This window comes from Paenarthrobacter sp. CCNWLY172 (assembly GCF_037402035.1).
Classification (GTDB): domain Bacteria; phylum Actinomycetota; class Actinomycetes; order Actinomycetales; family Micrococcaceae; genus Arthrobacter.
In genome coordinates this window covers 1-54,673 of sequence record NZ_JBBEGB010000017.1, presented here as the reverse complement: position 1 = coordinate 54,673, position 54,673 = coordinate 1, and the positions used below count along the sequence as shown (strand labels likewise).

Genomic DNA, 54,673 nt, shown 5'->3' with positions numbered 1-54,673 from the left:
GTCGTCAGCTCAGTCATCTTCTCCATCATGGAAAGCTGCACGGACTGGCTCATCATCTGGTTGGTGTCCATGGGCGCACTGGGATCCTGGTACCTCAGCTGTGTCACCAGCAAGGACATGAAAACCTCCGAATCCATGGTCTTGACGGGAGTGCGGGCAGCCTCACCCGATCCGACGCCGTTGCTGGCCGCAATTGCGGGAATGGTCATGGTTGTCTCTCCTTCACGTCAGACGAGGATGTCCAGGCGGTTTGTAGTGCTGGCGTCAGGCACGACGCCGGGTGGCGGCTGCCGTGGTTGCTGCGGTTGGTCTTCGGTGCTGTTTGCCCGCCGGTCACCGTCGCGCCGGGCTGGCTGCTCCGCGTCACGGGTTGCACTGCCGCTTCCTTGGCCGGGGTCTTTTCCGGTGTCCGTCGGGCTGTTGTGGGAGGACAGGCTCAGGCTTGCGCCGGAGTCTTCCAAGCCCCGCCGTAGCTCCGGAAGGACATGACGCACGGCTTCCCTGCCGGCATCCCCGGGGGCAAACAGCTCGATGCGCACGCCGGTGCCGTCGATGTGGGCACGGACGGTGAGGGGTCCCAGGTCTTCAGGGGACACCCGCAGCGTCATCACGTGCTCCCCCGGAGCCGCCGACGCCAGGGAAAAGAGGGGGGCTGCGAGTTGGGGTGTGAGGGGTTGTTGAAGGGTTGGCTGGAGCGCGGTTCCGGCGGGGGTTGGCGGGAGCGTGGTGGGTGTGGCCGCGGGGTGGACAGTGAGCGGGGCTGGCATGGCGTGGATCGCGCCCGGTTCGGGGGTTCCCTGCGCACCATGCCGTTCCAACCATCGAACCGGCAGCGAAGCCCCGAAATGGGCGGACGTGTCAGCGGCGAGGTCTTGAGTACCTGGATCGGGAGCACCCGGAACATCCGCATCCGATTCGACGGCTTGCTGCGGACTAGAGGGTACGAGCCGTCGAATGGGCAGCGAGCCATCGAAATGGGCAGACTGCGACGCCTCGGCAGCTGGGCCCGGAGCGACCACAGGCACTGCCGCAACCGCAGGCATGCCAGCAGTCCCACTCGCAGCGGTTCCCAGCGCAGCTACTCCCGTTTCGGGGGTTCCCAGCGCAGCTACTCCCGTTTCGGGGGTTCCCAGCGCACCATGCCTTTCCAACCATCGAACCGGCATCGAGCCATCGAAATGGGCGGACGTGTCAGCGGCGAGGTCTTGAGTACCTGGAACGGGAGCACCCGGAACATCCGCATCCGATTCGACGGCTTGCTGCGGACTAGAGGGTACGAGCCGTCGAATGGGCAGCGAGCCATCGAAATGGGCAGACTGCGACGCCTCGGCAGCTGGGCCCGGAGCGACCACAGGCACTGCCGCAACCGCAGGCATGCCAGCACTCGAAGCGCCACCGGCACCCGCAGCTACGTCCGCCTCAAGCTCGTCCATTTCGGGGGTTCCCTGCGGACCATGCCGTTCCAACCATCGAATGGGCAGCGAGCCGTCGAAATGGGCGAGCGGCAATGCGTCGCTGGCAAGATCCGGGGCAACCTCAGGGCCACCGGCAGCCACAACCACGCCAGCGCTCGCTGCTATGTCCGGATCAAGCCCCTCCGATTCGACGGCTTGCTGCGGATTAGACGGTAGGAAGCGTCGAATGGGCAGCGAGCCATCGAAATGGGCGGGCTGCGCTTCCGTGTCCGTGTCCAGGGCTGCTGGCGATTCGGCGGCGGCAGGAGACGGTGCCACACGGCCTGACGCAGCCATCCCTGCATCACCGCCCACAGCGTCAACCGCGCCCTCAACCTCAAGCATGGGGGCGTTCCCAGTCAGGGGCACAAAACCGCCCAGCGCAGCATCCCCAAGCACATCCGACACAAGCCCACCCATTTCGGGGGTTCCCTGCGCACCATGCCGTTCCAACCATCGAATGGGCAGCGAACCATCGAAATGGGCGAACGACGACTCCTCGGAGACGCCGGCATCAGTAGATGCGTCCGTCACAAGCCCACCCGTTTCGGGGGTTCCCTGCGCACTATGCCGTTCCAGCCATCGAATGGGCAGCGAACCATCGAATCGTGCAGACGCTACGCCCTCGGAAGCCATCACCACATCAAAGGCCCCAGCATTCGAAGAGCCGCCTAGAACCCCGCCGCCACCAGCACGTGTGCCTGCGGGGCTGGCAGCAGCCGCACGGATGCCACCTCCAACCACCGCCTGCATCATGCGCCCCCTGCCGGGACGATCCGGCGGATGGACGTCAAGTTGGAGTACTTCTCCCAAGCGTCCCGGATCTGGATGGTCTGGCCGGGTACGGGAGCGTCGATGGCTTTGCCGTTGCCAAGATAAATGGAGATGTGTTCTCCGCCGTAGCTGACCACCAGGTCTCCTGGCTTGGCCTCTGCCAGCGATGCGACGGGCGTGCCCTTCTGCATCTGGTCGCTAACCACGCGCGGCAGTTCTACCCCAAGATCCTTGAACACCCGTTGGACAAATCCGGAGCAGTCCATGCCCACTGCGGGATTGGTCCCACCCCAGACGTAGGGCACACCAATGTACTTCTTAGCCGCGGCCACCACGGCGTCACCCGTGACGGCCCCGCCGCGGGTGCCGACAGCCGCCGTCCCTGCGGTCGCCGTCGTACTTCCGGCAGCCGGCAACAGCGAGCCCAAGCCAGCAGCACTCAACCCGGACGCCAGCGAAGAGGACGCGGACGAAGTCCCCATCGCACTGCTCAACGCCGAAGCGAAGGACGCGGCGTCGGCAACCGAAGCGGTCGACGCGGTCGAAGAAGCAGCAGCAGCGGACACACGCGCGCCTTGGGCCAACTGCTGTAACTGGGCCTCGATGCTCTGGATTCGCCCGATGGCGTCGGTCATGCTCATGAGCCGGCCTTCCTGTGCCACGCCGTGGACGCGATTTCGTCCAGGACGCCCTGCTCGGCCCGGAGTGCGGACGCGGCATATTCGGCGTCGTGACGGACTTCGAGCTTCTCCAGCCCCACGGCGCGACGCTTCGCCTCCGTGTACTCGGCCCGGGCTGAGGCAGCCTCGCTTTCGGCCACAGCTGCCAAAGCATCCAACTCGGCAAGCATGCTCTGCGAGGAGGCGCGGGCAGCAGCGATGGCCAGCAAGGATGCGGAGTCCCCGGCATGCCCTGCGGAATCGGCCAGGGCTTCACGGGCTTCCGCCCGGCGGACACGCAACGACGCCGAACGCGAGTTTGCCGCGGCAAGTCCGCTTTCCGCGGATTTCTGCTCGGCCTGTCGCAGCCGCAAGAGCCCGGCCAGGGAGAATTGTCGGTTCACGCGGCTCCTTCAAAATGTCCAAAGTTCGCTGAAAGTCTGGAAAGCTCGGCCCATGCATCGCCGTGGGGCGTCGATTCGCCCATCCCCTGCCGGAGGAACCGGTTGATGGCGGCCTCGTGGTCCAGGGCTGCATCCACCAGTGGGTTGCTGCCGTGCCGGTAAGCGCCGACGTCGATCAGGTCTTGGGCACCACGCCGTGCCGCAAGGACGCGGCGAAGCGAGACCGCGAGCGCCGAGTGCTCACGGGCGTTCACTTTCGACGCCACGCGGGACACGGAGCCCAGCACGTCCACGGAGGGGAAATGCCCGGTGACGGCGAGTTTGCGGTCCAGGACCACGTGGCCGTCCAGGATGGAACGGGCGGCATCGGCGATAGGTTCGTTGTGGTCGTCACCGTCCACCAGCACGGTGTAGATCCCGGTAACGGAGCCGGTTTCCGCGGTTCCGGCGCGCTCCAGGAGCCTCGCCAGGACGGAAAAGGTCGACGGCGGGTAGCCGCGTGTCGCGGGTGGCTCACCTGCGGAGAGGCCGATCTCGCGCTGCGCCATGGCCACACGGGTCAGGGAGTCCATCATGAGCACCACGTCCTTGTCGGCTTCGCGGAAGGACTCGGCGATGCGGGTGGCTGTGACGGCGGCCCGGAGCCGCATGAGGGCGGGCTCGTCCGATGTTGCGACCACCACCACGGAGCGGGCAAGGCCTTCGGGGCCGAGGTCGTCTTCGAGGAATTCGCGCACTTCACGGCCGCGCTCCCCTACCAGGGCGATCACTGAGACTTCGGCATCCGTGCCACGGGCCACCATGGACAGCAGCGAGGACTTTCCCACACCGGATCCCGCGAACAGGCCCATGCGCTGGCCACGGCCGAGGGTCGTCATGGTGTCCAGGACGCGGACACCGGTCTGCAGGGGCGTGTCGATGCGTGCCCTGCTCATGGCTGACGGCGCTTCCTGATCCAAGGGCACCATGCGGGACACGGGCAGAGGACCTTTGCCGTCGATCGGGCGGCCCAGTGCATCCAGCACCCGTCCGAACAAGCCGGCGCCGGTGGGCACCAGCATCGGCGCACCTTTGGCTCGTGCGGGAGCTCCCGCGGCAACACCGGTCAGCCGGCCGAGGGGCATGCACCGCACGGTCCCGCTGACCGAGGCAACCACTTCGGCGTCGAGCGTTTCAGGACCGGCGCCCACTGTGACGAGCTCGCCAACCGCGCAATCCAGTCCGGCGATTTCCAGCCCCAGGCCAAGCACTGACGTGACGGTCCCGACCCGCTGCGGCGCGGCAGCGGCCAACGCAGCGTGGAAGCGGACCGCGTGGGGCCTCATGCCTCAGGTCCCAGCAGCGCCTGTTTGGCCCGCTCCAGCGCGCTGCCGATGCGGGCATCGATCCACCCGTCCGGATACTCCCCGACGGCGTCACCAGGGTTGAGCGTAGGGTCCGGCTTCAGTTCAACACCGGCAACGTCCACGACGCCGGACGTCGCCAGCGCCGCAACGTCGCCCGGGTGGAGGCGCACCGCGGTGACGCGTCCAACGCCGGTACCCTGCGCTCCCAGCGCCCGGTCCAGCGCTGCCCAGGCGGTGTTCTCCCCCTTGGCAAGTTCGTAACCCAGGATGGCTTCGGCGAGTTCGACCGCACTGGCCGCCAGTACATCCTGCACGTCGTCCACAGCGACTTCCTGGCGCTGCTGGGCCGCTGCAGCTGCCGCCTGCAAAAGCTGAACGGCATGTGCCGCAGCCGAGCGGCCGGCGTCGAGCATGTCCTCATGCTCTGTCCTCAGACGTTCCTGAAGCTGGCGCTGCTCGGCCGCAGCAGCCTGGATCCCGGCGGCGTAGCCGGCAGCGTGGCCCTGGACGAATCCGCGATCGGTCTCGGTGGAACGTTCCGGGCCGCCAATAGCCGGGAAGGTGACACGGGTGAAGTGCTCAGTAGACAAAGTCGTCCTCGTCCCCGCGGCGGACAACGATGGCGCCTTCGGCTTCGAGTTCGCGGATGGAGCGGACGATCTCGGCCCGGGCTTCCTCTACCTGCGAGGCCCGGACGGGACCGGACGCCGCCATTTCGGACTCGAGGATTTCGAGGTTGCGACCGGACATGTTGGCGCGGACAGTGTCCAGCACCACCGTGGGGGCGCCTTTCATGGCCACGGCCAGGACGTCGGCGCTGACCCCGCGGAGGATCTGCTGGATGTCCCGCGGCTCCAACTTCACGATGTCCACGAACGTGAGCATGCGGGCGCGAACCTCGGTGGCGAGCTCCGGATCAAGCGTGCCCAAGCCGTCCAGCACAGAGCGTTCAGTGGTGACGTCGGACCGGTTGATGATGTCCACCAATGGCTGGATGCCGCCCACGATCTCGTTCGACTTCCGTTGCGACATGACGGCGCCTGCCCGGATTTTGAGGGTCTCAGCCACGATGCCAACTGCTTCTGGCGATGCCGAGCCCATGGTCGCGATGCAGCGGGCAACCTCGATCCGTTGCACATCCCCCAGACCGGACATCACCGCGGAGGCCTTCCCGGGGCGCAAGTGGGCCAAAATCAGTGCGATGGTTTGCGGGAGCTCACCGTCGATCAAAGCCAGTATCTGCCCGGGGTCCATCATTTCCAGGAACTCGAAGGACTTCCCGGCCATGGTGGATGCGAGGCGGTCCATGAAGCCTGCGGCTTTGTCCGCGCCGAAGGACGCTTCAAGAAGCCCGACGGCGAATTCCTGGCCGCCGCGGGCCGTGCGGCGGCCGCTGAGGGCCAGTCCGTGAAACTCGTTGATGACGTGGTCCGCCACGACCGAGGAGACGCGGCGGAGCCGTACGATCTCGGCGGCTATGTCCTCTGCTTCGGATTCGGAGAATTGGGCCATGACCGAGGCCGCGCTGGTGGGACTCATCTGCATGAGCACCACCGCCACCTTCTGCACTCCGTTCAGGGCTGATGCTTCCGGAACCGCGTGGCTCATACGGATTGCCTTTCATCCATGAGACCGCGCAGATACTCGGCTGTGCGGGCGGGATTGTCCGCCACCATGGCCTCGATCTGGGCGCGTTTCAGCTCGCCGTCCAGGGCGTCCGAGCCCGGGAGGGGCAACGCCGGAGTCGGCTGGATGGGCGCAGCGGGCTGGATGGACGTCAGCTCGATGGCGGTGGTCGCCGGTCCGGTGATGGCCGGCGTCGGGCTGGGTACCGGCAGGGCGTCGAAATCAGGCCGTTCCCCGAGATCCACGGGCTCACGGCGTTGGCGGCGCTTCAGGGTGATGAGCACTGCCACGATCAGCGCGATCGCTGCCAGCATGATGCTGCCGGCGAGGATGAGCGTGTTCATCAGCGCAGCTTCCTTGGCTGCTTCCGCATCGGCTTGTGCAGCCCCCAGTGCCTCGGCGGCTTTGTCCGCCGCCGCAGTGCTGAACGGGAGCACCTCTACAGTGACCACGTCACCGCGAGCGGCATCGATCCCGGCCGCCGAGGTGACCAGCGCGCGCACAGAGTCCACGTTGACGCCGCCGGCAGCGGCTTGGTTGATCGCCACGGAGATGGTCTGGCGCTTAACGGCACCTTGCGGGATGGTGCGGTCCTCAGTGACCTTGTTGACGGCGTTGTTCTTGGTGGTATCGCTGGAATCGTAGCTGCCGTTGGCATCGGTGCCGCCCGGAACTGCGATGTTGTCCGGCCCCAGGACCCCTGCTGCTCCGCCGCCCGTTCCGGTGTATGTCTCCGTTTTAGTGGATTCGCTGAGCGCCGGGGTGTCCGCTGCCGGGGTGAAGGTTTCGCTGCGCTGCTGGGCCGATTCCGCAGTGACATCGGCGGCGACAGCCACTGTGGCGTTGCCAGGTCCCACTACGCTGTCCAACACTGCCCGCACGGCGTCCGAGGTCCGCTGCTGGTAATCGGCGGCCTGCTTGGACGACGAACCCGTTGCCCCGCCGCCTACCGTCGAGAGGACGTTTCCTTGGGAATCAACCACTGAGACATTGGTGGGTTTGAGGTTCTCAATGGCCGCCGACGTCAAGTGCACAATGGCTTGGACCTTGTCCGATGACAACGTGGTGCCGGGTTGGGTTTCCACGAACACGGACGCCGTGGCCTCCGGGGTGGTGTCCACAAAGACTGACTTCTCAGGGATGGCGAGCCGGACAGCCGCACTCTTGACGCCGTCCATGGCCTGGACGGTGGTGCTCAGCTCACCCTCGAGCGCCCGCTTGTAGGTCACCGACTGCTGGAACTCGGAGGAGGTGACACCCAGTTTGTCCAGCAACGAGTACCCGGTGGCAGCAGCTGACGGGAGCCCCGCGGCGGCAGCCTTCAGTCGCTCGTCGTACACCTTGTCTTCGGGGACCAGGATGGTGGAACCGCCGTTGCTCAGCTCATAGGGAATGTTGTCCTTGCGGAGCTGCTCCACGATGCTGTTGGCGTCCGTGTCCTTCAACCCGGAGAACAGCGGCGAATAGGCAGGCTTCCCCAACCACGCCGTCAGCGCGACGCCGCCAAGGACCAGCACGGCGACGGCCAAAATAGCGAGCGTCCGCTGGGCGGGCGAAAACGCTTGGATTCCGCTGCCGAGTTTGCGGAAGAACTGGGTAATCGCGGGTGGCATCAGGCCTGCATCCTCATGATCTCGTTGAACGCGTCAATGCCCTTGTTCCGGACGGCGGCCACCAGTTCGAACGTCACCTGCGCGCGCGTCGAGGCAAGGGTTGCTTTGTGGATGTCGTCCAGGTTCCCGGTCACGGCGGACACCGCCAGTTCCTTGGATGTTGACTGCAGGGACTGCAAATTGTCGACGGCGCCACTGAGCGCGCTGCCGAAGTCGCCACTTGCTGCGGCTGGCTGTGCAGCGCTGACGTAACCGGTTCCGGTGACGCCCTGAATGCTTTCAATGGGTCCCAACGCCATCAGGACTTCCCTATCTCGAGTGCTGCCAAGTACGTTTCGCGGGCCCGGTCCACCACTTGGGCGTTGGCCTGGTATCCGCGTTGGGCAATGATCAACGTGCCCATCTGCTCCGCCATATCAATGTCCGGGTATCGCACATTGCCGTCAGCATCAGCCAGGGGATGGTCGGGTTGGTACACGATGCGGCCTTCGCCGTCCCCCAGAGGCGTGCTCTTGACGTACACCCCATCGCCGTTGTTGCCTTCCGCCGCCTCGATGTAGCGGGCGCGGAAAGCCTCTCCATCGGTACGGGAGGCATTGTTCATGTTGGCGAGGTTGTCCGAGACCGCATCAAGCCATTTGCGGTGGACGGTCAGGGCCGAGCCCGCGATACCAATTGCGTCGAAAGTCATCAGTTGGTCCTCAACGCCGTGCGCAGCGAGGTGAACTCGCCCGCCGCAGCCCTCGAGGCGAACTGGTAGCGCAACACGGTGTCGATGTTGGACAGCGTCTCAGTATCCAGGTTGACGTTGTTTCCGTCGGTCCGGGTTGGCTCATCGGACGGGGAAATTGTGGCATTGACGTGGCCATCACCGGAACGCACTGAGGCCGCCAACTGGTCTTCGAAAGAGACTCTCTTGGCCTGGTAATTGGGCGTGTTCACATTCGCGATGTTGTTGGCGATGGTCCGCTGGCGCAAGGAAAGCGCGTCCAAGGCGCTGGCCAAGGCGGCGGAAGTCACGGATTCAAGCACAAAGTCCTGCCTGGTGGTGTCGTAAGGCCAATCCGTGGCCATGCATCGAGCGATCCCTGCTCAGCAACAGCTATCGGCAGCGCTCGAATGCCCGTTAGCAAATTCAGCGCACTAATTTTGCAAACGTGGTGCGCACTTAAGCCGTTGTAGGCGCCGCTTTTTCGTCCACGCTTGCCGTCAGTTCGTCAATGCGGTCCAAGGCATCGCTTAGCCGCTCTACGGTCTCCCACAGATGAGGATGTTTTTCCCGAACCTGCTCCAGGTCAGCGCCAGCAGAAGTGAGCGAGGAGAGGTCGAAACTGACGTTGGTGCGGGCACCTGCGATCGCCGCCCTGAGCGCTCCGAAGGCCACCACAACGTCCGCTATGAGCGCAGGGTTCCCATGGGCGGCAAGCCAGCCCAGGTCGTCAATGGCCTCGATCGCCCGCTCGCCCAGCACGGCAGAGGCCTTCGCCGCATCGACGGATGCCCGGTGAATCGCGTCTTCCCGTTCCGGGCCCGGGGACAGCCGAAAGGCGGCACCGAATGCTTTGGAGGCCTCGGCATCCTCGTCGGCCAACTGAAGCGCTGTTTCGCGCATCGCCCGCGCCCGTCCGTGGAGGCCCGCCAACTCAGCATGGCCGCCCTCCGTGTACCCCGCCACCATCGAGGTCAGGGACGCGGCAATTGCCAGCATCACTCCTGTCCCGGCACCACCGCCAGGAGAGCCCGTGGACTCGGCAAGGGCCCGGGTCCAGTCCTCAACAGTGGATCCCCGCGTGGTGACTGACTCCGAATTATTCATGGCACCCAGTGTGCCCGTGATTCCCAAACCGCGCAGGTTTTCGTGTGGATAGACTGGCCAAACCTAGGCGTCGAACGAAAAGGGCAGACTCATGACCATTGACCTCGAAGAGCTCTACAAGGACCTGCATTCGCACCCGGAACTGTCATTCCAGGAAACCCGAACTGCCGGGATCGCGGCCGGTCATCTCGAAGACCTTGGCTTCACGGTTCATCGGAACGTGGGGAAAACCGGTGTGGTGGGCGTCCTCGACAACGGGCCGGGACCGGTGGTCATGCTCCGTGCAGACATGGATGCCCTGCCGGTCAAGGAAGCCACAGGCCTGGACTACGCAAGCACGGCAGTAGGGGTCGATCATGAAGGCCAGGATATGCCCGTCATGCATGCCTGTGGACACGACGTCCATGTCACATGCCTGGTGGGAGCAGTGGAAACCCTGGCCACCCAACGGAACGAATGGCAGGGCACCCTGATCGCAGTGTTCCAGCCTGCCGAGGAATGGGGTGGCGGTGCGGAAACCATGGTCGCGGACGGCCTCTATGACCGTGTTCCCAAGCCCGACGTCGTCCTGGGCCAGCACGTAGCACCGTTCCCGGCCGGGTGGTTTGGCATCCGGCCCGGCGTCACCATGGCGTCCGCGGATTCCCTCAGCATTACCCTGCATGGCCGGGGCGGTCACGGTTCGCGCCCCGAAACCACGGTGGACCCAGTCCTGATGGCGGCGGCCGCTACCGTGCGTTTGCAGGGCATCGTTTCCCGGGAACTCGCAGCCAGTGACTCAGCAGTTGTCACTGTCGGGCAAATCCACTCCGGCACCAAGAACAACATCATCCCTGAAACAGCATCTTTGGGGCTCAGCGTCCGGTCCTTCGACAACGCCACGCGGGAGAAGATTCTGGGTTCCATCGAACGGATCGTCAAGAGCGAAGCAACAGCCTCGGGGGCACCCAAGGAACCAGACTTCCACTACGAGGAACACTTCCCGCTGACCGTCAATGACGAATCGGCGGTGGACCGGATTTCGGCGTCGTTCCGGGCAAAGTTTGGGGACAGCAAGATCATGGACCCCGGCCCTGTCTCCGGGAGCGAAGACGTTGGAGCCTTGGCGAAGGCCGCCGACGCGCCCTTGGTCTTCTGGTTCCTGGGCGGCGCTGACCCTGCGCTTTTCAAGGAGTGGGCAACCACCGGCAGGCTCCCCGATATTCCGTCCAACCACTCCCCCTACTTCGCACCGGTTATCCAGCCGACGTTGACGCATGGCTCGGAAGCCCTGGTGACGGCAGCCAGGGAATTCCTCGGGGGCACATCCACGAACTAGCCGCGGACGTCCAGCAACAGCGGCCTGTCCGAACCCGCCCCCGACGGCACGGCGTCGATGGCACCCAACTGGGTGCCGGCGTCGTGCTTGACGCGGTTGAGGATGGCGACCGCCTCTGATTGGGCGTCCAGGACCCGTCGGGCGCGCTCGGCCAACGAGGCAGGCAACGGTCCGGCGTTCACAGGCGGCGCCCACTGCGGGACAGCTCCTCCGGACACGGCCAGGGCTATGTCGCGTTCAAAACCGTCCAGCACGGCGGACCAGGTCTCATGCGACACCGAGCGCCCTGCCGCTCGCAACAGCAACGTCGGGTGTGTCAGCCGACAACTGCGCCGCTGCCTCATGCCAGCCCTGGCGCAGCGGTTCGAGAAGCTCAACGCATTCCTTGGTTCGCTCCACATCGCGGTAGATATTGGCGCCAATCAGGGCTTCCATGGCGTAGTCGTAAATGCTCGCCAGCGATGCCGCGCCGTCCCAAGCATCGGTCCGCAGCGTCGAGCGCAATTCGGCAACGATGGCCTGGGCGTGCAGCAGGTTCTCCCGTGCCACATCCCAGTTGCTGCCCTCCTGCGCCAGCTGGGCACGCTTGAGGTCCAGTAGGAGCCGGTCATACAGCATGGTCAGCAGCCGTGCCGGCGGTGCAGACAGGACAGCGTCATCGTTGTACCGGGAGAGCTGCTGCGCGCGGAGGGCACTGTAGGTCATGGCTTATTCTCCTGTGGACTGTTTCGAGAGGCTGGAAATTTGGCCCGACAGCCAGGCCGACTGTGACTGGAGCCCACCCAGCATCACTTCCATGTTGGTGTACACGGCCTGCAGGGTGGCGCGGCGGGTAATCAGTCGCTGGTCCCAGTCGGCGATCCTGTTGCCCAGGTCCCGGACCTCCGATTCGCGGCCCTTGATCAGGCCGGAAACGGACCCGTTGTACGGATCCGCTGCAGCCTTGGCCGCATCCGCAACCCGGATGGCAAGCCCTTGCACGGCGGCTTGGGCTGCCGCCGGGTCCGCTGCGAGGGCCTTGGAGAACTTCTCCGCGTCGAACGTGAAGTCGCCTGCCTTGGTGATGTTGATTCCGTACTCGGCGGGCGACTTTCCGTTGATAGGCCTGGACAGCGCGGCGAGGACTTGGTCGTTGACGGCGCGCACGGTGCTGTTGCCAGTGAAGATGCCAGCCTTGGGCACGGTGGCGCCTTTGGCATCGGTGGTTTTGGACACTGCCGTGTAGATGGCAATGAAACCCAGGACATCGTTGACGGATTTGACCAGGTCTTCGGCCTTTTTGGTGATCCCGGGGACGTCGCTCGCCACCGTGATGGTCACGGGGCCGGTGGTCACCGCCGTGGCGGTGACGGAGACGCCGGGAAGGACGTCGGCAAAAGTGTTGGTGCCGGACGTCAGCACCTGGGCGGCCGGGGTGCCTGCATACAGTGTCGCTTTCGCGTCCTGGGCGGACCTCACGACGGCGGCGCCCGGGTTCGCCATCAGGTCCACCGCTGTGCCTGCGGTGACTTGGGCCGCGGTTCCCTGGTAGGCGGTGAAGGCACCGGCCGCACCGGATGCGGTTGCGGTCAGTTGCAGGCGGTACGTGCCGTTGCCGGCAGGAACTTTGACGGCTTGGGCGCCGCCGAATGCGGCGTTGATGGCGATGACTACATCATCCAGGGAAGTGCTCGCCGGGGCGATTTCGGTCTTCTTACCCTTGGAGTCCACAATCGTGAGCCGGGCCGGGGCGCCACCACCATCGGTAGGCCACGTGGTCATGGCTGCAGTGACGTTGACCTGGGTCTGGGCCAACTGCGTGATGGTGAGGTCGATCGATCCGGCGGCGGCCGTCGTCGTGGTCTTAGCCGTGACGGACGGCGAACTGCTGGAGGCTGTGAACAGATTGAGGGCCCCCGCGGCGGCGTTGCCGGAGGCCAACTCCTTCAGCGCTGTGAGCTTGGTGTTGAAGGACTGGAGCGTGGAGATGATGGTCTGGTTGGATGCCAGCTTGGTCTTGAGCTGGGTCTGCGGCAGGGCCTCGACGGACATCAACGAATTGATGATCGCTGTGGTGTTCAGGCCGCTGGCGAGGCCGTCGATGGCAGTTGCCACGGGTGTCCCTTCCGGAAGACGTGTATCAAAGTGCTCAACGACGGCCGGCCGGTTTTATGGGGCCAGGCCGGCCGTCGTCGATTAATGCGGTCAGTCAACTCATGCGGCTATTGCTGTGAAGGCCTAGCGCAGGAGGGACAGAACGCCCTGGCCGGACTGGTTTGCCTGGGCCAGCATTGCCGTACCTGCCTGGGACAGGATGTTGGCTTTGGTGTACTTGACCATTTCGGCTGCCATGTCCGTGTCAGCGATGCGGGACTGTGCTGCCTGCAGGTTTTCACCGGAGACGTTCAGCGTCTTGATCGCGTGGTCCAGACGGTTCTGGTTTGCACCGAGGTCCGAACGCTGGGCGGAGACCGTGGTGATCGCAGCGTCGATAGCCGTGATGGTGGTCTGGGCTGCGGCGTTGGTGCTGACGTCGAAGCCAGTTGCACCCGTTGCCGAGGACAGCGTGCCCGCTGCCGTTGCGACGTCGCCGAGGGTTACGGCAATGGTGTCGTTGGCCGTACCAGCGGTGCCAACCTGGATGTTCTTCGAGCCACCCTTGAGAAGGTCGATGCCGTTGAAGTTGGTGGACTGCGTGATGCGGTCCAGCTCCTTACCCAGCGAATCGGCTTCGTCCTTGATGGCATCGCGTGCAGCCGTGTTGTTGGTGTCCGATGCACCCTGGACTGCAAGGTCGCGCATGCGCTGCAGTACCGAGTGAACCTCGCCGAGGGCACCTTCAGTGGTCTGGATGAGGCTGATGCCGTCCTGGGCGTTACGTGCGGCAACCGCGGAGCCGCTGACCTGGGACTTGAGGCCTTCCGAAATGGCAAGGCCGGCTGCGTCATCTGCAGCACGGTTGATGCGCAGGCCGCTGGAAAGCTTCTCCATCGACTTGGACAGGGTGTCCTGCGTGGCGTTCAGGTTGCGGTAAGCGTTGTTCGCCATCAGGTTGTTGTTGATCTGCATGCCCATGAAAATTTCCTCCGTGATGTGGACTTACTGTGCGGCAGCCCATCCGTGGGCCGTCACACCCCACTATCGACGGCCCTTTCCCTACCGGTAAGTAGAAATCACAAGGAAAAGAATCAGCGTTTGGCGGGCCTTGCGGCCTAACGACGGATCCCTGGCGGCCGATAGCTATTGGGGAGTTGGCGGGAGTATCGCCATCCCATCCCGCACCCTTACCGACCTGAACTGGAGTTGACCCACGTGGCCATCCATGAACTGTCAGCCCTGCTGTGGCGCGAGCGCGAACTCCTGGATCTCCTGACCTTCAAGCTCGAGGAAGAGCAACTGTTGTTGACTACAGGAAAGTCCCGCTGGCTGCCGCATGGCACCCGGGAAGTGGAGCAGGTCCTGGACCGAGTCTCCAAGGCAGGACTTGCGCGTACCGTGGAAATCGCGGCCGTGGCCGGGCAATGGGGCATTTCCCCTGACTGCTCGCTGGCTGAACTTGCCGCAGCGGCACCTGATCCTGCCTGGGCCGAGGTCCTTTCGTCCCACTTGTCGGCAATGCGCCAGCAGACTGTGGCCATCAAGGAACTTCGGGACGCCAACGAGCAATTCCTGCGCGCGGCCGTCCGGTCCACACAGGAAACACTGGCAGATCTGAAACCCGCAGCCGGCACGTACGACTCCCATGGCCGGACCGGGGAAACCTCGTCCTCCCACCTCGTCGACCGGCAATTCTGACCAAGCGGTTGGACCAGCAAAGGACATTCACGTGAGCACTTTCGGCGGACTCAACACGGCATACCGTGGCCTCACCGCAGCGCAGCAGGCCATCAACCTGGCCGGGCAGAACATCGCCAATGCCACCACGCCCGGTTATACCCGGCAACGGCTGGAGCAGTCGGCCATTGGCGCGCCCCGGCCCGTTGGTCTCAACCCGACCACGGGCCAGGCCGGCCAGGGCGTCTCCATCGACGGGATCGCCCGGCTGGGCAGCAGCTTCCTGGACGCCGGTGTCCGCAACACCGCGGCCCAGTCCGGCTTCGCCGGGATCCGGTCCACGGAATTGCAGCGGCTTGAGGATGCGCTGCAGGAGCCAGGCCCGCATGGAATTTCGACGGCGCTGCAAACCTTTTGGGCGTCGTGGCAGGGAGTTTCCAACCACCCGGGCGAGTCCGCTCCGGCGTCGGTCTTGTTGGAAGCCGCAGCGACGCTCAGCGCAACGGTGTCCGCAGGCTACAAGGCACTTGATGCGCAGTGGACCCGTGTCCGCGGCGAAGCGTCGGCCACGGTCGATGAGCTCAACGCCGTTGCCGGCCGCGTGGCCGAACTCAACGCAACCATTCGCTCGGTTCTGGCTTCCGGTGGTTCCGCCAACGAACTCATCGATGCCCGGAACCAGATGACAGAATCCATTGCCGCGCTGGCTGGCGGCACGGTCCGCGAATATTCCGACGGCACCGCTGACGTGCTCATCGGAGGCAACGCACTGGTCTCGGGGACCTCGCACCGGGAAGTGAAGCTGGCGGGCCAAACCTCCATGAGCGCGGCCGGGCAGCCGGTTCAGCTGGAGTGGGCGGACCGCCCAGGCGTCCCAGTAAACCTCGACGGCGGACAGCTCGCCGGAGCGGTGTCGCTCCTGGCCCCTGCAGCCGCCGGAAGCAAGGGAGCAGGAACCGGCGGCGCCATCGCCGAAGCAGCCGCCGCCTACAACGCGTTCGCCACGCAACTGATGAACGACGTCAATGCCGTCCACCGCACCGGTCAGTCCTCCAGTGGAGCCGGCAACCTGGACTTCTTCACCAGTACGCCCGGAGTTCCCGTAGCACTTTCCCTCCGGGTAGTTCCCACCAGCGCCGCCGGAATCGCGACCGGAGCCGCTGGTTCCGGCTCTTTGGATGGCAGTATTGCCGACGCCGTAGCCCAGATCGGCTCCCGCCCGGGCTCCCCTGACACGTTGTGGGGCGGGGTGGTGGCCGGCATTGGCATGGCCTCGAGGTCTGCGCAGCAGCACTCTCAGCTGTCCGACGCGGCGAGTGTTTCCGCCGTCGGACAGCGGTCCTCCGGCGCCTCCGTCAGCCTGGACGAAGAAAACGTGGCCCTGCTCGCCAGCCAGCACGCCTATCAGGCAGCGGCCCGCGTGATGACGGCCATTGACGAGGCCCTGGATGTCCTGATTAACCGCACCGGATTGGTGGGAAGGTAAGCCGTGCTCAATCGCGTCACCAACCAGATGATGTCCGCCTCCGCGCAGCGGAACCTGCAGTCGGCCCAGTCCCGGCTCGCCGAACTGCAGGAACGGGCCATGACGTTGAAGAACATCAGCCGCCCATCGGACAATCCCGCTGGCGCGGCCCAGGCCATCGCCATGCGTGCCCAACTGAGTGCGGCCGCGCAATACGGCACCAACATCAGCGACGGCAACGGCTGGCTCGCCGCCGCGGACACCGCACTGGGGCAGTCCACCAACATCCTCAACCGCGTGCGGGACCTGGTGGTCCAGGCCTCCAACGGAACCCTCAACAGCACCGCAAAGGAAGCGATCGCCGTCGAGATCGAAGGCCTGGGCAAGGACCTCCTCACGCAGGCCAACACGCAGTACCTGGGGCGCAATGTCTTTGCCGGAAGTTCGGACACAGTAGGCGCTTTCACCAACACCACTCCCCCGTCCTTTGTTGGAACCGGCGGCAGTTCCGTGGAACGTCGCGTCGACCCGGCACGGACCGTCCGCGTGGATTCCGACGGCGGAGCCATCTTTGGCGACGGCGCCGGCTCCGTTTTCGCGCTGGTGAGTGACGTCGTCGCGGATATCCGTTCCGGGGCCGATCCCAACGGACGGCTGGCCGCTCTTGGCGAGCGCATCAAGGCCGTGATCGATGGCAGATCCGATGTGGGCATGCGGCAAACGCGCCTAGGCCAGGCCCAGGACTCCTTGGAAGGGATGAAGGCTACGCTGGAAACTCAAAGAGCCCGCGTCGAAGACACGGACTTGGGAAAGGCGGTTATGGATTTGAAATTGCAGGAAACCAACTATCAGGTGGCGCTTGCCGTGACGGCCAAGGTGCTGCAGCCCACGCTCATGGATTTCCTCCGATGAGCACGGCGCTGGCTTTCGACACCTTGGTCTTTGCCTCACCCATGCCTGGACTGGAGTCGGCGGAGGGGTTCTCCCTGCGCGAAGTCCCCGGCGCCCAGGGTCTGTACGCCCTGGAAGTTTCCGAGCCGCGAGTGCGGATGTTCGTGGCCGACGCCGCTGTTTACGCACCCGACTATGCTCCGGGTATCCCCGCGGCGGCATTGGAGGCGCTTGGCCTTGCCTCTGTTTCAGAGCTGACGGTGTTGGTGGTGGTCAACCCGACGCCGGAGAAGACCACGGTAAATCTCATGGCGCCCATTCTGCTGAATCCGGTGGACGGCTCCTGCCTCCAAGTGATCCTGGACGGCGCCAAGTATCCTCTCCGCGCCGAGCTGGCGCGCTAAGCACACGCAAGGCGCTGCGGGTGCAGCGCCTTTCGTGTGTGCGGGTCCAGTCCGGTGTCTGCCTAGACTTTCTCGCGGATGCGGTCGATCTTCGGTTCGGAAACCTCAAATTCCCTGCGACGGCGGGCCAGGAAGGTCCACAGCGTTCCTTCGGTCCGTGGACGGCTCTCAGCCGGGGCTTCTTCCTTTTTTGCATCAGACGTGTACATCTCGGGCTTGCGCGCGGAGTCCTTCTTCGTGCGCCGCTCGAAGTCGTCGTAGTACGCGTAACACATACCCAACCTCCTTCAACGGCTGTCCTTTAATGGTCCTCTCGTCAACGCGACAAGTCGACTGTTTTTTGATCAGTTGTAACGGCGGTTGCCCAACCAGCTCACCATGGCCGGGTCGCGATGGTCGAAGAAGAGGCTGGCGCCGACTTCGCGCTGGATCAGCAAGCGAAGCAGGTCCACCGACCATTCATCCTGACAGCATCGACAACCGCGCGGCGTCCACTGCCAGTCTGGTCTCTTCGGCGATGAGGTCGGCATTGATCACGGCCCCAGCCATATTCCCCGAAGCCGCGGAGGCCATCACCTGGCCCATAAGATCGGTGACGTTTCCCGCAGCATAGACACCTGGCACCGAGGTCGCCCCACCCTGCGGATTCACTTCAACGTGGGTCCCCACTCCAATAGGATGCTGCACTGAGGGGACGCCCAGGGATTCCAGCACGGCAGACCGGGCCTCCAGACGGGTTCCGGTCACCACGGCTTCCACCGGAACCACTGTGCCCGAAGCCAGGACAACGCCGCTCAAGGCGTCATCGGTTACTTCCAGCGACCGCACTTTGCCGTCCACCACGGTGATGGAACGGGCACGCAATTGCTCCCATTCTTCTTCCGTCGGCTCCACGACGTCGTTGAGGAACAGCGTAATGTTGGGGCTCCATTGACGGAACAGCAGCGTCTGGTGCAACGCCATCGGCACTGACCCCAGAATTCCAATAGCCTTGTTCCGCACCTCCCAGCCGTGGCAATAGGGACAGTGGAGAACGTCGCGTCCCCAACGTTCCCGGATGCCCTCAATGTCGGGCAAGACGTCCGTCAAACCGGTGGTGACGAGCAGCCGGCGGGCACCCACCGTCCGGCCGTCGGCCAAGTCGAGCTCGAACGCAAGCTCCGCACCTGCGGTGGGGTCCGCCGTCGAACGTGCCGCGACGACTGTTCCGGCCACCACCTCGGCCCCGTACTGGCTCGCCTCCGCGCGTCCAAGTGCCAGTAGTTCCCGGGGGTTGATCCCGTCCCTGGACAGGAAGCCGTGCACGCCCGCGGCGGGTGCATTCCGTGGCTCGCCGCCGTCGACAACGAGGACTGACCGAAGAGCCCTCCCCAACGTGACCGCCGCACTTAACCCAGCCGCGCCACCACCGACGACAACGACGTCGTATTGTTCGGCTTGTCCGGCCATTTGGCTCTTGCTTGGTTCTTCACTCACTGTGCCTCCACGGGTTCCAGGCGGCTTTGTGCCGCTTCTTCCATGGTTCGGCACCACCAGCAGGATCAGCAAGGAAATTTGCCGTTATGGCAAACTGAAGGCATGACGACCGATTTCAGCACCATGCTCGACGCCGTCGGTCCGCGCCTGCGCGCCATGCGGACCCAACGCAACGTGACCCTCGCCGAGGCCTCGGAAGCTACAGGCATTTCCGTCAGCACGCTCTCACGATTGGAGTCAGGCCAGCGCAAACCCACGCTGGAACTTCTCCTCCCCATAGCGCGGCTGCATCAGGTTCCCCTCGAAGAATTGATTGATGCTCCGCAAACGGGTGATCCACGCGTCCACCTCAAGCCGCACGTCCACGAATGGGGCACAGCCCTTCCGCTCACAAAGCGACCCGGCGGAATCCAGGCGTTCAAAATGGTTTTGAAGAGCGGCACAGGCAAGGAGATTCCCCAACCGCAATCCCACGAGGGCTACGACTGGATGTACATCCTCAATGGCAAACTACGGCTGGTACTCGGCGAGAACGACCTCGTCCTCAAGCCGGGCGAGGTAGCGGAATTCGATACGCGCACTCCGCACTGGTTTGCGAGTGCCACCACGGAGCCGGTGGAACTGCTGACACTCTTCGGCCAGCAGGGCGAGCGGCTTCACGTCAGGGCGCGGCCCCAGCGATGAGATTGTTGACACTGAGCCCTAGGAGGCCAGCCATTCACGGGCGTTCCGGCGGGAACCTCCTGGCTCAACACCGAGCTCGGGCCGATTAATCTCCGCCCACACCTCGTCGAGGGAAAGGCCAAGGACCTCGGCGATCGCGGCGACAGTGGGAAAGGCCGGCGTCGCCACGCGGCCGGACTCGATCTTCCGGAGTGTTTCCGGCGAGACACGGGCGTCGAGGGCTGTCTCCAACATCGAGCGCTCACCCCGCGCGCGTCGCAAGAGAGCACCGAGACGCTGTCCACGCTCGGCCTCTGCGGGTGTTAGCGGCAACCTGACCATGGCTCCAATTCTAATACCGGGATAATATGGCCGGGATAGTTATTGGTCACATGAGAGAAAGTTGCCGCATGATCGAGATCCTTAGCCCTGCCGAACTGCTCCGCGCAAAGGAGGCGGGCGCCCTGGTCGCCAACATTTTGCACACCCTGAAGAGCCGTTGCGCAGTTGGGACAAACCTCCTGGACATCGACCAGTGGGCCAAGGCCATGATCCTTGAAGCGGGAGCCGTGTCTTGTTACGTCGACTACGCTCCTTCCTTTGGGCGAGGGCCCTTTGGCCACTACATCTGCACCGGCGTCAACGATGCCGTCCTGCACGGCCTACCCCGGGACTACAGCCTTGCCGACGGCGACCTGCTGACCCTCGACCTCGCCGTCTCCCTTCGCGGCGTTGCTGCAGACTCGGCCATCAGCTTCATCGTGGGTCAATCACAGCCCCCGGAAAGCGTCGCGATGATTGACGCAACCGAACGGGCCCTGCGTGCCGGTATCGCGGCTGCCCGCCCCGGCGCCCGCATCGGCGACCTCTCGTACGCCATCGGTTCAGTCCTCGGCGAGGCCGGCTACCCCATCAACACAGAGTTCGGTGGCCATGGCATCGGATCGACCATGCACCAGGATCCGCACGTGCCCAACATGGGACGGCCCGGCCGCGGATACAAACTCCGCCCCGGCTTGCTGCTGGCTTTGGAACCCTGGGTTATGGCGGACACTGCGCAGCTGGTCACTGACGCGGATGGCTGGACCCTCCGAAGCGTCACTGGCTGCCGCACCGCCCACAGCGAGCACACGATTGCCATCACCAAGGACGGAGCCGAAATCCTCACGCTGCCGACACTCCCCTAGGCAGCTGACTGGATTGGTCCCGGCATGCCCGCCATGGTGGGCTGACGCCGATTAGTAGGCACCCCGACAAGAGAGCGCTCCAGGCGTGGGTTCTGGGACCTAAAAACGGGCAAGGTTCTGCCGCTTTTGCCGGGCTAAGTCTGGCACGGCCCGATCCGTATCTTCGGACGAAGCATCAATCACGGCACGGCCATCGCCTGCGGAGCGATCCCTCCCCGGCAAAGGTGGGGCCTGGGAACGGTAGGCATGCCCCGTGGGCGTGCGGAGTTCTAATGTGTGGACGCCCCCGTTGATCGGGCTCGCGGTCCAGCCGGGGTTTTCCTTGGTGTGGTTGCAGGCTTCGCAAAGTCCAGCCCCGTTGGTCACTGTAGTAGTACCGCCTGAGTGCCACGGAACGATGTGGTCGATGTGGCGGACGGGCGCGTCGCAGTAAGGGGTGCGGCAGGTGTCGTCGCGGGTTTCGATGAAGCGTCTAAGCCGCGGCGGGAAGATCCTCGCTTTGGAGTCCATGCTCAGGAGCTCGCCGGTGGCCGGCGCGGTGTAAAGCCGGCGAAGCCACACCGTAAACTCGCGATCCTGCTCCGGCGGGACTTCCTTGCTCGGCGGGACTTCTATGCCCGACAGCCTCCCCGCGACCTCCTGTCTCGGCGGCCCAGACCGTGCGGCCCGCGAGTTTTGGTCCGGCCAGGACCCGAAGCCCGGCCGCAGGCCCTGCTGCTGCCAGAACTCGGGACCGGCCTTCGGCTTGTGTCCTGATCGCGCTGACCTTCCTGCACCGACCAGGGTTCTGGCCCATTCTGAGGGGACGATTCCGTAGCCCTTGAGGCGGGCTGGTTCACTGTCGCCCTGAAAGAGCGTCCGGTCGGTCATGACGAGCTGCAGATCTACCCCCGCGACGCCGCCGGGCGTGCCGGTGACGCGTTCGACGAGGGTATCCGCCATGACCTGGCCACGGCCACGGGCATCCCCAGTGGAACGGGCCGAATCAGCAGCCCGGGTCAAGGCCGCGTAGGCAGCCACGCCTTGGGCGACCGGAAGCAGGGCCGTCAGATACGTCATGGTGTCCGGCGCCGGACGCAGGCTCACGGTCCGCTCGGTCGCGGCATGACTGGCACGCTGGGCCACCGAGCGAGGATCACGCCGGTACGCCGCAGCCTTGGCCGCCGCGATGATCGCCCGATCACCCTTCCCCTCGAAAGTGCCGGTGTCGGGGGCGAGTTCCTCGTCCACCGCACACCGGTCCTCCGCGGACAAGCATGCCGTCTCCTTCACGAGCAGGGTCGCCCGCCACTCATTGAGCTGACCTGACTCCAACGCGGCCAACGTACGCGGCATCTCCGTCACCAACGCCCTCGCCAACCCCAAGAGCCGGGAGCCCCGGTTCGGGGACTCCCGCCGCGCCAACGCCACCTGCGCACCCACACCCCTGCCTCGTTCGGACGAAGGAACACCGGCCTCGGCTTGTTCGTGACGTTGCGCCAGATCAAAAGCCACGGCAATCCGCGCCTGCAAACCAACGATGGCCGACTTCATCGCCTCCAGCGCCCGCAGTTGATCGATCAGATCACCGCTGATAGGACCGGAGGGACCGGACTCGTCAACAACTGGACCCGTCAGCCGAGCAGCACGCCCGGAATCGACCGCCATTGTGCCCGGAAAAGAGGCAGGAACTGGCGCAGGAACAAGCGCAGCAGAGACTACTGCCCCCGCTTGCGGTTCCCGAATCTGCTCCATGTCCATACTCTCCCAGAGGGCACAGACATTATTAGCGGCCTCACCATGGCCCCCTGCACACACCCCTGCGCACCCCAGCCAACGCCGCCCCCGCACCAGTCATAAACGAATGGCATTCTGGACCCTTCTTGCGCTCAAGCGTGACTCCCGCCATACTAAATGAACGCTATTCATTTAGTGATTGTCGTCTCACGGAGTACTTGCCACCATGATTGAACACCCCACTCGGCGCCGCGCCAGCACAGGCCCAACCCGAGGCAGTCTTCGCTTGAGCGCTTGGCGCCTGCCGTCGCAGACGACGTCATCGCCTGCAGTTTCAACGACCCCATGGACGGGAACGCCCTCCGCATTCCCTCCGATTCCTGCCCCGGACGCCGCGCGGTCAGTGTTGACGCCCGGGAACTCTTCCCCCGGGGCGGCGGCATCCACTGCATCACGCAGCAACAGCCTTCGGCCATCTAGAAAGGGCCTCTTATGAGCCAGACAATCCGCCGCAGCGGCAGTGACGCTGCAACGTCGCACGACATCAGCGGCAAGGGACTGAAGACGGGGCAGTTGGGGCTCCTCGCCGTCGTCGTTCTTGGCATTTCAACCATCGCCCCGGCGTATACGCTGACGGGCGCCCTTGGCCCTACGGTCAACGAAGTGGGGCTGCAACTGCCCGTGATCTTCCTGATCGGCTTCATCCCGATGATCCTGGTGTCGCTCGCGTACCGGGAACTTAACGCAGACTCCCCGGACAGCGGCACCACGTTCACCTGGGTCACCAAAGCGTTCGGCCCCTGGGTGGGCTGGATGGGTGGCTGGGGCCTGCTCGCGGCCAATATCATTGTCCTGTCCAACCTGGCGGGCGTCGCCGTGGACTTCTTCTACCTGTTCCTCGCGCAGGCCACCGGCTCACCGGAGCTCGCCGATCTCGCCTCCAACAAGCTCCTTAACGTCGCCACGTGCTTCGTATTCGTGGCCTTGGCCGTCTGGATCAGCTACCGGGGCCTGCACACCACCAAGATTGTGCAGTACGGCTTGGTGGGCTTCCAACTGCTGGTCCTTGGACTTTTCGTGGGCATGGCCTTCGCCAACTGGTCCACGTCAGAGACGGCTGTTCCCTTCAGCTGGGACTGGTTCGACGTCACCAAGATCGAAACCTTTGGCCAGATCGCAGCCGGCATCTCGTTGTCGATCTTCGTCTACTGGGGCTGGGATGTCTGCCTGACCGTGAACGAGGAAACCGCCAACGGCAAGAAGACCGCCGGACTTGCGGGCACTCTCACGGCCGTCATAGTCCTGGGCATCTACCTGCTGGTCACCATCGCCACCATGATGTTTGCCGGCGTGGGTGACACAGGAATCGGCCTGAACAACGAGGAAAACCACGCAAACGTCTTCACCGCACTCGCCTCACCCGTAATGGGCCCGTTCGCAATCCTCATGTCCCTCGCCGTGCTCTCCAGCTCCGCGGCGTCCCTGCAGTCCACCTTCACGTCGCCGTCCCGCAGCCTGCTGGCCATGGCGCACTACGGGGCCCTGCCGGAACGCTTCAGCCACATGAGCAAGAAGTTCTCGACGCCGGGCTTCGCCACCGTCGCGGCCGGCGTCCTGTCCGCGGGCTTCTACGCGGTGATGCACGTGATCAGTGAGAACGTCCTGAACGACACCATCCTGGCCCTGGGCCTGATGATCTGCTTCTACTACGGGCTCACCGCCATCGCCTGTGTTTGGTACTTCCGGAACAGCCTGTTCGCCAATGCCCGGAACTTCTTCCTGCGGCTCGTATGCCCGTTGATTGGTGGCGTAGGCCTGTTCGTGGTGTTCCTGCAGACCGCAGTGGACAGCTGGGCTCCGGAGTTTGGCAGTGGCTCGGAGATCTTCGGAGTGGGACTGGTATTCGTCCTCGGCATCGGCATCCTGGTATTCGGCGCCGTTGTCATGCTGATCATGTCCCGCGTCCGGCCCGGGTTCTTCCGCGGCGAGACAATCCGGAAGGATACCCCGGCTTTGGTGGTGCCTGAATAACGAGCGTCGAAAACGCTGAAAAGCGGCCAGTTCACCCGGAAAGTTCCGGCGAACTGGCCGCTTTCGTACATTCTCGGCGACCCGCAGCTTCAATCACCAGCGATGGGCGACGTCCACCACCAGGCGGGAGCCGCCGTCGGGCCCGTCCAAGGTGAAGACCCTGAACGGAAGCCGGGCACGGACACCCAGCCCAATGCTCGTGGTGCCCTCAAAGCTGCCGGCATAAACCACCTGGCGGAAGGTCTGATAACCGGAGACGTTGGAGAGCTCCGCTTTGGCTGCGGGCAGGTAGGTGGGCTGGCTGTACTGGTTATAGGACGGCGCAGTCACCACCACTTGCAGGTCTGCGTCACCAAGCACGGGGATCGGGTAGCCGGTGGCGTCCTGGGTGATTACCGGGACATAGCGGACGGAATAGCCGGCCACCTTTCCGGTCATGTCGATCACGAGACGGTCGAAACACGACTGTTGGCCCGTGCGGACATTGGTGACGTAGGCGGAACTCATGTCGGGGTCGGCTTTGGCCAACGAACCCCAGGCAAGTCCGCAGTAAGATGCCGCCGAGGCAGGCCCCGGCGCCGCCAGACCGAGTCCGGCTGCGGCCAGGACGGCTGCCAGACCCGCTCCAATTTTCCTCATTTTTTGTGCCCCCTTCAGGCGAAGTTGATACTTCAACATTAGGAGGACGCAAGCCACTTTGGACTGGTTGTTGCCGCTTCGGCGCATAACCGTTAAAGGGGCAACAAGGTGGTCACGGGAGGGACATCAAATACCAAATCCACGGCCGGTGCGGGCAGTTTTTAAGGGCCTTCGCACCCATGTTCGTGATCGAAGATAACGAGACCCCGGCGTTATCTAGCCTTCGCAGTCCTTGCAGAACTTGAGGCCGTTCTTTTCGAGCGCAATCTGGGACCGGTGACGGACCAGGAAACATGAACCACAGGTGAATTCGTCCGACTGCTCCGGGACAACAATGACGGTCAGCTCTTCACCGGAAAGATCAGCACCGGGAAGGTCGATACCCTCGGCAGTGTCGTTTTCTTCGACGTCGATGACTGCAGTCTGTGCAGCGTTGCCACGGGATGCCTGAAGAGCCTCAAGAGATTCAGCCGGAGAGTCTTCTTCGGTCTTGCGCGGGGCGTCGTAATCAGTAGCCATTGAGGGTTCGCTTTCGTTGCTGCATAGTGCCTATTCCGGCACCTCAGTGAAGCAGTTTAGGGCATACTCCCCGCGTTTAACGAATAGTGTGCCCAACGCAACATATGGCAGCTTTCGCAGCGTTCTCTATGGCTCTGGCTGCACCCTCGCAGTGTGCGATTGGATGGCCTGGGCGCTGGCCACCGTCACGCCGCTCAGCGCGGGCAGCCACGCCAGACGGTGCTCGTCCCTGGCCTCCACTTCAGCGCAATCCAGGACGTAGGCGGCCTCGATCCATTGCCCCAAGGTGGTGCCGAGACGGGTTGCCAGCGAAGCCAATGAAGCGATCATGCGGCAACCGTATCCAGCCCTGATGTGGAGGCGGTTTCGGCTGCGTCACCGGCGTGTTAACTGTCAGTCCTGCAGCGCCTGCTCCACGATGTACTCCGCGATGGCCATCGACGACGTCGCCCCCGGCGATGGTGCGTTACGCACCAAAACCGTGTCCCGGCGTCGCGCAATCACAAAATCGTCCACCAGCGAGCCATCACTGTTCATGGCCTGTGCGCGCACGCCACGGGTGCCGGGCAGGATGCTGGCGCCTTCCAAGGACGGAACAAAGCGCATCGCTTCCCGGATGAATTTCTTCCGGCTCACTACGGTCTGGAATTCTCGGACCGCCGACGGCACATTCTGCCGGGCAAAATTCCAGAAGCCCGGAAAGAGCGCATAGCTGGCAACATCACTCATCTTCACCTGGTTCCAGGCATAGGACTCCCGCCCGAAGGAGATGAAGGCATTGGGGCCAAGCATCATTTCGCCGTCAATCCGCTTGGTGAGGTGCACGCCGAGGAACGGGTGTTTGGGGTCCGGCACGGGATAGATCAAGCCCTTCACCTGGTGGCGGGCTTCGGGGCCCACCAGGAAGTACTGGCCGAAGAACGGGACGATTTTCGGGGTCGCCGGCTCGCCAGTCGCCTCAGCCAGACGGTCCGACTGGAGCCCCGCGCACGCCACCACCAGGTCGAAATGTTCGCCACCATCCCGGGTGGTCACCACTACCCCACTGGCCTGCTGCTCCAGCCCGAGTACTTCCTGCCCCAGCCGGATGGTCCCGCCCATGGCTCGAACGTCCTCGGCGAGCGCCTCGGTAATGGCCGTATAGTCGACGATCGCCGTTTCCGGCGAGTGCAAGGCAGAAAGTCCGACGGCGTTCGGCTCCACATCGTGTATCTGCCCGCCGCCCAGCATCCTCACTCCGGGGACACCGTTGGCTGTGGCCCGGGCGAAGATGGCGTCCAAACGCGTGGACTCCTCCGGTGTCTGGGCGATCACCAACTTGCCGCAGGCCTCATAGGGAAGGTTCTTCGCGGCGCAAAATTCCCGCAGCAACTCCACTCCCCTGCGGCACAGCCTTGCTTTCAGCCCTCCCGGCTCGTAGTAGAGGCCCGCATGGACCACACCCGAGTTGTGGCCGGTCTGGTGTGCCGCGAGCCGGTTTTCCTTTTCGTAAATGGTGACCTGGACGCCGTCGAGTGTGGTGGCGAGCTCCCTGGCCACCGCAACACCGATGATCCCACCGCCCACCACGGCGCAACGCCTGATGGTTCTCCTGCGTGGACGGTTGGGCATGGCACTCCTCGTCATTGGGGCTCGGTCCGCGTCAGTCCCAGCATGTCATGACCGCCGGGGCGGAACGGTGAAGGGGGGACAAAGAGGGCACAAAAAAGGGCGGCACACGAGGCGCCGCCCTTTTTCGTTGGAGCGTTTTACTTAGTGCTTGGCTGACTATGCAGTCGGCTGGTCAAAACGCTGGCCGGCCGGGTTGGACGGCAGAAGCGAGAACACCAGCAGCGCAAGTCCGCCCAAGCCGGGAATCAGGCCGATCAGGACGAGCCACCCGCTGAAGTTGCCGTCGTGGAGGCGGCGAACCAGCAGGGCGATGGACGGGATGAGGATTGCCAGGTAAAAAACGACGGCCAGAATCAGGCCGACAACAGAGCCCGGGCCAGGAGTGGTGGTTCCGTTTGCAGAAACGGTGGCGCCGGCGCTGCCAAGAACCAGGGTCAGGATCTGCAGGACGAAGCCCACGACACCCAGAACCAGTGCCACCCACCAGTATTCGCTGCGGCTGGCGCGGCCGCTGAACGCGGTGTACTTCTTGAAGAAACGCTTGACGGCTGCACCGATCGGAGCGCCGTAGTACGGTGCCCACAGCGGCGGTTCGCCAGCCTGTGCGGTGTAGGGCTGGGTCTGCTGCGGTTGTTGCGGGTAAGTGCTCATTGGTATATCCCCCGGGGTTAGGTGTGAGTCGTTACGATGCGTTCGTACTCAGGTGATGAGTCGTGCCTATCGTAATGCCCCCGAGGCCAATTAGGCAGTTCGATGGATGAAATTAACCCGGATTTAGCCTGATAACGGATTATGTCGGCCGTTGGCTGCTCTCAGACCCCTCATTACCCGACACGAATTACGTCGATTTCCACCGGGCCCGGCCGGCGGCGTCACAGGGCGTAGTGCCTCCGCAAGTCCGTCTTGCGGATCTTGCCGCTGGCCGTGCGCGGCATTTCCTCAACGAACACCACTGACTTGGGGATCTTGTACCGCGCCAGCCGGCCGTCGAGATGCGAGCGCAGTTGCTCCTCGGTCAGGGAACTTCCGTCCCGCAGGGTGACGATGGCGCGGGGCACTTCACCCCAGGTATCGTCGGCAACGCCGATCACCGCCACGCTCCCTACCGCGGTCAACTCCGCGATGGCCGCCTCAACCTCGGCCGGGTAGACGTTCTCGCCGCCGGAGATGATCATGTCTTTGATCCGGTCGGACACGAACAGGAATCCCTCCGCGTCCTGATGGCCCATGTCGCCGGAGCGGAACCACGAGGAATCCGCGTAGCTGTCTGCGGTGGCTTCCGGGCGGTTCCAATACTCCTTGATCACGTTGGGCCCGGAGATCTGGATTTCCCCTACCTCGCCCGCGGGAGCAACGCCGCCCATCGGACCGGCGATCCGCACGTCCGTGAAGAAGTGCGGCAGCCCGGCAGATCCGGCCTTCTCCTTGGACCGCGATACCGGCAGCATCGTTGCGCCAGGCGCGGTCTCGGTCATGCCATAACAACTGGTGAATCCAATACCGCGGGCCTCATATGCTTCCAGGACCCTGCCCGGTACCGCGGAACCACCGCACGTGAGCTTATCCAGGGAGCTGAGGTCCGCCGTCGACCATCCGGGGTGATCACAGAGCATCTGGAAGGTGGTGGGAACGCCGTTGAGCGTGGTGATCTTGTGCCGGCCCACCAACTCCAGGACCCGCCCGGCGTCGAACTTCGCTTCAAGCACCACGGTGGCTCCTTTGAGGAGCATGGGAAGCAGACCCATATCCAGGGACGCTACGTGGAACAGCGGCGAGATCATGAGCGCTACATCGTTGCGGTTCAGGTCCATGTCCACCACCGTGTTGATGCAGTTCCACGTGATGTTGCCATGCGTCAGCAGCGCGCCTTTGGGCTTGCCGGTGGTGCCGGACGTGTAGAGGATCATGGCGGCGTCGTCCAGCGTCACGGTCTCATCAAGCGGCTCCGCGGTTGCAGCGTCAAGCACCTCGCCATAGTGCTCGACGCCGGACGGCAGCTTATGGGCGGAACCATCAGTGCCGCCGTCGGACGCCACTACAAGACGGTGGGTTACCACTGTGTCGGTCACGGACGCGGAGGCCACGACGTCCAGGGCCTCGGCGTTGATCAGGAGCCGCGCGCCGGAATCCTGCAGTTGAAACTGCAGCTCCGGAGCCGCCAAGCGGGTGTTCAACGGAACGAAGATCGCGCCCAGCAGACCGCAGGCGAAGAACGTCTCCACAAAGGACGCGTGGTTCTCACCGAGGTAGGCCACGCGGTCCCCTTTGGTTACTCCCCTGGTTTTGAGGGCGTTGGCCAAACGGTCGGTGCGGTCGGCGAGCGCGTCGTAGCTCAGCGCTTGATCACCGGAAATGAGGGCCGTTGCGGTTCCGGACTTATTGCGGCGGCGGTGCAGCCAGGATCCAACTCCGTTGTTGTCCATGGTGTGCTACTCCTAACTGACCGTTGAAAGGTCGTTGTTCTTAGACTCCCGCGTCAGCAGGATGAAGACAATCGATACCAGCGACATGATGGACAGGAACACCACCACGGGGACGATGCTTTGGCCGGAGTCCTTATAGAGGCCGGCCACAATGCCCGGTGTGAAGCCCGCGCCGATCAGGGTGGCCAATTGGTAGCCGACGGCTGCCCCCGTGTAGCGGTTGGTGGTGCCGAACTGTTCGGAAACAAACGCGGCAAGGGGTCCGTAGAGGGACGAGTGCAGAACCAGCGCCACCGTGAAGGCCAGGAAGACCAAAGCGATGTTGCCGGAGCTGAGCATCCCGAACATGGGGAACAGGTAAAGGATGAACAAGGCCAAGCCAGTCACCATGACCGGGCGGCGGCCGAAACGGTCCGAGAGCCTGCCGCCCAAGAGGACGAACAGGATGGAAATAGCCGAGGCACCTGCGAAGGCATAGAGCACGCCTTGCTGTGGTGCGCCCTTGGATACGGCGTAGGTCACGGAGAAGGTGGGCAGTACTACCTGCAGTCCGAAGCCGGCGGCACCGGCAAACATGATCATGATGAGCGCCTTGGGGCGTTTCAGAACTTCCAGGAGCGGGATTTTGCGCTTGGTCCCCTGGGCACTTTCCTTGGCCACGGCTTCGGCGAAGATGGGGCTTTCGGAAACCCGCAACCTCACGAACATGCCCACGATCAGCAGCACGAAGGACAACAGGAACGGCACCCGCCAGCCCCATGCCAGGAATGCGTCCTGCGGGAGGGCGGAGAAGATGCCCATGACCACGGTGCCCAGGACAGCCCCGGTGGGTGCGCCAGCGTTCACGAACGACGCCGCGAAGCCTCGCCTCTTGGGATCGGAGTGTTCCAGGGCCATCAGTGCGGCCCCACCCCATTCACCGCCGACAGCGATCCCCTGGCAGACACGCAGGACCACCAGGATCACAGCTCCCCACGGGCCAATGACGCTGGCTCCCGGAATCAGGCCAATCAACGTGGAGGCAATGCCCATCATCGCCATGGACACGATCAGCATGCCCTTGCGCCCTATGCGGTCGCCGAAGTGGCCGAAGATGATGCCGCCCAAGGGACGGGCAACATAGCCTGCCGCGAACGTGGCATAGGCAGCAACTACGCCAACCCATTCATCGGTGCCTGCGAAGAAGACTTTGGGGAAAGCGACCGCTGCCGCTGTTGCGTAGAGCAGGAAGTCGTAGAACTCGATGGTGCTGCCCAGATAGCTGGACATGATGACCGTGCGCGCCTCTTTGCGCTTGGCGGCCGTGCTCGGCTGTGCGAGCGCAGTGTGTCCTGACATGGCTGTTCCTTGGGAGAGGAGGGAAGGGAATTGGATCTTTATTTGTAGAAACGGGCCAGGAATTCGGCCACGACAGCGGGGCGTTCCTGGCCTTCGATTTCAATGGTGGCGTTGACCTTGATCTGGGCGCCGCCCTTGACTTCGGTAACTTCGGCGATGCTGCCGTTCATACGGACTTTGGAGCCGACCTTGACCGGGGAGGTGAAGCGGACTTTGTCCAGGCCGTAGTTGACCTTGGTGGTGACCCCGTCTACGTCGAACAGTTCGCCCCAGAAAGGGATGATCAGGGACAGGGTGAGGAAGCCGTGCGCGATCGGAGCCCCGAACGGACCGCTCTTGGCGCGCTCGGGGTCGGTGTGGATCCACTGCTGATCGTCCGTGGCGTCAGCGAACAGGTTGATCTGCTGCTGGGTAATCTCGCGGTAATCGGTGGTGCCGAGGTCCTTGCCGGACATGGTGAGCAGGGTGTCGAAATCGACGACGAGATTGGGCATCTTTGCCTCCTGGCAGTTGGTGTTGAGGTTTGAGAAGGATTAGTTGGTAAAGGCGCTGGCGCCGGTGAGGGCGCGTCCCACGATGAGGGCGTTGATCTCGTGGGTGCCTTCGTAGGAGTAGACGGCTTCGGCATCGGCATGGAAACGCGCGACGTCGGCCGCGAGGGTGATGCCGTTGCCGCCCACCACTTCACGGGCCAAGGCGACGGTTTCGCGCATCATCAAGGACGTCTGCATCTTGGCCAAGGCCGAGTCCTGGTCCCGGTAGATGCCCCATCCCTGCTGCTCAGTCAGCCGCACCACCAGTGAAAGCGAAGCGGTGATGTTGCCGAGCATCCGGGCCAGCTTTTCCTGGACCAGCTGGAAGGACCCCAGCGACCGGCCGAACTGCTGGCGTTCCTTGACGTAGGCCAGCGCTGCTTCGAACGCGCCTGCTTGAATGCCGGTGGCGATCCAGGCTACGTCCGAGCGCATCGCCCGAAGCATCGAGGCAACGTCCTTGAACGAGTTCACCTTGTGGAGGCGCATGGCCTCGGGTACACGGACCTTGTTCAGGGTGATATGGGCGTTCTGCATCATCCGGAGCGAGGTTTTGCCATGGATCTTTTCCAGGCTGACGCCGGTGGCGGTCCGGTCCACGAGGAACGCTTTGACCTGTCCATCGGCAACGTCCCTGGCGAACACACACAATACATCGGCCGTGGAGGCGCCCCCGATCCACCGCTTTGCGCCGTCCAGAACCCAGCTTCCGCCGTCGGGACCTTCTTCGAAACGGGCAGTGGTGGAAAGCCCTCCGGCGATGTCCGAGCCGTGCCCTGGTTCGGTCAGCGAGAAGACACCTTTGAGGGAGAAGTCGATGACCTTGGGCATCCACTCGCGCTGCTGCTCCTCGGAAGCACCAACACGGATCGCTGTCCTGAACAGCCCCGCCTGGGCGGTGTACCAGGTTGCCAACGAAGCGTCCGTGCGGGCCAGTTCGAAGATCCGGAAGCCGTGGTAGATCCCTCTTGCCGGCCCCTCCACGGTGAGATCGGAAGGTTCCATCACGTCAAGATCGATCAGCGGCTGAGCCAACTGCTCCGGGAACTCTCCCCGTTCCCAGTACTCAGCCAGCAGTGGCTTCGCTTCCGCCTCAAGGAAGCCGCGCAGCCGGCCCAAAACCTGACGCTCTTCAGTGGTGAGGAGTGCTTCGGCGTCGTACCAGTCCGCCACGGAATAGAGCCGCTGTTCCGCATTCGTTGCCGTACTCGTGGTCATGTCAGCCACCGAGTCCCAGCAGCCGGACAGCGTTGTCCTTGAGGATTTTTGGACGGACTTCATCCTTCAGTGGCAGGTCAGCGAACGCACCCAGCCACTTTTGCGGGGTGATCAGCGGGTAGTCCGTGCCGAACAGGACCTTGTCCTGCAGCACCGAATTCGAGGCTTTCACCAGCGACTCCGGGAAATACTTCGGCGACCATCCGGACAGGTCAATGAACACGTTGGACTTGTGCGTCGCGATCGAGTTCGCCTCGTCCTGCCACGGCACCGAGGGGTGGGCCATGATGACCTGCAGGCCCGGAAAGTCAGCGGCAACAGCATCCAGCAGCAACGGGTTGGAGTACGCGAGCTTGATCCCATACCCACCGGGCAGCCCTGCACCCATGCCGTTCTGGCCCGTGTGGAAAATACACGGCAGCCCAAGTTCCTGAAGGGTTTCCCAGAGCGGATAGAAGGCCTCATTGGACGGGTCGAAGCCCTGCAGCGAGGGGTGGAACTTGAAACCCCGGGCACCACGTTCAACAGCCTGGTGCTTCGCCCCGGCGATTGCGTCCTCCCCCGTCCGAGGATCAACGCTGCCGAAGGGAATCAGCACATCGTTGTTCCGGGCAGCGCCCTCGATCAGCTCCGGGATGCTGTTGGGCTCATGCTTGAGCTGCGTCCGCGCGTCGACAGTGAAGACGACGGCGGCCATGTTCAGTTCGCGGTATACCTCAGCGATCCGGTCCAGGGACGGCGTCCTGTCCTCGGACTTGAAATACTTCGCCGAGGCCTCCGTCAGTTCTTCCGGGAGCGAGCCATGACCGCAGCTGTCCACTTCCAGGTGGACGTGCATGTCGATCGCGTCGAGCTTCGCAACGTCGATGCCCAGTTCGTAGCGGTCGGCCATGATCAGCGGGCCTGCGCCGGTACGGCCGCCGGCTCGGGCCGGAGTTCCTCAGGCAGCGGCAGGAATTCCTCGCCGTAGCTCTGCAGCGCATCCGAACCAAACAGCGAAGCTGCATTCTCCTGCAGGGCCTCGTAGCTCCAGCCACCGTCGCGGTACTCGGTGGTGGCCGCCGCCGGGTGGGTCCAGACCTGGAGCCGGTCACCACCGGCACCGATTGCCTGGCCGGTAATCCCGGCGGCCGCGTCAGAGGCGAGGAAGGCAATCAGCCCGGCGACGTCGTCGGCCGTTCCGAAACCGAGGTCGTGGCGGAAGAACGCCGGCATGGCCTCGCCACGCTCGTCTGCTTCAACGGCCTTCTGGAAATACGGGACCGTTCTGGTCATCGCCGTCGCCGCCACCGGAATGACGGAGTTGACGGTCACGCCCGCCTTCTTCATCTCAAGCGCCCAGGTCCGGACCATGCCCACGATCCCGGCCTTGGCAGCGGCGTAGTTGGTCTGGCCGAAGTTACCGCGCTGGCCCGTGGGCGAACCGATGGTGATGATCCGCCCGGGAATGTTGTTTTCCTTGAAGTAGGCGAACGCCTCGCGGACGCAGGTGAAGGTTCCGCGCAGGTGGACGTTGATGACCAGATCGAAATCCTCATCCGTCATCTTCAACAGGCTCTTGTCCCGCAGGATCCCGGCGTTGGTGACCAGGATGTCCAGCCGGCCAAATGCTTCAACAGCACCCGCCACCAACGCCTTCGCAGCATCAGTGCTGCCCACCGGAACCACCACGGCGGCGGCCCGGCCACCGTCGGCCTCAATGTGCGCGACAGCCTCCGCAGCGGTTTCAGCGTTCACGTCATTAATAACGACGGCGGCACCCTGGCGGGCGAGCTCCCTCGCATAAGCGAGTCCAAGACCCTGTCCACTTCCAGTAACGATTGCAACCTTGCCGTTCAAGCTCATGGCGTGCTCCTTCGCATGCAGTAACCGGCCGGAGCCGGTGAGGCCGATCCCACTGCGTCGTGAGATCCTTGTCATGATCAATGAGAATACGGATCATTGAAAAAGTCAACGATTGTTTTTCATTACTATTGGAGTTGTCATGGGCCCGCAAAGCACCGAAGTGGAAACCCCGCGCTTGGCCGCAGCAAAAATCGGCAGCGATGTGGGCCTGTTGCTGGCCAAACTGCATGCCACGGGTTCACTGCTGAACAACAAGGCCCTGGCAGATTACGGACTCAGGGAGCGGTCCTTCTCCGTGCTGACTCTTGCGTGCAGCGGGCTGGAACCTACGCAGCGGGAGCTCGCCGATTTCCTCAGCCTGGACCCCAGCCAGGTGGTCAGCCTTGTGGACGACCTGGAACACCGCGGCTTGGTCAAGAGGGCTCAGGGCAAACAGGACCGCCGGGCGAAGATCATCGTCTCCACAGCCGAGGGCCGGCGGATCCACAACAAGGCGAGGGCTGCCCTTGAAGTGTGCGAAGAGACCCAGCTTGCGGGACTCAGCGAGGACGAGAATGCCCAATTGAGGACCCTGCTGAAGAAGGCTCTCTGGGGCTAGGTGCCTGCCCCGGCCCGGATGGACATTTGCACAGCCGTGCCGTGACGGCGTATGCACCTGTCCATACCGGCCCAGGGCCGCTTCTGTCAGGATCGGGAAGTATGAACCTCCCACTCTTCCACGATCCCCTGCAGGGAGCCGTCACTGTCGACGCGCCCTCGCGCGATCCGCAGCTTCACCGCCCAGCCCGCACGTCCCGACGGCCTGCACACCCGGCAACGCGCAGCAGCAAACCCGGTTCCAATCCAACGCCCAGCGCCCGGCAGCGCGAAGTAGCCAAGGTGGCCGAAGATCTCCAGGCCCTGATGGCCCGGAGCGGCAAGCTGTAACACCCGGGTTGGGGAGGTCCAGCGCGGGTACATTCACACCATGGGCATCCACATCGGCACCTCGGGCTGGAGCTACGACCACTGGGAAAATGTGCTCTATCCGCCGGGGCTTCCGGCTTCAAAGCGCCTGGCCCAGTACATGGCCAGGTTCACCACAGTGGAGCTCAACGCGAGCTTTTATCGCTGGCCCCGGGACACCTCGTTTGCGAGTTGGCGAAACCGCCTGCCTCCGGGCTTTGCCATGTCCGTCAAAGCGCCACGGGGACTCACACACGCCAAGAAGCTGTACAGCCCGGAGGTGTGGGTGGAACGGATCATTCGCTGCTGGCACGAGCTCGGCGACAAACGGGCCGTCCTGTTGGTCCAGCTCCCACCCGGTTTTGCCCGCGACGACGCCCGGCTGGACTACTTCCTGGCCGCCCTGCCCCACTGGATCCGAGTTGCCGTCGAGTTCCGCCACGACAGCTGGGACCACCCCGACGTCTATTCACTGCTGGAGCGCCACGGGGCCGCATACTGCATCATGAGTGGCGCCAATCTGCCCTGCATCCTGCGCGCCACCGCGCCGTTTGTTTACGTTCGACTGCACGGCCCGGACCATGAGCACCTCTACGGCGGCTCATACTCCGATGACGATCTCCGCTGGTGGGCGGAACGGATTCGGGAGTGGGACGGTTCCGGCAAGGACGTGTACGTCTACTTCAACAACGACGGCGGTGGTAACGCCGTGCGAAACGCTGACACTTTGCGGTGGCTGCTGGGGGTCAACTGACCTCGCTACGCCAAGCGTCCGCGCACGATCTCGCTGACAGTCTTGCCGTCAAAACGTCCTGCAACCTTGGCGGTGACGGGCTTCATCACGGCTCCGATGGAACGCATGGAAAGCTCTTGGCCATCAGCCTTCAGCGCCTGGACGGCGTCGTCGACGATTGCTTCCACTTCTTCCCTGGTCAGGGCCTTTGGCAGGTAAGCCTCGATAATTTCAGCCTCCGCCACTTCGGCGGCTGCGCGCTCGGATTCGCCGGCCTCCGTGTAGATGCGGGCAGTGTCCCGGCGCTTGGCGGCTTCCTTTTGGAGCAGTGATGTCACCTGGGCGTCGTCCAACTCGACCGGCGTCTTCCCGGACTTCTCACGGGTAGTAATCTCACCCAGCACGTTGCGCACTGTGGTCAGCGCAACCTTGTTGCCCGCCTTCATGTGGTCAACCACGTCGGCTTTCAGGCGTTCTTTGAGGGTCATGATGTTGCTCCTTGATTCGGGATTCCTTCTGCTATCTTCCCAGTTTGGCCGCTCAATAAGATCCCGCCCCACGGAGACAACCTCGTACCATGGGCGGTGTGATGCTACAGGCTTGCCTCAACGGGGCTCGGAACGTCTCGCTCCACCAACGGCTGGCGGCAGATCCCGCCATGATTGCCCAGGAAGCTGCGGCGGCCGTGGCTGCAGGCGCCCACAGCCTGCATGTCCATCCTAAGAATCCTCAGGGCGCGGACACCATGGAACCGCACTACGTCACCCAATGGCTGCGCGCAGTGCGTCATGCCTGTCCTGACGTACCTGTGGGCGTGACAACGGGTGCCTGGACTTCCCCCGACGCATCGTCGCGCGTGAAGATGGTGGAGTCATGGCGTGAGGCACCGGATTTTGCATCCGTAAATTGGCACGAGGACGGTGCCGAAGAAGTGGCCGGCGCCCTTCACGCCCGCGGTATTGGCATCGAGGCGGGAATCTGGCATGCGGACGCTGCCCGCCGATGGGCCTGCTCGCCATTCCGGGCTGAATGCCTGAGGGTGTTGATCGAGCTACAGGACATCCCGGCCGAGGCTGTGGAAGGCGAGGCCAAATGTCTCTTGGAACTGTTGCGGGAACCAGCGGTCCAGGTGCCGACCCTGCTCCACGGCGAGGAACGGTCCACCTGGGCTGCGCTGAAGCTGGCAGCCCGGTGGGGATTGGACACCAGAATCGGTCTCGAAGATACGCTCCTACTCCCCCATGGAGAGCGCGCTGAAGGCAATGCTGAGCTGATTGCTGCAGCCAAGAACTTGCTTGCCGCCTGAAGAAGAAGCGCGGCTGTTCAACCAGGGACCCCGCAAAACAGCTGCCGGTTCCTCGTCAGGACCCCTGGGAAACCTCCGGGCCCGGTGGATCCTGTTCCGTTGGTTCCTTCTCGATGGGCCCGCTGACAACAACTTGCGCGGGGCTATGCAGCAGATAGCCGTTGAGCCAGGAGAACAAGGCACGGATCTTTTGTTGGAGGCCGGACAACAATGCGAGGTGGACGAGGAGCCAGGATAAGAAGGCGAAAATCCCCTGCAGCTGGATTCGCTTGCGACCCAACTCTGCCACTGCGGCGCCACGACCCACCATCGCCATATAACCCTTATCCACATAGTGGAAGGGCGTCCGGATGCCCCCGCCGAGGTCCGCAAGGATGTTCTTGGCGGCCCATTTTCCTGCCTGTTGAGCCACGGACCCCAGTTGCGGAAGCTTCGCACCGGTGGAGTCGGTGATGTTGGCGCAATCCCCAATGACGTATACGCCCTTCGCGTCCGGAGCCGTCAGGTCAGTGTTGACGTCAATGCGCCCCCCTCTCCCCTGCGTCAGCCCGGACCCGGCAATGAGATCGCCCGCTTTCAGGCCTCCGGCCCACACCACGATCTGTCCCGGCACGGAGCTGCCGTCTGCCAGGATCACTCCGTCCGGCCGGACCTCGGTGACGCCCACTCCCATATGAAGGTGAACGCCCACCTTCTTCAAATGATCAGTGGCATAGCTCTGGGATTTCTTGGAGAACATGTTCAGGACACTGGGAACCATGTCCACCAAATGCACCCGGCATCGTGCTGCGAGCTCCGGCGAGAAATACTTGCTCACCACATATTTGACGTTTTCCGCCATCGCTCCGGCGGTCTCCACGCCGGTGGGCCCGCCTCCCACCACCACTACGTCGACGGAACCGTCGGGGTTTCTGTCGGCTTGGTCCAGCAGCCGGGTAAGGCCAGTGCCCAGCCTGGTGGCGTCTGTGACGGAATACAGCGGGAACGCCAACTCCTCTGCGCCAGGGGTATTAAAAAAGTTCGGAACGGCGCCGACTGCAATAACGAGGATCTTCGCGCGCAGGGTCTGTCCGTCTTCCGTGCTGACGGACCGCTGTGCTGCATCCACGGACTCGACCTTCGCCGTGAGGACCTTAACCGACTTGAAGCGTCGGAACACGGACCGGAGTGGCCGCGCAATTGCCGAGACTCCGATCTGGGATGTAGCTACCTGATAAAGGAGTGGCTGGAATTGGTGGTAGTTGTTCGAGTCGATCAGCAAGACCTTGACGCCTTTGCGCCCGAGTTCCTTGGCTGCCGCTACGCCCGCGAATCCGGCACCCACAACGATGACTTGATATGAGTCCTCCATGCGAGCAACTTACTTCACTGAAGGTCCGGGCGACAGAGGTTCCCGGACGCCGTCGTGCGTTTATTCTCTGGACCCGTGGGTACGCACTGGGTAGTGTTCTGCATTCGGCAACACACGCGGAGGAGTGATCTTTGTGAACGAGGACGGACTGACGGACGCAGTCCAGGAGGCCGGTGCCGTGGAGTTGCTGCTGATCCGGCACGGTGAAAGCGAAGGAAACGTGGCCGCGACGGAGGCACGCTTGGCTGGAGCGGAGGTTATCCAGGTTCCTGCCAGGGATCCCGACGTGAACTTATCCGGCACGGGCCGGGAGCAGGCGAAAGCACTGGGAACGGCGCTCGCCCGGATGGCCGAAGAGCTCCGGCCCGATGCTGTGGTTTCCTCCCCCTATGCCCGTGCCAGACAGACAGCGGAAATCGCTGTGGAGACCGCCGGCTGGCCTGTCAAGGTACTCACCGATGAACGCCTCAGGGACCGGGAACTGGGTATTTTGGACCGGCTGACGCGCTTGGGCGTCGAGACGAGGTACCCCGACGAAGCCGAGCGGCGGCTTTGGCTGGGCAAGCTGTACTACCGCCCGCCCGGCGGGGAGTCGTGGGCTGACGTCGCACTCCGCCTGCGTTCGATCCTGGATGAGCTCAACACCCTGGGAACAGGGCACCGCGTGATGCTGGTCTGCCACGATGCCGTCATCCTGCTGGTCCGTTACGTCCTGGAAGGGATGTCCGAGGACGAAATCCTGGACCTGGCCGCGACCACGTCGGTGCTGAATGCGTCGATCACCCGTTACGTACGTCCCACCGGCTCAGGCCCGTGGGAACTGGAGAGCTTCAATGTGGCTGACCATCTGGCCGAGCAGGGAGTGGCAGTGACAGAACATGCAGGAGACGCCAGTGTCCACCCGCAGTGAATCCAGTGCCGCCATCCTGGTGACGCCCTCGCTGCTGCGTGACTGGCCGTTGCCGGCACCGGGCGAGGACAAGTACTCGCGGGGAGCAGTGCTGGTGATCGGAGGGGCCCGGACTACGCCCGGCGCGGCGCTGCTGGCCGGCACTGCGGCGCTCCGTGCCGGGGCCGGGAAAATCACCCTGGCAGTCGCCGAGTCCGCTGCGGTGCAGATTGGCGTGGCCTTGCCTGAATGCGGATCTGTTGGCCTGCCCGAAAACCCCAACGGCTCAGTGACCGGAGAAGGCTTGGAGCGCATCGCCGGCGACCTGGAGAAGGCGGACGCCCTCCTCATTGGGCCCGGCCTGGACGACCTCGACCTCGCTGAGGCACTGCTGCGGGCGTTACTGGAGCAGGAACAGTCCGACGACGGCGGCGGCACCGCGGGAGGTCCCGCCGTCGTTCTTGATGCTTTTGCCCTGGGAGTGCTGGGCAGGATCGAGGAGGAGCTCGAACCGTGGCGGGGAAGGCTGATCCTGACGCCCAATCCGACGGAGACCGGGATATTGCTGGGCCGGGACGTGGAAGACCTCGAACGCGATGTTGCCGCTGTGGCAGACCGGTTTGATGCAGTGGTGAGCTGCCAGGGCATTATTGCCGGGCCGTCGGGCGCAGGTGGGAAGTTATGGAAGATCACCACCGGGTACGGCGGACTGGGGACGTCCGGCAGCGGTGACGTTCTCGCTGGCGCCGTAGCCGGTTTGCGGGCACGGGGAACCAGTGATGCGCAGGCCGCCTGTTGGGGAACCCACCTTCACGCAGCGGCGGCTGACCGTTTGGCCAGCAAGCTCGGCCCGTTGGGTTTCCTGGCACGCGAGCTGGCCGACGAACTGCCGGCCCTGATGCTGGAGCTGAACACCTGAGCTCCAGCCCTGCGGCAGCCGGCCGGCGGCTGCCGCAGGCACCTAGGCAGGCTTCAACAATTCATGCTCGACGACGGCGGAACGGGACAGGGTTTTATAGCCCTCCTGCTCGAAGAGGACAGTGATGACGTCATCCTCGTGGCGCATCACCAAGCCCTGCCCCCATTCCTTATGCGCCACCGTGGATTGCAAAGGAAACGTCTCCTCCGCGTCGGAGACGGGCGCCCGGTCCAGCCTGCCGTCGTCGTGCCCGTCAGCGCACGAGTCGCAGTTGCCGCAAGGCTCCGGCAGGTCCTCACCGAAGTAGCCCAACAGGAACTGGCGGCGGCAACTGTCCGTCTCCGCGTAGGCGCGCATCATGGTGAGCCGCGACTGTTCCACTCGTTGCCGGGCCTCAGCACGTTCGACGGCGCGGCCCACCAGGGTGGACAGCCTGGCTTTCGATTCAAGCCGCGTTCCACGCTTCCCCGTGCTGACGGCATCCACTTCTTCCAACTGGTTCACCAGTGCGGTGATCCGCCGCGCGGGGAAGCCCGTGAGTTCCACCAATGCGGTCTTCGGGGCAGGAGCGCCGGCATTCTTGATGACTTTCAGCACCGCTGTGAGTGCATCGGGGTCCGGGGAATGGGTGCTGAAGAACTTACGCAGCCCCAGGTCCTCCGCCCGGTAATGCAGGATCGCCTCGGCGGGCGCGCCATCCCGGCCGGCCCGGCCAACCTCCTGGTAGTACGAGTCCAATGACGCCGGAATGTCGGCATGCACCACAAACCGCACATTGGGCTTGTCGATGCCCATGCCGAACGCCGTCGTGGCCACTACTACATCCACTTGATCATCCATGAACGACTCGTGGATGGTCTCACGGTCAGTATCCGATCTGCCCGCGTGATACGCCTCCGCACGAAGTCCGGCATCTGTCAGTTTGGCTGCATACTTTTCGCTGTCCTTGCGGGTGGCAACGTACAGCAATCCCATCCCTTTCGCCGCGGCCAGGGAGGCAACGTGGTCCAGCACGGCTTCCCGCTTGGCTTTGTCTTCCTGGTGCCGGACCACTGTGAGGCTGATGTTTGGCCGGTCGAAGCCGCGGATCAGGACCAAGGGGGCCTTCATTCCCAGCCGTTCCACGATTTCGTCGCGCACCGGCGGGGAGGCGGTGGCAGTCAGCGCCACCACAGGTGGGTTGCCCAACTGTTCGCGGACGGTGCCCAAGTCGAGGTAATCGGGGCGGAAGTCATGGCCCCAGGAGGACACACAATGGGCCTCGTCCACCACGAACATGGTGATGTCCAGCGCGGCGATCCGTTCTACGGTCGCCTGCTTGGCCAGTTGCTCCGGAGCGAGAAACAAGAAGGTGGCCTTGCCGGATTCGGCCGCCTGCCAGGCGGCCTCCACTTCGGAATCGCTGCGGGAAGAGTTGATGGCGACGGCGGCATGGTGGCCCAGGTCCTCCGTGAGCCCGTCAAGCTGGTCCTCCTGCAGGGCAATGAGAGGCGACACCACGACGGCGGGCCGTCCAGTCTGCTGGTAAAGGTACTGTGCCGCCACTTGATAGGTTGCGGATTTGCCGTACCCGGTGGGCATGACAGCCAGGACATCACGGCCCTCAGCAAGGGCGCTCATACCTGCGAGTTGGCCATCACGCAGTTCAGGAAGGGAAAAAGAGGACGCCGCGAGGGCGCTCAGGGCAAGGTCAACAGACATTTCGTAGGGTGGCTCCGCATAGAGGTTCCTGCGGCCACTTGCATCAGCCGAGGTGTCCAGCCTAGCGGAGGCGGGGACCGGACGTCGTCCGCTGCTTGACCCGCTGTGGATAACGCCCTGTTGCCTTGTCCCTATCGGCGGGCCCGGTAGACCAGGTGGGTCACCCGGGTGCCCGGCACAATTACGGGCTCATTAAACAGGAGGTCGCCATCCACTGCTCCAAACCACGGGATACCACTTCCGAGCAGCACCGGCACCAGGTCCACACGGAGCTCATCCACCACGCCGCGCCCTAGACACTGCTGCACGACGTCTGCCCCGGCAACTCCGATTTCTCCGCCGGCGGCGTGAACGGCGGCCCGCTCCAGCGCCGTTTCCAGGTCCCCGGCAAACTCGAAGGGCACGGGCTGGCCGTCCCGTCTGGTGGGCGGCCAATCCACTGGGGGTTCGCGGTGCGTCAACACCACGGTGGGCGATTCATTGGGCGGATGGCCTCCCCACCCCTTGGTGATGTCGAACAGCCTTCGGCCTGAGATGAACGCCCCCTCACGCGGAAGTGAGTTCCAGTACGCAGCATCGGCTTCACTCAGGTGGAACGGAACGGGATGTCCCGGCATCCAGGTCTCAACGTCCCCGGCCTCGTACCAATCGAACAAGGGCCCCACGGTGTCATCCACGCGGGCGATGAAGCCGTCCAGGGACATCGAAAACTGGGCCGAGACCCGGCAATTCCTATACATGACATCAGTGTCGTGGGTGCCTGCGGGTTGTCAAGGCTGAGACCATCCACCGGACCGGAAGAACGACGGCGACGCTGCCGCCCGCTTTAGTGTCGCCGTCGTTCTTTCCAACCTTGGAGCGCAGCCTTAGATGGGGGTCCCGAACTCGCGGATGGTGATTCCGGTGAAGTTTGCCGGACCGCCGTCAGCATAGAGGGAGATCCCCGTGTCCCCGACCGCGAAATGCACCTGCTGCGAAATCACCGAGTGCCCGGAATTCACAAAAACCTCAACACTTTGGGTGTCGACAAAGATACGCAGGTGGACGGATCTGGCATTGGCGTCAATTGGCGCCGCGGCGCGGGTGTACGGTGCCAGCGCATAGCCGCTTTGGTCCGATGGTGCGCGATCGACGTACAGTTCGTCGCCGTATTTGCCGATGTTCGTATGACGGCTGCCATTCGACGAGCGGCCCACCGACACTCCAACGTTCGCGGCGGTGTCCCAAGAGATATCGAGCTCCACCTCATACGCGCGCCCGCTCCACGGCAGTATGAAACTGCCGTTGACCGTGCGGTCCGGCAGTGTGGTGCTGGACGTGGCATAGTTCGAAAGCGCCGGAACGGGCGTGCTGAGCAAGGTGTACCAGCCACCCGGTTGGCGCTCAAGCCTGAGCTCGCGCGTGATGGAATTTTGTCCGTTGTAACCATCGGATGCGTCTGTGGGTACGTCGCGGGCTGCGTATTTCCAATTGTTCATCCATGCGGTGGCAAGTCGCTTCGTCTCAGGTGCTTCCACGGCCGGCCAGGTTACGGCGGCGTACCAGTCCCATCCCCAGTCAAGCCACTGCGGTGTGAGGTTGTCCGCGATGAACGCTGTGCCGTTCCATGAACCTGTCCAGTAGGCAAAAGTCATCGGCAATCCAATGCTGTAGGCGTCCATGCTCGCGCCGAACACCCAATGCCGGGTTCCGTCTCCGGCGGTCATCTCGAACAGATCCGGGCATTCGATGCCACCAAGGGCGTGGTTGGGGAAGTCGAAGTTGGACTTCCATTGCCAATCACGCAGGTTGGGAGAGGTGTAGAAGGCAGCGTAGCGGGCCCTGCCGATGACACAGACCCATTCGTTGCGCGTCGCGTCCCAATGGATCTTGGGGTCGCGGAACCATTCTGCGTTCTCCACCTCGGCGGGGGTGGTGGCCGTCCGTCCATCAGTGTTCACAATGACCGCGTCAGGCAATGCGGTAAAGGTGAAGCCGCCATCCGTAGACCAGTAAAGGTACTGTTCCTGGAATTTGCGGATGCCGTCCGTGGGCTGGGTGGCGAGCGCGACAACTGCGCCGGCACCGAAGCCGGCGGTGTTGGCGGTGTCCACTACGGCCGATCCCGACCAGACGGGGAAGTCCGGCTGCAGTGGCATCACCACTCCATGGTGGGTGTACGACACTCCGTCGGAGGTGGTGGCATGGTCCCATCCGCCCGGTCCGTTGTTCTGGCCTGAGTGAAGGTAGTAGAGCTGGTAGGCGCCGTTGGTATGAACGGGACGTTGCGGATCACACAGCCAGCCCGTGGGCGGCGTCATGTGGTAAATCGCCCGGAGGGATGTCTGGGCGTGGGCTGCCACGGGGACGGCGCTGCTCATGAACAGTGCCAGCGCACCAACTCCTGCACCTTGCAGGGCAGTGCGGCGAGAGATGTCATACGTCATTGATGTGTTTCCTCTCAGTGCTTGGCGGGCGCGACGGCCTGCCAAACGTCATGGTGATGAACGTGCGCGGCCGTCGGGAAAGTCCCGGGCAGCCTGGTACTGCGCGTGAGATGGAGAGCTGGATTGGTACTCATGGCCGGGTTCGGACGGCTCAGCATCGAGCGGCCCGGTGAGTCATCGGCTACGCAGGACATTAGTGGCGGCCGCTTCGACGGTCAAGCGTTTTAGCACCACAATTTTGGTGGAAAACAAAAATTGCTAAAACGCTTGATCGACGGGAGTTTTCACGCTAGCTTACGAGTGATCAAACGCTTTAGCAGAATGGACATCAGCGCAGATGAAACGCCCAGTCTTCTTCCAACCCGCCGACGGATGGGTTGGGGACCTTATCCCCTACGAGAAGGACGGGGAGTTCTGGCTCTTCTACCTTCACGAAGACCGCTCAGACCCAAAACCCGGAACATCATGGAACCTCGTCACCACCAAGGACCTCACCCAGTTTGAGAACCATGGCGTCTCCCTGCACCATGGCAGCGAAAGCGACATGGACTTCAACGCCTACACCGGCAGCGTCGTGGCGGACGGGTCCGGTGTCCACCACCTCTTCTACACCGGACAAAACCCCCGGAACCTCGGGGCCGACGGCGCGCCCCTCCAGTTGGTCATGCACGCCACCAGTACCGATGGCATGCGGACCTGGCAAAAACATCCGGAACTGACTTTCGGCGCTCCGGACGGCTATGAGTCCGGAGACTGGCGCGATCCCTTCGTGTTGTGGGATGACGACAAGAAGCAGTGGAGGATGCTGCTGGCAGCCCGGCACTCCACCGGTCCGGAACGCCGCCGCGGCGTCATAGCCCAGTGTGTGTCCACTGACCTGATGGCCTGGCAGTACACCGATCCGTTCTGGGACCCGCGCCGGTACATCACCCACGAATGCCCGGATGTGTTCGTTTGGGGTGACTGGTGGTACATGGTGTACTCCGAGTTCTCGGAATCGTTCACCACCCGCTACCGCATGGCCAAGAGCCCCGACGGCCCGTGGACTGTGCCGCACCTGGACAGCATCGACGGCCGCGCCTTTTACGCCTCAAAGTCCGCAGAACGCGACGGTCGCCGGTTCTTCTTTGGCTGGATCGCCACCAAGGAAGGCAACACCGATCATGGGCCATGGCAGTGGGCCGGCACCATGTCGGTGCTGGAAGCCCGCCAAAACCCGGACGGAACCTTGGCATTCTCCTTCGCGGACGAGCTGGTAGAGAGCTTCTGGGATGACGTCCCGGTGTCCTTGGCCAGTGCGTTGCCTGCCCGGGTCGATGTGCCGGACGGGTACACGGCTTTGCTGTCCGATGAGGAGTTGCCGCAGCAATTTTACGCAAAGGTGGTCCTGGACATAGCTCCGAACACCACCGAGTGCGGGTTGCTGCTCCGCTCAAGCGCCGACGGCGACCGTTCCTACGTCCTCCGTCTGGAACCCAAGCGTGGCCGGCTCGTCTTCGACCGCTGGCCGCGCGCCATCACCGGAGATGCCCAGTGGCACGTCTCCGGTGACGTGCCGTTCGACGTCGAACTTGAGCGGCCCTGTGACCTCACCCCCGGCGTGCACACGCTTGAGGTCATCGTCGACGGCGACACTTGCGTGGCCGTCGTCGACCGTCAAGTGGCGCTCAGCGCCAGGATGTACGACCTCACAACCGGCAGGATCGGCGTCTTTGCCGGCGAAGGAACCGTCACTGTCACCGAACTTGAGATACGACAGCGCATCGACAACTGAACATCCCACCCCAACCTCTGTTCCAATCAAGGGAGATTGCCGCAATGAAGAAACTACTCCGTGCTGCTGCCGTCGCAGCCGTCGCCGCGTTGGCCTTGACAGCCTGTGGCGGCGGAGGAGCTGCTACAGACCCCTCCAACGTCAGCCCCACCGGGGAGATCAAGCCCCGCGAAATCTCGTGGCTCCTCTCCAGGCCTGCCGATGGCGCCGTCATCAATATCATGAAGAAGCTCGCCGACGACTACGCCAAGGACCACCCGGGGTTTGCACTGAACCTCATCACCACCCCGGACCGGCCCTCCTACATCCAGAAGCTCGAAACCCTGGCTGCGGCCAACAAGCTCCCCGAGCTGTTTGACACGGACGCCACCCCATTCGCGCAGCAGCTGGCCAAGCAGGGCAAAATGGTGGAGGCCGACAAACTGCTGAAGTCGCTGGACCTCTACGACGACTACCGGCCCGGAGCCTTGGACTACCAGCGCTTCGATGACGGATCCCTCTACATGATCCCGTTCCAGTTCGAGCTGGAATTCATCTGGTACAACAAGGCCCTGCTCCAAAAAGCGGGCGTGGCTGTCCCTCAGTCCTTGGACGACATCCCAGCGATGTGCACGGCTTTGCGCAACGCAGGAATCACGCCGATCGCAATCGACGGGCAGGACCAGTGGCCGCTGGAACGCTATGTCGCCTACCAGCCGTTCCGGGCTGCCGGGCCCGACTTCGTCCAGAAACTCAAGAAGGGCGAAGCTGCGTTCAGCGATCCCGCGGGTCAGAAGACTGTTCAATGGATGGCCGAACTCGGCAAGGCCAAGTGCTTCCAGGAAGGATTCTCTGCGCAGGGCTACTCCGATGCCCAGAACCAGTTCACCTCCGGCCAAGCCGCGATGTACAACATCGGCACGTGGGAACTGCCCAGCCTCGCCACGGACAAACTCAACCCTGACGTCCGGGATGACGTCGACTTCTTCACCCTTCCCACGACACCGGGTTCCGTGACAGCGGCCAACGAGTTCGTTTCACCGTCCGGCATCGGCATGGCCGTGAACTCGAAGACGTACGATCCCCTGGTCAGCGATTTCCTGAAGTTCGCCCTGGAGAAGTACCCGGCTGAATACGCTGCCACCGGGGCGCTCTCCCCCACCACCACCGTGGAAACCACCGTCCCCGCGAACGCTACGCCGCTGTACAAAAAGGCCCTCGAAACGGCCAACGCCCTCGGGGAAAAGCAGGCCATGCCGTGGGACACCCAACTGGACCCCACCACCAACGGCCGTCTGCAGCAAGAGCTGGTCCTCCTGGTCCAGGGCAACATCACGCCCGAACAATTCACCAAGACCATGGACGACGCCATCAAGCAGAACGCGCCCAAGTTCTTCAAGTAAACCGAAACGGCGGGGGCCGGTAAGGCCCCCGCCCGAAAGGCCCACCATGCTTCCCAACAGGTCAAGGACCTCAGTCCTGGTTTTCCTGCTCCCACCACTGCTGCTCTACTGCGCAGCAGTCCTCTTCCCCATCCTTCAGTCCCTGTTCCTAAGCTTCTTCTCCTGGAATGGCATCAGTGACATGGAGTTCGTCGGGCTGGCCAACTACGTCCGAATGCTCACGGCTGACGACATCTTCTGGCGTTCCTTCTTCAACGCCCTGGTCTACCTGGCCATCTGCCTGGTCCTGCAGCTGGGCGGTGCCCTGGTTGTCGCCAGCCTGCTCACGTCCCTGCGCAGGGGGCGTGAACTGATCAAGACCCTGTACTTGCTGCCCGCCGTGATCTCCACGGTCGCCATTGCGTTCCTTTTTGTCCGTATCTACTCCATTGACCCTGTCGGCCTGCTGAACCAGCTGCTGCACTGGATAGGACTGGGTTCCTTGGAGCGTGCCTGGTTGTCCGACGTCACCACAGTGCTGGCCGCGGTCTCCGCCCCTGAAGGGTGGCGGTTCACCGGGCTGTACATGCTCATCATTTACGCGGCCTTGATCGCCGTACCCAAGGAACTCGAAGAAGCCGCGGTCCTGGACGGCGCATCGAAGTGGACGCTCTTCACCAAGATCCGCTTCCCTTACATCCGGCCCGTGTGGATTACCACCACCATCATGGCCACGACCTACGGCCTGCGCGGTTTTGATATCCCGTACCTCATGACCAACGGCGGCCCGGGACAATCCTCCGAGCTCCTCACCACCTACATGTACAAGACAGCCTTCACCAGCACGGATTTTGGCTACGCAAGTACCATCGCCGTCTTCATCGTGATCGAGTGCCTTGTCGCCGTCGGCCTCATCTTGTTCATGCTCAAGCGGAAGGCAGATTCATGATCACCCAGACAGCCCCGGCTCAGCCGACCCGCGCCAGGGTTCCTTCCCCCGTCCCCCAGCGCCGGCGTCGGAAGCCCAGCTTGTACCGGACACTCTCGAGGGTCCTGATCCTGCTCATCGTAATCGTCCAGGTGTACCCGCTCGCCTGGCTGTTCGTGACCAGCCTGCGGACCGAAAACGACTTTGCCAGCGGTGATCCGTTCGGGCTTCCCAGCTCGTTGACGTGGGAAAACTATGCCCGCGCCTTTGAAACCGGCGACCTGGGACGGAACATCCTGAACAGTTTCATCGTCACCATGGGCGCCAACATTCTGATTGTCCTGTTCGGCATGATGGCCGCTTACGCCATCCAGGTCCTTGGCTTCCGCCTCAGCAAGTTCGTCCGGGGCTTGTTCCTCATCGGCATCATTGTTCCCGTCCAAATCGCGCTGGTCCCGCTGTTCATCGACTACTCCGCCGTGAACCTGCTGGACACTTACCAGTCGATGATCATCCCACTGGCTGGCTTCGCCCTGCCGATGTCCATCTACCTTTTCTCGTCCTTCTTCGAGTACATTCCGCGCGAAACCTACGAGGCAGCATCCCTGGACGGGGCCGGACCGTACCGGATCTTCGGGCTGATCACGCTGCCGCTCTCCCTCAACACCGTGGTCACCGTGGTGCTGGTCAACAGCATCTTCATCTGGAATGACTTCATCTTCGCCAACACCTTTGTTCTCTCCGAGGACCTCAAGACCATCCCCCTGGGCTTGCAGAACTACATCGGCGCCATGGGCAAGGTGGACTGGACGGCCACCTTCGCCGCCGTCTGCGTGACCATCACACCGCTGCTGCTGGTCTTCCTGGTCCTCAACAAGGCCATGATCCAAGGCCTTGAGAGCGGAGCGAACAAGGGATGACCGCTATGCCCGACGGTTATACTCCTGATGGAGGACAGATGATTTCGCAGGAGAGAGAGTCAGGCAACGCGGCCACCCCCGCCGTTCCTGCCAGAACAGGCCGCGCCCATCCGGTGACCCTCCGCGAAGTGGCTGAACTGGCCGGGGTGTCCACTGCCACGGTCTCGCTGGTGATCAACAAGAAGAAGAACGCGCGGATCGCCGACGAAACCCGCCAACGCGTCACCGAAGCGATCACCCAATTGGGATACCGTCCCAACGCCATGGCCAAAACGTTGGTGAGTGGCACGTCCAAGTTCATCGGACTGGTTGCCGACGGCGTAGCCACCACACCGTTCGCCGGCCAAATCATTCACGGCGCTCAAGACGAAGCCTGGAAGCATGGTTATGCCCTGTTGATCGCGAATACCGAAGGCAACCAGGAGCTCGAAAAAGACGCGATCGCCATGATGCTGGAATACAAAGTACGCGGCATCCTGTACTCCACCTGGTTCCACCGCCCCACGGACATCCCCGAAACCCTGCGGGAATCGGACTTCGTCCTGGTCAACTGTTTTTCACCAGAAGCCGGAGCAGCCCGCGCTGTGGTCCCCGACGAGACCCAAGGCGGACAATCGGCAACCGAGATCCTGCTCCGCGGTGGCCACCGTCGCATCGCGTTCATCAACGCCACCACCCCTGCACCGGCCAGGGATGGCCGGCTCCAGGGATACAAAGACGCGCTCGATGCCGCCGGAATTCCCTTTGATCCGGCGTTGGTGCTGGAGGCCTACCCTGATCAGGAAGGCGGCTACGGGGCCACGGAAAGCCTGCTCACGCTTGGGGTGAGTGCCGTGTACTGCTACAACGACCGTATGGCCATGGGACTTTACGATGGGCTGCGGGAAAACGGGCTGTCCATCCCGGAGGACATTGCCGTGGTGGGTTTCGACAACCAGGAAGTCATCGCTGCCCACCTGCGCCCGCCGCTCTCCACAGTGTCACTGCCTCATTACGAACTGGGCGCAGCCGGCGTACGCATGCTCCTGGGCCTGGATGCTGCTCCCCTTGAGTCCGCTGTGAAGATCGCCTGTCCGCCGGTTGAGCGGGCGTCCGTAGCAGTGCATTCACCGGCTTAGCAATCCTGTACAAAGAACTGCTCATTGCCCACAGGCGCTCATGGGAATAGCGTTGAGGGTGGAAGCCCAGTGGTCCCCCATCACTGGGCTTCCCTTGTGAACCTGTCAGCTCTTGGGAAGGACATCGCTTTGATCGGCTCTCTGGAAACGGGTGGTTCCACCGACGAGCTGACCGGGATCGTCGGTGTCGCCGCTCAAGTAATCGAGGCCCTCGGCGAATGGGGTGTGGGCCTGCTGACCCTTCTGGAGACGGTATTCCCGCCGATTCCCAGCGAGGTCATCCTCCCCCTGGCAGGTTTCCTCACCCAGCAGGGCAGCATCAACCTGCTCCTGGTGTTCCTTACCAGCACTCTCGGCGCCTATGTGGGAGCGCTGCTGTTGTACTGGTTGGGGTACAAAGTAGGGCTTAAGCGCTCCATCCACTTGCTGTCGAAACTTCCACTGGTTGATCGGGAAGATTTCGAGAAAGCCGCCGATTGGTTCGAACGCCACGGTAAGTCCGCGATCTTCTTCGGCAGGCTTTTGCCCGGGGTGCGCAGTCTCATCTCCCTCCCGGCGGGCGCCGAACGCATGAACCTGATGACCTTCAGCATCTTCACCATCGCCGGCACCGGAGTATGGAACGCGCTGCTCATCGGCTTGGGCGCGTTGCTCGGCAAGCAATACCACTTGGTTGACCAGTACTCACGGTTCCTCAACTACGCCGTATACGCAGGGCTTGCCGCCTTCATTGCGTGGCTCGTTGTCCGGAGGGTAAAACGGGGAAAGGAAAGCGCCAAGTAGGCGCTTTCAGTCAGTAACCCGACCCCGTTGGCGTGCAAATCAGCTCACGATCGGCGTGGTTGGACGGGAGCCGTGGGGAAGCGTTTGAGCGGCGGATGGATGTGCCGGTCCGTGGCGGTGAACAGCGCGGCCGGGGCACCGCCGGTTGAACCGCGGGTCTTCCGGCCGGTGTCATTCAACTGAGGCATCATCTTGCGGGTGAAGTTACCAGCGGCCAGCGTTGTTTCCCACACGGCGTCATAGACGGTGCGAAGCTGAGTCAGCGTGAACTCCTCCGGCAGAAGTCGGGCAGCGACGGTGGTGTATTCCATTTTTCCTGCCAGCCGCGCCAAGCCGTCGTCCAGGATAACGGCGTGATCAAAGGCCAGCCCGTCGCTTCTGAGAATGTCATGGACGGCATACCAGCCAGCAGAGGCAGCATCGGACCCGGCGGCGATCATTGGCAGCGAGGTCCCGCTGGAAGCCAAGAGCGCCAGATGGGCCACCGAGACAACGCGCATCCGGGGATCCCGATCCGGACTCGTGTAGGTAGCCAGCTGCTCGATATGGACCGGCAGTCTTCCGAGGTCCAGACCTGTCTCTTCAGCGAGTTCGCGCTCTGCTGCTTTTCCGGCTGATTCCTCTGCGCCGACAAAGCCTCCTGGCAGGGCAAGCACATCCTTGAAAGGGTGCTCTCCCCGCCGGACCAAAGCGACTTTCAGCACCCCTCGGGCGACGGCAAAGACCACCAGGTCCACCGTCAGTGCTACGGAGGGATAGTCCCGGGGGTTGTAGCTTTCCAGAAATTTCCCGGCGGAATCCGTTTCGGGTGTCATGCCCCTACTCCTTCCAGAACGGTCCTGGTCGCCCAGGGCGGAGAAGTAAGGCTGCTCCGTTGGGCAAGGATCAGGTCAATAATCTCGACGGCGGTTTTCATGCGCCGTTCGTGGTCGCCCGTGACCAATATCCACGAGTGCCCTTCCTCAGTCAGGGTCTCTTTAAACCACTCAGTCATTTCTGCACGCCGGTGTTCGCCTTCACGCCACCCATCGTCTTCGAACTCCACACCCTCGTGATCGGTGACCAGGTACACATCACGCCGAGGCAGAACGTCGGCAGCGTGGTACGAACCGAAACTTCCTTCCCCCAAGTAGAACCGCTCCCAGAGCGTGGTCGCCAGTGCGTCGGTGTCTGCAATCACCAAGGGACAGGCGTCAGCTGCCGCATTTTCCATATCGGTCTGTCGCGCGCCAATCAGGCCGAAGTCCTGCGCTGTCCACACCATGTTCTGAAGTTCCGCGTCCGGGGTCCGGGCGCGCAGTTCGTCGAACTTCGTGTAGGTGTATTCGCGGCCAAATTCTGGGACTTCCGTGAGCCGGGGGAAGCGCGGCCGGTAATGCTCGGTCAGCGCCTTGGCCAGTGTGGTGGTGCCCGTGGACTCGGCGCCAACCACAATGATGCGCGTTGCCATCTCCTGGCGGGCGGGTGTGATGATGCAGGACCAGGCCGCCCCAAGGTCATCACGGCATACAGTGCCACTGATCGGGTAGGTGGTCCGGGCCAGGTCCACCAGGACGTGTTCAGCGTCAAAGGCCTCGGCCAATTGGATGCCGTATTCTTCCGAGCTGAACACGGCATCAATGGAGGTTACGCCGTGGGACTTCAGCGCCAGACGCATCAGCTCGGTCTGGGCCTTCCAGATTTCGTCCGAGTAGTAATCCTCAGGGCAGTCGTTGCGCATACCGATGACCTCCACGCCGCCGACGCCATCAAACTCTTCGGCAAGCCACGTGGCACGGTCTTCAACGCTGATGGACTCAAAGCGGGTGCCCAGTACCAGGACAGCGACCTTTTCGGCCTGCGCTGCGGCAGTGGTGATCAGGTGGGCGTGGCCTACGTGCGGCGGGTAGAACTTACCGATGACCAGGGCCTGCTTGTACATGTCATGCTCCTGTCTTGAGAGCTTCGGGGATAACCGGTGTTTCAGTGCTGCGGGCACGTTTCCAGTCGATCAGTCCGTAGATGCAGAGGGTCAGGAATCCGAGATAGAGGATCGCTGTCAGTGCCAGACCGCGGCTGAAGTAGAGCGGGATGGAGACCACATCGATGAGAATCCATACATACCAGTGTTGGAAGATCTTCTTGGCTTGCCCGTATGTTGCTACGAGTGAGGCGGTCAGCACGAAAGCGTCCGGCCAAGGAACCTGGGAATCGGTTCCGTGGGTAAGCACCAGCGCCACAGCTGCAGTACCGGCCACCGTGGCACCCACCCCAAGGAGGAGCTCCTTGCCGGCGGCATCGCGGATCCGCAGGTCATTCTTGTTCTCGGTATCGGCGTTTCCGCGCACCCAGTTGTACCAGCCATAAACGGCAACAGCCGCGAAGATCACTTGCAGAACGGTTTCGCCATAAAGGCCGGCTCCGAGAAACAGAACGATAAACGCAAGATTGTTCAGGATGCCGACTGGCCAGTTCCAAAGCTTCTGCCGGGCCACGCCATAAACACAGGCAGCACCGGTGACGAAGCCGATGACTTCGATCCAGCTCACAGGACTGCCGAAGAGGTTGGGGATTGCTGCGGAATTCATCCAGTCAAGCAGTGCCATCATCATCGTTCTTCCGTTCTTTATTATCAACCTAATAATAAATACCGTACCAGAGTTATCGTCACTCTGACAAGAACTCTTCCATGTGGTCGGGGAGGATGCTCTGGGTCCTGGCTTTGGGCTGTGATGAGTCTGGAGGTTTTCCTGAGGAACTGTTGCGGGTTTGCAGGATTAGTTCTTGATCCAGCCCCGGCACAGTAGTTCTTGTCAGC

59 protein-coding genes and 1 pseudogene (1 of these 60 cut by a window edge) are annotated in these 54,673 nt (G+C 63.2%); 21 read left to right on the top strand and 39 right to left on the bottom strand.

Going from position 1 to position 54,673, the window contains the following annotated elements; translation table 11 throughout:
* The 12 genes from WBN73_RS19840 to WBN73_RS19785 form a co-directional block, all read right to left on the bottom strand.
* Positions 1 to 209, bottom strand: partial view of a flagellar hook assembly protein FlgD gene (locus tag WBN73_RS19840; RefSeq protein ID WP_207596519.1) — the start only. The gene continues 226 nt to the left of window position 1, outside the view; 209 of the gene's 435 nt are visible here — the first part of the coding sequence; the start codon lies at positions 207 to 209; its stop codon lies beyond the left edge, outside the window.
* An 18-nt stretch (positions 210 to 227) separates the two neighbouring features.
* On the bottom strand, positions 228 to 2,210 hold the full coding sequence (locus tag WBN73_RS19835) for a flagellar hook-length control protein FliK (RefSeq protein WP_337341093.1): 1,983 nt from the start codon (positions 2,208 to 2,210) through the stop codon (positions 228 to 230).
* Positions 2,207 to 2,869, bottom strand: coding sequence for a C40 family peptidase (locus WBN73_RS19830; protein ID WP_207596517.1), 663 nt, complete (start codon positions 2,867 to 2,869; stop codon positions 2,207 to 2,209). Before WBN73_RS19830 ends, WBN73_RS19835 begins: the two co-directional genes overlap by 4 nt.
* Positions 2,866 to 3,291, bottom strand: a complete 426-nt coding sequence (locus tag WBN73_RS19825; protein WP_207596516.1) for a flagellar FliJ family protein — start codon at positions 3,289 to 3,291, stop codon at positions 2,866 to 2,868. The genes WBN73_RS19830 and WBN73_RS19825 overlap by 4 nt, the downstream gene beginning before the upstream one ends.
* On the bottom strand, positions 3,288 to 4,616 hold the full coding sequence (locus tag WBN73_RS19820; RefSeq protein ID WP_207596515.1) for a FliI/YscN family ATPase: 1,329 nt from the start codon (positions 4,614 to 4,616) through the stop codon (positions 3,288 to 3,290). Before WBN73_RS19820 ends, WBN73_RS19825 begins: the two co-directional genes overlap by 4 nt.
* Entirely contained in the window at positions 4,613 to 5,227 is a 615-nt protein-coding gene (locus WBN73_RS19815) for a FliH/SctL family protein (protein ID WP_337341092.1), read from the bottom strand. Before WBN73_RS19815 ends, WBN73_RS19820 begins: the two co-directional genes overlap by 4 nt.
* Positions 5,217 to 6,245 (bottom strand): flagellar motor switch protein FliG, encoded by a 1,029-nt coding sequence (fliG, locus tag WBN73_RS19810; RefSeq protein ID WP_207596511.1) that lies wholly within the window; start codon positions 6,243 to 6,245, stop codon positions 5,217 to 5,219. The genes WBN73_RS19815 and fliG overlap by 11 nt, the downstream gene beginning before the upstream one ends.
* A complete protein-coding gene (gene fliF / locus WBN73_RS19805; RefSeq protein ID WP_207596510.1) occupies positions 6,242 to 7,876 on the bottom strand; it encodes a flagellar basal-body MS-ring/collar protein FliF in 1,635 nt (544 codons plus the stop codon). The genes fliG and fliF overlap by 4 nt, the downstream gene beginning before the upstream one ends.
* The gene (locus WBN73_RS19800; protein ID WP_207596509.1) at positions 7,876 to 8,175 is read right to left on the bottom strand and encodes a flagellar hook-basal body complex protein FliE; all 300 of its coding nucleotides are present in this window, start codon (positions 8,173 to 8,175) and stop codon (positions 7,876 to 7,878) included. Before WBN73_RS19800 ends, fliF begins: the two co-directional genes overlap by 1 nt.
* Positions 8,175 to 8,567: a flagellar basal body rod protein FlgC gene (locus tag WBN73_RS19795; protein ID WP_207596508.1), complete on the bottom strand. Its 393-nt coding sequence runs from the start codon at positions 8,565 to 8,567 to the stop codon at positions 8,175 to 8,177. Before WBN73_RS19795 ends, WBN73_RS19800 begins: the two co-directional genes overlap by 1 nt.
* Complete coding sequence (flgB, locus tag WBN73_RS19790; RefSeq protein ID WP_207597486.1) at positions 8,567 to 8,908, bottom strand: flagellar basal body rod protein FlgB; 342 nt, start codon at positions 8,906 to 8,908, stop codon at positions 8,567 to 8,569. The genes WBN73_RS19795 and flgB overlap by 1 nt, the downstream gene beginning before the upstream one ends.
* Before the next feature lie 136 nt (positions 8,909 to 9,044).
* A complete protein-coding gene (locus WBN73_RS19785) occupies positions 9,045 to 9,692 on the bottom strand; it encodes a cyclodeaminase/cyclohydrolase family protein (protein WP_337341091.1) in 648 nt (215 codons plus the stop codon).
* Positions 9,693 to 9,783: 91 nt separating this feature from the next.
* Between WBN73_RS19785 and WBN73_RS19780 the strand changes: the two genes are divergently transcribed.
* Positions 9,784 to 11,010 (top strand): amidohydrolase, encoded by a 1,227-nt coding sequence (locus WBN73_RS19780; protein ID WP_337341090.1) that lies wholly within the window; start codon positions 9,784 to 9,786, stop codon positions 11,008 to 11,010.
* Here the strand turns inward: WBN73_RS19780 and WBN73_RS19775 are convergent.
* The 4 genes from WBN73_RS19775 to WBN73_RS19760 form a co-directional block, all read right to left on the bottom strand.
* Complete coding sequence (locus tag WBN73_RS19775; protein WP_207596504.1) at positions 11,007 to 11,288, bottom strand: hypothetical protein; 282 nt, start codon at positions 11,286 to 11,288, stop codon at positions 11,007 to 11,009. The two genes, WBN73_RS19780 and WBN73_RS19775, sit on opposite strands and share 4 nt — an antisense overlap.
* On the bottom strand, positions 11,278 to 11,715 hold the full coding sequence (gene fliS, locus WBN73_RS19770; protein ID WP_207596502.1) for a flagellar export chaperone FliS: 438 nt from the start codon (positions 11,713 to 11,715) through the stop codon (positions 11,278 to 11,280). Before fliS ends, WBN73_RS19775 begins: the two co-directional genes overlap by 11 nt.
* A gap of 3 nt (positions 11,716 to 11,718) precedes the next feature.
* Positions 11,719 to 13,104 (bottom strand): flagellar filament capping protein FliD, encoded by a 1,386-nt coding sequence (gene fliD / locus WBN73_RS19765; RefSeq protein WP_207596501.1) that lies wholly within the window; start codon positions 13,102 to 13,104, stop codon positions 11,719 to 11,721.
* Positions 13,105 to 13,227: 123 nt separating this feature from the next.
* The gene (locus WBN73_RS19760) at positions 13,228 to 14,064 is read right to left on the bottom strand and encodes a flagellin N-terminal helical domain-containing protein (RefSeq protein ID WP_278251948.1); all 837 of its coding nucleotides are present in this window, start codon (positions 14,062 to 14,064) and stop codon (positions 13,228 to 13,230) included.
* Positions 14,065 to 14,301: 237 nt separating this feature from the next.
* On the opposite strand from WBN73_RS19760, the gene WBN73_RS19755 reads away from it, so the two are divergent.
* From WBN73_RS19755 to WBN73_RS19740, 4 genes are read left to right on the top strand one after another with little or no spacing between them, the layout of a single operon-like run.
* Positions 14,302 to 14,784 carry a flagellar protein FlgN gene (locus WBN73_RS19755; RefSeq protein ID WP_207596500.1) on the top strand — a complete coding sequence of 161 codons (483 nt, stop codon included), beginning with the start codon at positions 14,302 to 14,304 and terminating at the stop codon, positions 14,782 to 14,784.
* A gap of 31 nt (positions 14,785 to 14,815) precedes the next feature.
* Positions 14,816 to 16,249, top strand: a complete 1,434-nt coding sequence (gene flgK, locus WBN73_RS19750; RefSeq protein WP_337341089.1) for a flagellar hook-associated protein FlgK — start codon at positions 14,816 to 14,818, stop codon at positions 16,247 to 16,249.
* A 3-nt stretch (positions 16,250 to 16,252) separates the two neighbouring features.
* A complete protein-coding gene (flgL, locus tag WBN73_RS19745) occupies positions 16,253 to 17,140 on the top strand; it encodes a flagellar hook-associated protein FlgL (protein ID WP_207596498.1) in 888 nt (295 codons plus the stop codon).
* Entirely contained in the window at positions 17,137 to 17,523 is a 387-nt protein-coding gene (locus WBN73_RS19740) for a flagellar assembly protein FliW (protein ID WP_207596497.1), read from the top strand. Before flgL ends, WBN73_RS19740 begins: the two co-directional genes overlap by 4 nt.
* 62 nt (positions 17,524 to 17,585) lie before the next feature.
* Here WBN73_RS19740 and WBN73_RS19735 read toward each other — a convergent pair whose 3' ends face one another.
* Together WBN73_RS19735 and WBN73_RS19730 are read right to left on the bottom strand one after the other, a co-directional pair.
* Positions 17,586 to 17,798, bottom strand: coding sequence for a hypothetical protein (locus WBN73_RS19735; protein ID WP_207596496.1), 213 nt, complete (start codon positions 17,796 to 17,798; stop codon positions 17,586 to 17,588).
* A 184-nt stretch (positions 17,799 to 17,982) separates the two neighbouring features.
* Entirely contained in the window at positions 17,983 to 18,972 is a 990-nt protein-coding gene (locus WBN73_RS19730) for an NAD(P)/FAD-dependent oxidoreductase (RefSeq protein WP_207597485.1), read from the bottom strand.
* A gap of 129 nt (positions 18,973 to 19,101) precedes the next feature.
* On the opposite strand from WBN73_RS19730, the gene WBN73_RS19725 reads away from it, so the two are divergent.
* Entirely contained in the window at positions 19,102 to 19,683 is a 582-nt protein-coding gene (locus WBN73_RS19725) for a helix-turn-helix domain-containing protein (RefSeq protein WP_207596494.1), read from the top strand.
* A gap of 18 nt (positions 19,684 to 19,701) precedes the next feature.
* On the opposite strand, the gene WBN73_RS19720 is transcribed toward WBN73_RS19725, so the two are convergent.
* A complete protein-coding gene (locus tag WBN73_RS19720; protein ID WP_207596492.1) occupies positions 19,702 to 20,004 on the bottom strand; it encodes a helix-turn-helix domain-containing protein in 303 nt (100 codons plus the stop codon).
* 68 nt (positions 20,005 to 20,072) lie between these two features.
* Here WBN73_RS19720 and map point away from each other — a divergent pair, with 68 nt between their 5' ends.
* Entirely contained in the window at positions 20,073 to 20,849 is a 777-nt protein-coding gene (gene map, locus WBN73_RS19715) for a type I methionyl aminopeptidase (protein WP_207596490.1), read from the top strand.
* Positions 20,850 to 20,948: 99 nt separating this feature from the next.
* Here the strand turns inward: map and WBN73_RS19710 are convergent, their stop codons facing one another.
* Positions 20,949 to 22,589, bottom strand: coding sequence for an HNH endonuclease signature motif containing protein (locus WBN73_RS19710; protein ID WP_207596489.1), 1,641 nt, complete (start codon positions 22,587 to 22,589; stop codon positions 20,949 to 20,951).
* 294 nt (positions 22,590 to 22,883) lie between these two features.
* On the opposite strand from WBN73_RS19710, the pseudogene WBN73_RS19705 reads away from it, so the two are divergent.
* Both WBN73_RS19705 and WBN73_RS19700 read left to right on the top strand, forming a co-directional pair.
* Positions 22,884 to 23,045: pseudogene (locus tag WBN73_RS19705) on the top strand (agmatine deiminase family protein); the annotation flags it as partial.
* Between the two features lie 12 nt (positions 23,046 to 23,057).
* The gene (locus tag WBN73_RS19700) at positions 23,058 to 24,596 is read left to right on the top strand and encodes an APC family permease (protein WP_207596488.1); all 1,539 of its coding nucleotides are present in this window, start codon (positions 23,058 to 23,060) and stop codon (positions 24,594 to 24,596) included.
* A gap of 93 nt (positions 24,597 to 24,689) precedes the next feature.
* On the opposite strand, the gene WBN73_RS19695 is transcribed toward WBN73_RS19700, so the two are convergent.
* From WBN73_RS19695 to WBN73_RS19645, 11 genes are all read right to left on the bottom strand, one after another.
* On the bottom strand, positions 24,690 to 25,235 hold the full coding sequence (locus tag WBN73_RS19695; protein WP_207596487.1) for an AMIN-like domain-containing (lipo)protein: 546 nt from the start codon (positions 25,233 to 25,235) through the stop codon (positions 24,690 to 24,692).
* Between the two features lie 216 nt (positions 25,236 to 25,451).
* On the bottom strand, positions 25,452 to 25,754 hold the full coding sequence (locus tag WBN73_RS19690; RefSeq protein WP_207596486.1) for a DUF4193 domain-containing protein: 303 nt from the start codon (positions 25,752 to 25,754) through the stop codon (positions 25,452 to 25,454).
* A gap of 126 nt (positions 25,755 to 25,880) precedes the next feature.
* A complete protein-coding gene (locus tag WBN73_RS19685; protein ID WP_207596485.1) occupies positions 25,881 to 26,084 on the bottom strand; it encodes a hypothetical protein in 204 nt (67 codons plus the stop codon).
* 63 nt (positions 26,085 to 26,147) lie between these two features.
* Entirely contained in the window at positions 26,148 to 27,365 is a 1,218-nt protein-coding gene (lhgO, locus tag WBN73_RS19680) for an L-2-hydroxyglutarate oxidase (RefSeq protein WP_207596484.1), read from the bottom strand.
* A 156-nt stretch (positions 27,366 to 27,521) separates the two neighbouring features.
* Complete coding sequence (locus tag WBN73_RS19675) at positions 27,522 to 28,016, bottom strand: DUF805 domain-containing protein (RefSeq protein WP_207596483.1); 495 nt, start codon at positions 28,014 to 28,016, stop codon at positions 27,522 to 27,524.
* A gap of 221 nt (positions 28,017 to 28,237) precedes the next feature.
* Complete coding sequence (locus tag WBN73_RS19670) at positions 28,238 to 29,788, bottom strand: acyl-CoA synthetase (protein ID WP_337341088.1); 1,551 nt, start codon at positions 29,786 to 29,788, stop codon at positions 28,238 to 28,240.
* Positions 29,789 to 29,800: 12 nt separating this feature from the next.
* Positions 29,801 to 31,126: an MFS transporter gene (locus WBN73_RS19665; protein WP_207596479.1), complete on the bottom strand. Its 1,326-nt coding sequence runs from the start codon at positions 31,124 to 31,126 to the stop codon at positions 29,801 to 29,803.
* A 38-nt stretch (positions 31,127 to 31,164) separates the two neighbouring features.
* Positions 31,165 to 31,620: a MaoC family dehydratase gene (locus WBN73_RS19660; RefSeq protein ID WP_207596477.1), complete on the bottom strand. Its 456-nt coding sequence runs from the start codon at positions 31,618 to 31,620 to the stop codon at positions 31,165 to 31,167.
* Positions 31,621 to 31,659: 39 nt separating this feature from the next.
* Positions 31,660 to 32,877, bottom strand: coding sequence for an acyl-CoA dehydrogenase family protein (locus tag WBN73_RS19655; protein ID WP_207596475.1), 1,218 nt, complete (start codon positions 32,875 to 32,877; stop codon positions 31,660 to 31,662).
* Position 32,878: 1 nt separating this feature from the next.
* Positions 32,879 to 33,769 carry an amidohydrolase family protein gene (locus tag WBN73_RS19650; RefSeq protein WP_207596473.1) on the bottom strand — a complete coding sequence of 297 codons (891 nt, stop codon included), beginning with the start codon at positions 33,767 to 33,769 and terminating at the stop codon, positions 32,879 to 32,881.
* Between the two features lie 2 nt (positions 33,770 to 33,771).
* Positions 33,772 to 34,722 (bottom strand): SDR family NAD(P)-dependent oxidoreductase, encoded by a 951-nt coding sequence (locus tag WBN73_RS19645; protein WP_207596471.1) that lies wholly within the window; start codon positions 34,720 to 34,722, stop codon positions 33,772 to 33,774.
* 139 nt (positions 34,723 to 34,861) lie between these two features.
* On the opposite strand from WBN73_RS19645, the gene WBN73_RS19640 reads away from it, so the two are divergent.
* The 3 genes from WBN73_RS19640 (at position 34,862) to WBN73_RS19630 (ending at position 36,421) form a co-directional block, all read left to right on the top strand.
* The gene (locus WBN73_RS19640) at positions 34,862 to 35,320 is read left to right on the top strand and encodes a MarR family winged helix-turn-helix transcriptional regulator (RefSeq protein ID WP_207596470.1); all 459 of its coding nucleotides are present in this window, start codon (positions 34,862 to 34,864) and stop codon (positions 35,318 to 35,320) included.
* A gap of 101 nt (positions 35,321 to 35,421) precedes the next feature.
* Positions 35,422 to 35,649, top strand: coding sequence for a hypothetical protein (locus WBN73_RS19635; RefSeq protein WP_207596468.1), 228 nt, complete (start codon positions 35,422 to 35,424; stop codon positions 35,647 to 35,649).
* 40 nt (positions 35,650 to 35,689) lie between these two features.
* Positions 35,690 to 36,421, top strand: coding sequence for a DUF72 domain-containing protein (locus WBN73_RS19630; RefSeq protein WP_207596466.1), 732 nt, complete (start codon positions 35,690 to 35,692; stop codon positions 36,419 to 36,421).
* Between the two features lie 5 nt (positions 36,422 to 36,426).
* Here the strand turns inward: WBN73_RS19630 and WBN73_RS19625 are convergent, their stop codons facing one another.
* Positions 36,427 to 36,888, bottom strand: coding sequence for a GatB/YqeY domain-containing protein (locus WBN73_RS19625; RefSeq protein WP_207596464.1), 462 nt, complete (start codon positions 36,886 to 36,888; stop codon positions 36,427 to 36,429).
* Between the two features lie 89 nt (positions 36,889 to 36,977).
* Here WBN73_RS19625 and WBN73_RS19620 point away from each other — a divergent pair, with 89 nt between their 5' ends.
* Positions 36,978 to 37,706, top strand: a complete 729-nt coding sequence (locus WBN73_RS19620; protein ID WP_207596462.1) for a 3-keto-5-aminohexanoate cleavage protein — start codon at positions 36,978 to 36,980, stop codon at positions 37,704 to 37,706.
* 55 nt (positions 37,707 to 37,761) lie between these two features.
* On the opposite strand, the gene WBN73_RS19615 is transcribed toward WBN73_RS19620, so the two are convergent.
* Positions 37,762 to 39,057, bottom strand: coding sequence for an NAD(P)/FAD-dependent oxidoreductase (locus WBN73_RS19615; protein ID WP_207596460.1), 1,296 nt, complete (start codon positions 39,055 to 39,057; stop codon positions 37,762 to 37,764).
* Positions 39,058 to 39,181: 124 nt separating this feature from the next.
* Between WBN73_RS19615 and WBN73_RS19610 the strand changes: the two genes are divergently transcribed.
* Positions 39,182 to 39,967, top strand: coding sequence for a histidine phosphatase family protein (locus WBN73_RS19610; RefSeq protein WP_207596458.1), 786 nt, complete (start codon positions 39,182 to 39,184; stop codon positions 39,965 to 39,967).
* Positions 39,951 to 40,865: an NAD(P)H-hydrate dehydratase gene (locus tag WBN73_RS19605; protein ID WP_207596455.1), complete on the top strand. Its 915-nt coding sequence runs from the start codon at positions 39,951 to 39,953 to the stop codon at positions 40,863 to 40,865. The genes WBN73_RS19610 and WBN73_RS19605 overlap by 17 nt, the downstream gene beginning before the upstream one ends.
* Positions 40,866 to 40,907: 42 nt before the next feature.
* Here the strand turns inward: WBN73_RS19605 and WBN73_RS19600 are convergent, their stop codons facing one another.
* From WBN73_RS19600 to WBN73_RS19590, 3 genes are all read right to left on the bottom strand, one after another.
* Positions 40,908 to 42,566, bottom strand: coding sequence for a RecQ family ATP-dependent DNA helicase (locus WBN73_RS19600; RefSeq protein ID WP_337341087.1), 1,659 nt, complete (start codon positions 42,564 to 42,566; stop codon positions 40,908 to 40,910).
* A 131-nt stretch (positions 42,567 to 42,697) separates the two neighbouring features.
* The gene (locus tag WBN73_RS19595) at positions 42,698 to 43,306 is read right to left on the bottom strand and encodes a dihydrofolate reductase family protein (RefSeq protein ID WP_337341086.1); all 609 of its coding nucleotides are present in this window, start codon (positions 43,304 to 43,306) and stop codon (positions 42,698 to 42,700) included.
* A gap of 126 nt (positions 43,307 to 43,432) precedes the next feature.
* Positions 43,433 to 44,992: a glycoside hydrolase family 32 protein gene (locus WBN73_RS19590; protein WP_337341085.1), complete on the bottom strand. Its 1,560-nt coding sequence runs from the start codon at positions 44,990 to 44,992 to the stop codon at positions 43,433 to 43,435.
* A gap of 337 nt (positions 44,993 to 45,329) precedes the next feature.
* Between WBN73_RS19590 and WBN73_RS19585 the strand changes: the two genes are divergently transcribed.
* From WBN73_RS19585 to WBN73_RS19560, 6 genes are all read left to right on the top strand, one after another.
* Positions 45,330 to 46,766, top strand: coding sequence for a GH32 C-terminal domain-containing protein (locus WBN73_RS19585; protein ID WP_337341084.1), 1,437 nt, complete (start codon positions 45,330 to 45,332; stop codon positions 46,764 to 46,766).
* 44 nt (positions 46,767 to 46,810) lie between these two features.
* Complete coding sequence (locus tag WBN73_RS19580) at positions 46,811 to 48,148, top strand: ABC transporter substrate-binding protein (protein ID WP_207596447.1); 1,338 nt, start codon at positions 46,811 to 46,813, stop codon at positions 48,146 to 48,148.
* 46 nt (positions 48,149 to 48,194) lie between these two features.
* The gene (locus tag WBN73_RS19575) at positions 48,195 to 49,076 is read left to right on the top strand and encodes a carbohydrate ABC transporter permease (RefSeq protein WP_207596442.1); all 882 of its coding nucleotides are present in this window, start codon (positions 48,195 to 48,197) and stop codon (positions 49,074 to 49,076) included.
* A complete protein-coding gene (locus WBN73_RS19570) occupies positions 49,073 to 49,975 on the top strand; it encodes a carbohydrate ABC transporter permease (RefSeq protein ID WP_207596440.1) in 903 nt (300 codons plus the stop codon). Before WBN73_RS19575 ends, WBN73_RS19570 begins: the two co-directional genes overlap by 4 nt.
* A gap of 38 nt (positions 49,976 to 50,013) precedes the next feature.
* Positions 50,014 to 51,093 carry a LacI family DNA-binding transcriptional regulator gene (locus WBN73_RS19565; protein WP_207596439.1) on the top strand — a complete coding sequence of 360 codons (1,080 nt, stop codon included), beginning with the start codon at positions 50,014 to 50,016 and terminating at the stop codon, positions 51,091 to 51,093.
* 102 nt (positions 51,094 to 51,195) lie between these two features.
* Positions 51,196 to 51,876, top strand: coding sequence for a DedA family protein (locus tag WBN73_RS19560; protein ID WP_242703615.1), 681 nt, complete (start codon positions 51,196 to 51,198; stop codon positions 51,874 to 51,876).
* 44 nt (positions 51,877 to 51,920) lie between these two features.
* Here WBN73_RS19560 and WBN73_RS19555 read toward each other — a convergent pair whose 3' ends face one another.
* From WBN73_RS19555 to pnuC, 3 genes are read right to left on the bottom strand one after another with little or no spacing between them, the layout of a single operon-like run.
* Positions 51,921 to 52,691, bottom strand: coding sequence for an NUDIX hydrolase (locus tag WBN73_RS19555; protein ID WP_337341083.1), 771 nt, complete (start codon positions 52,689 to 52,691; stop codon positions 51,921 to 51,923).
* The gene (locus tag WBN73_RS19550; RefSeq protein WP_337341082.1) at positions 52,688 to 53,797 is read right to left on the bottom strand and encodes an AAA family ATPase; all 1,110 of its coding nucleotides are present in this window, start codon (positions 53,795 to 53,797) and stop codon (positions 52,688 to 52,690) included. The genes WBN73_RS19555 and WBN73_RS19550 overlap by 4 nt, the downstream gene beginning before the upstream one ends.
* A 1-nt stretch (position 53,798) precedes the next feature.
* A complete protein-coding gene (pnuC, locus tag WBN73_RS19545) occupies positions 53,799 to 54,443 on the bottom strand; it encodes a nicotinamide riboside transporter PnuC (protein WP_242703535.1) in 645 nt (214 codons plus the stop codon).
* Between the last annotated feature and the right edge of the window lie 230 nt (positions 54,444 to 54,673).

What these genes read in the sequence shown, in the direction of transcription:
- WBN73_RS19645 (WP_207596471.1), bottom strand. Translation starts at nt 34,722, where the DNA reads ATGAGCTTGAACGGCAAGGTTGCAATCGTTACTGGAAGTGGACAGGGT.
- WBN73_RS19735 (WP_207596496.1), bottom strand. Translation starts at nt 17,798, where the DNA reads ATGTGTTACGCGTACTACGACGACTTCGAGCGGCGCACGAAGAAGGAC.
- WBN73_RS19650 (WP_207596473.1), bottom strand. Translation starts at nt 33,769, where the DNA reads ATGGCCGACCGCTACGAACTGGGCATCGACGTTGCGAAGCTCGACGCG.
- WBN73_RS19620 (WP_207596462.1), top strand. Translation starts at nt 36,978, where the DNA reads ATGGGCGGTGTGATGCTACAGGCTTGCCTCAACGGGGCTCGGAACGTC.
- WBN73_RS19555 (WP_337341083.1), bottom strand. Translation starts at nt 52,691, where the DNA reads ATGACACCCGAAACGGATTCCGCCGGGAAATTTCTGGAAAGCTACAAC.
- WBN73_RS19795 (WP_207596508.1), bottom strand. Translation starts at nt 8,567, where the DNA reads ATGACTTTCGACGCAATTGGTATCGCGGGCTCGGCCCTGACCGTCCAC.
- WBN73_RS19820 (WP_207596515.1), bottom strand. Translation starts at nt 4,616, where the DNA reads ATGAGGCCCCACGCGGTCCGCTTCCACGCTGCGTTGGCCGCTGCCGCG.
- WBN73_RS19665 (WP_207596479.1), bottom strand. Translation starts at nt 31,126, where the DNA reads ATGTCAGGACACACTGCGCTCGCACAGCCGAGCACGGCCGCCAAGCGC.
- WBN73_RS19615 (WP_207596460.1), bottom strand. Translation starts at nt 39,057, where the DNA reads ATGGAGGACTCATATCAAGTCATCGTTGTGGGTGCCGGATTCGCGGGC.
- fliG (WP_207596511.1), bottom strand. Translation starts at nt 6,245, where the DNA reads ATGAGCCACGCGGTTCCGGAAGCATCAGCCCTGAACGGAGTGCAGAAG.
- WBN73_RS19685 (WP_207596485.1), bottom strand. Translation starts at nt 26,084, where the DNA reads ATGATCGCTTCATTGGCTTCGCTGGCAACCCGTCTCGGCACCACCTTG.
- WBN73_RS19660 (WP_207596477.1), bottom strand. Translation starts at nt 31,620, where the DNA reads ATGCCCAATCTCGTCGTCGATTTCGACACCCTGCTCACCATGTCCGGC.
- WBN73_RS19830 (WP_207596517.1), bottom strand. Translation starts at nt 2,869, where the DNA reads ATGAGCATGACCGACGCCATCGGGCGAATCCAGAGCATCGAGGCCCAG.
- WBN73_RS19725 (WP_207596494.1), top strand. Translation starts at nt 19,102, where the DNA reads ATGACGACCGATTTCAGCACCATGCTCGACGCCGTCGGTCCGCGCCTG.
- WBN73_RS19785 (WP_337341091.1), bottom strand. Translation starts at nt 9,692, where the DNA reads ATGAATAATTCGGAGTCAGTCACCACGCGGGGATCCACTGTTGAGGAC.
- WBN73_RS19575 (WP_207596442.1), top strand. Translation starts at nt 48,195, where the DNA reads ATGCTTCCCAACAGGTCAAGGACCTCAGTCCTGGTTTTCCTGCTCCCA.
- WBN73_RS19565 (WP_207596439.1), top strand. Translation starts at nt 50,014, where the DNA reads ATGATTTCGCAGGAGAGAGAGTCAGGCAACGCGGCCACCCCCGCCGTT.
- WBN73_RS19550 (WP_337341082.1), bottom strand. Translation starts at nt 53,797, where the DNA reads ATGTACAAGCAGGCCCTGGTCATCGGTAAGTTCTACCCGCCGCACGTA.
- WBN73_RS19595 (WP_337341086.1), bottom strand. Translation starts at nt 43,306, where the DNA reads ATGTATAGGAATTGCCGGGTCTCGGCCCAGTTTTCGATGTCCCTGGAC.
- map (WP_207596490.1), top strand. Translation starts at nt 20,073, where the DNA reads ATGATCGAGATCCTTAGCCCTGCCGAACTGCTCCGCGCAAAGGAGGCG.
- WBN73_RS19670 (WP_337341088.1), bottom strand. Translation starts at nt 29,788, where the DNA reads ATGGACAACAACGGAGTTGGATCCTGGCTGCACCGCCGCCGCAATAAG.
- pnuC (WP_242703535.1), bottom strand. Translation starts at nt 54,443, where the DNA reads ATGAATTCCGCAGCAATCCCCAACCTCTTCGGCAGTCCTGTGAGCTGG.
- fliS (WP_207596502.1), bottom strand. Translation starts at nt 11,715, where the DNA reads ATGACCTACAGTGCCCTCCGCGCGCAGCAGCTCTCCCGGTACAACGAT.
- WBN73_RS19730 (WP_207597485.1), bottom strand. Translation starts at nt 18,972, where the DNA reads ATGGCCGGACAAGCCGAACAATACGACGTCGTTGTCGTCGGTGGTGGC.
- fliF (WP_207596510.1), bottom strand. Translation starts at nt 7,876, where the DNA reads ATGCCACCCGCGATTACCCAGTTCTTCCGCAAACTCGGCAGCGGAATC.
- WBN73_RS19780 (WP_337341090.1), top strand. Translation starts at nt 9,784, where the DNA reads ATGACCATTGACCTCGAAGAGCTCTACAAGGACCTGCATTCGCACCCG.
- WBN73_RS19655 (WP_207596475.1), bottom strand. Translation starts at nt 32,877, where the DNA reads ATGACCACGAGTACGGCAACGAATGCGGAACAGCGGCTCTATTCCGTG.
- WBN73_RS19740 (WP_207596497.1), top strand. Translation starts at nt 17,137, where the DNA reads ATGAGCACGGCGCTGGCTTTCGACACCTTGGTCTTTGCCTCACCCATG.
- WBN73_RS19760 (WP_278251948.1), bottom strand. Translation starts at nt 14,064, where the DNA reads ATGGGCATGCAGATCAACAACAACCTGATGGCGAACAACGCTTACCGC.
- WBN73_RS19600 (WP_337341087.1), bottom strand. Translation starts at nt 42,566, where the DNA reads ATGTCTGTTGACCTTGCCCTGAGCGCCCTCGCGGCGTCCTCTTTTTCC.
- WBN73_RS19590 (WP_337341085.1), bottom strand. Translation starts at nt 44,992, where the DNA reads ATGACGTATGACATCTCTCGCCGCACTGCCCTGCAAGGTGCAGGAGTT.
- WBN73_RS19710 (WP_207596489.1), bottom strand. Translation starts at nt 22,589, where the DNA reads ATGGACATGGAGCAGATTCGGGAACCGCAAGCGGGGGCAGTAGTCTCT.
- WBN73_RS19625 (WP_207596464.1), bottom strand. Translation starts at nt 36,888, where the DNA reads ATGACCCTCAAAGAACGCCTGAAAGCCGACGTGGTTGACCACATGAAG.
- WBN73_RS19690 (WP_207596486.1), bottom strand. Translation starts at nt 25,754, where the DNA reads ATGGCTACTGATTACGACGCCCCGCGCAAGACCGAAGAAGACTCTCCG.
- WBN73_RS19695 (WP_207596487.1), bottom strand. Translation starts at nt 25,235, where the DNA reads ATGAGGAAAATTGGAGCGGGTCTGGCAGCCGTCCTGGCCGCAGCCGGA.
- WBN73_RS19635 (WP_207596468.1), top strand. Translation starts at nt 35,422, where the DNA reads ATGAACCTCCCACTCTTCCACGATCCCCTGCAGGGAGCCGTCACTGTC.
- WBN73_RS19800 (WP_207596509.1), bottom strand. Translation starts at nt 8,175, where the DNA reads ATGGCGTTGGGACCCATTGAAAGCATTCAGGGCGTCACCGGAACCGGT.
- WBN73_RS19675 (WP_207596483.1), bottom strand. Translation starts at nt 28,016, where the DNA reads ATGAGCACTTACCCGCAACAACCGCAGCAGACCCAGCCCTACACCGCA.
- WBN73_RS19630 (WP_207596466.1), top strand. Translation starts at nt 35,690, where the DNA reads ATGGGCATCCACATCGGCACCTCGGGCTGGAGCTACGACCACTGGGAA.
- WBN73_RS19835 (WP_337341093.1), bottom strand. Translation starts at nt 2,210, where the DNA reads ATGATGCAGGCGGTGGTTGGAGGTGGCATCCGTGCGGCTGCTGCCAGC.
- WBN73_RS19585 (WP_337341084.1), top strand. Translation starts at nt 45,330, where the DNA reads ATGAAACGCCCAGTCTTCTTCCAACCCGCCGACGGATGGGTTGGGGAC.
- WBN73_RS19640 (WP_207596470.1), top strand. Translation starts at nt 34,862, where the DNA reads ATGGGCCCGCAAAGCACCGAAGTGGAAACCCCGCGCTTGGCCGCAGCA.
- WBN73_RS19570 (WP_207596440.1), top strand. Translation starts at nt 49,073, where the DNA reads ATGATCACCCAGACAGCCCCGGCTCAGCCGACCCGCGCCAGGGTTCCT.
- WBN73_RS19700 (WP_207596488.1), top strand. Translation starts at nt 23,058, where the DNA reads ATGAGCCAGACAATCCGCCGCAGCGGCAGTGACGCTGCAACGTCGCAC.
- WBN73_RS19580 (WP_207596447.1), top strand. Translation starts at nt 46,811, where the DNA reads ATGAAGAAACTACTCCGTGCTGCTGCCGTCGCAGCCGTCGCCGCGTTG.
- WBN73_RS19720 (WP_207596492.1), bottom strand. Translation starts at nt 20,004, where the DNA reads ATGGTCAGGTTGCCGCTAACACCCGCAGAGGCCGAGCGTGGACAGCGT.
- lhgO (WP_207596484.1), bottom strand. Translation starts at nt 27,365, where the DNA reads ATGCCCAACCGTCCACGCAGGAGAACCATCAGGCGTTGCGCCGTGGTG.